This window comes from Pseudomonas sp. W2Aug9, from assembly GCF_023127755.1.
Lineage (GTDB): Bacteria > Pseudomonadota > Gammaproteobacteria > Pseudomonadales > Pseudomonadaceae > Aquipseudomonas > Aquipseudomonas synxantha_A.
The window spans coordinates 129,032-186,702 of the sequence record NZ_SPKL01000020.1; the positions used below are offsets into that span (position 1 = coordinate 129,032).

General features: G+C 61.2%; 43 protein-coding genes, 1 pseudogene and 1 riboswitch (2 of these 45 running past the window's edge). Of the genes and pseudogenes, 13 read left to right on the plus strand and 31 right to left on the minus strand.

Features of this window, described 5'->3' with window-relative positions; all coding sequences use genetic code 11:
• Positions 1-1,342 carry the 3' portion of a HAMP domain-containing protein gene (locus tag E3O56_RS14290; RefSeq protein ID WP_032878227.1) on the plus strand. Its footprint begins 194 nt before the window's first position, so the window shows 1,342 of its 1,536 coding nt (coding positions 195-1,536); its start codon lies beyond the left edge, outside the window; it ends in the stop codon at positions 1,340-1,342.
• A 116-nt stretch (positions 1,343-1,458) separates the two neighbouring features.
• Here E3O56_RS14290 and E3O56_RS14295 read toward each other — a convergent pair whose 3' ends face one another.
• The 8 genes from E3O56_RS14295 to E3O56_RS14330 form a co-directional block, all read right to left on the minus strand.
• The gene (locus E3O56_RS14295) at positions 1,459-2,172 is read right to left on the minus strand and encodes an ABC-type transport auxiliary lipoprotein family protein (protein ID WP_005784196.1); all 714 of its coding nucleotides are present in this window, start codon (positions 2,170-2,172) and stop codon (positions 1,459-1,461) included.
• 173 nt (positions 2,173-2,345) lie between these two features.
• Positions 2,346-4,610 carry a DNA topoisomerase IV subunit A gene (parC, locus tag E3O56_RS14300; RefSeq protein WP_032878231.1) on the minus strand — a complete coding sequence of 755 codons (2,265 nt, stop codon included), beginning with the start codon at positions 4,608-4,610 and terminating at the stop codon, positions 2,346-2,348.
• Positions 4,611-4,683: 73 nt separating this feature from the next.
• Complete coding sequence (locus tag E3O56_RS14305; protein ID WP_248128447.1) at positions 4,684-5,679, minus strand: esterase-like activity of phytase family protein; 996 nt, start codon at positions 5,677-5,679, stop codon at positions 4,684-4,686.
• Positions 5,679-7,583 carry a DNA topoisomerase IV subunit B gene (gene parE, locus E3O56_RS14310; RefSeq protein ID WP_005784190.1) on the minus strand — a complete coding sequence of 635 codons (1,905 nt, stop codon included), beginning with the start codon at positions 7,581-7,583 and terminating at the stop codon, positions 5,679-5,681. Before parE ends, E3O56_RS14305 begins: the two co-directional genes overlap by 1 nt.
• Positions 7,584-7,629: 46 nt before the next feature.
• The gene (locus tag E3O56_RS14315; RefSeq protein WP_078820136.1) at positions 7,630-8,238 is read right to left on the minus strand and encodes a YqiA/YcfP family alpha/beta fold hydrolase; all 609 of its coding nucleotides are present in this window, start codon (positions 8,236-8,238) and stop codon (positions 7,630-7,632) included.
• A gap of 141 nt (positions 8,239-8,379) precedes the next feature.
• A complete protein-coding gene (cpdA, locus tag E3O56_RS14320) occupies positions 8,380-9,192 on the minus strand; it encodes a 3',5'-cyclic-AMP phosphodiesterase (RefSeq protein WP_078820182.1) in 813 nt (270 codons plus the stop codon).
• Between the two features lie 95 nt (positions 9,193-9,287).
• Complete coding sequence (locus tag E3O56_RS14325) at positions 9,288-9,737, minus strand: DUF1249 domain-containing protein (RefSeq protein WP_003209507.1); 450 nt, start codon at positions 9,735-9,737, stop codon at positions 9,288-9,290.
• Positions 9,728-10,345, minus strand: a complete 618-nt coding sequence (locus E3O56_RS14330; protein WP_248128448.1) for an NUDIX domain-containing protein — start codon at positions 10,343-10,345, stop codon at positions 9,728-9,730. The genes E3O56_RS14325 and E3O56_RS14330 overlap by 10 nt, the downstream gene beginning before the upstream one ends.
• A 205-nt stretch (positions 10,346-10,550) precedes the next feature.
• Here E3O56_RS14330 and E3O56_RS14335 point away from each other — a divergent pair, with 205 nt between their 5' ends.
• Entirely contained in the window at positions 10,551-11,297 is a 747-nt protein-coding gene (locus E3O56_RS14335) for an RsiV family protein (RefSeq protein WP_248128449.1), read from the plus strand.
• Here the strand turns inward: E3O56_RS14335 and E3O56_RS14340 are convergent.
• Both E3O56_RS14340 and thiC read right to left on the minus strand, forming a co-directional pair.
• Positions 11,266-11,607, minus strand: a pseudogene (locus E3O56_RS14340) (putative hydroxymethylpyrimidine transporter CytX); the annotation flags it as partial. The gene E3O56_RS14335 and the pseudogene E3O56_RS14340 sit on opposite strands and share 32 nt — an antisense overlap.
• Positions 11,608-11,833: 226 nt before the next feature.
• Positions 11,834-13,738, minus strand: coding sequence for a phosphomethylpyrimidine synthase ThiC (gene thiC / locus E3O56_RS14345; RefSeq protein ID WP_032878242.1), 1,905 nt, complete (start codon positions 13,736-13,738; stop codon positions 11,834-11,836).
• 149 nt (positions 13,739-13,887) lie between these two features.
• Positions 13,888-13,993, minus strand: a riboswitch (TPP riboswitch).
• Between the two features lie 196 nt (positions 13,994-14,189).
• On the opposite strand from thiC, the gene E3O56_RS14350 reads away from it, so the two are divergent.
• A complete protein-coding gene (locus tag E3O56_RS14350) occupies positions 14,190-15,629 on the plus strand; it encodes a TolC family outer membrane protein (RefSeq protein WP_005784173.1) in 1,440 nt (479 codons plus the stop codon).
• Between the two features lie 123 nt (positions 15,630-15,752).
• On the opposite strand, the gene waaA is transcribed toward E3O56_RS14350, so the two are convergent.
• Together waaA and E3O56_RS14360 are read right to left on the minus strand one after the other, a co-directional pair.
• Complete coding sequence (gene waaA / locus E3O56_RS14355; RefSeq protein ID WP_248128450.1) at positions 15,753-17,030, minus strand: lipid IV(A) 3-deoxy-D-manno-octulosonic acid transferase; 1,278 nt, start codon at positions 17,028-17,030, stop codon at positions 15,753-15,755.
• 23 nt (positions 17,031-17,053) lie between these two features.
• Positions 17,054-17,944, minus strand: a complete 891-nt coding sequence (locus tag E3O56_RS14360) for a LysR family transcriptional regulator (RefSeq protein WP_032878246.1) — start codon at positions 17,942-17,944, stop codon at positions 17,054-17,056.
• A 103-nt stretch (positions 17,945-18,047) separates the two neighbouring features.
• Between E3O56_RS14360 and E3O56_RS14365 the strand changes: the two genes are divergently transcribed.
• Genes E3O56_RS14365 through E3O56_RS14380 form a run of 4 tightly spaced genes read left to right on the plus strand, consistent with a single transcriptional unit; the run spans position 18,048 to position 21,424 of the window.
• Positions 18,048-18,383 (plus strand): multidrug efflux SMR transporter, encoded by a 336-nt coding sequence (locus tag E3O56_RS14365; RefSeq protein ID WP_005784167.1) that lies wholly within the window; start codon positions 18,048-18,050, stop codon positions 18,381-18,383.
• 55 nt (positions 18,384-18,438) lie between these two features.
• Positions 18,439-19,614: an FAD-dependent oxidoreductase gene (locus E3O56_RS14370; protein WP_223017951.1), complete on the plus strand. Its 1,176-nt coding sequence runs from the start codon at positions 18,439-18,441 to the stop codon at positions 19,612-19,614.
• Positions 19,611-20,423 (plus strand): aldo/keto reductase, encoded by an 813-nt coding sequence (locus E3O56_RS14375; RefSeq protein ID WP_248128451.1) that lies wholly within the window; start codon positions 19,611-19,613, stop codon positions 20,421-20,423. The genes E3O56_RS14370 and E3O56_RS14375 overlap by 4 nt, the downstream gene beginning before the upstream one ends.
• Positions 20,424-20,464: 41 nt before the next feature.
• Entirely contained in the window at positions 20,465-21,424 is a 960-nt protein-coding gene (locus E3O56_RS14380; protein ID WP_032878252.1) for a hypothetical protein, read from the plus strand.
• Positions 21,425-21,451: 27 nt separating this feature from the next.
• Here the strand turns inward: E3O56_RS14380 and hldE are convergent, their stop codons facing one another.
• Both hldE and msbA read right to left on the minus strand, forming a co-directional pair.
• The gene (hldE, locus tag E3O56_RS14385; protein ID WP_032878253.1) at positions 21,452-22,876 is read right to left on the minus strand and encodes a bifunctional D-glycero-beta-D-manno-heptose-7-phosphate kinase/D-glycero-beta-D-manno-heptose 1-phosphate adenylyltransferase HldE; all 1,425 of its coding nucleotides are present in this window, start codon (positions 22,874-22,876) and stop codon (positions 21,452-21,454) included.
• 192 nt (positions 22,877-23,068) lie between these two features.
• On the minus strand, positions 23,069-24,874 hold the full coding sequence (gene msbA / locus E3O56_RS14390) for a lipid A export permease/ATP-binding protein MsbA (protein ID WP_248128452.1): 1,806 nt from the start codon (positions 24,872-24,874) through the stop codon (positions 23,069-23,071).
• A gap of 157 nt (positions 24,875-25,031) precedes the next feature.
• Here msbA and E3O56_RS14395 point away from each other — a divergent pair, with 157 nt between their 5' ends.
• Positions 25,032-26,873 carry a bifunctional O-antigen ligase/aminoglycoside phosphotransferase family protein gene (locus E3O56_RS14395; RefSeq protein WP_148852940.1) on the plus strand — a complete coding sequence of 614 codons (1,842 nt, stop codon included), beginning with the start codon at positions 25,032-25,034 and terminating at the stop codon, positions 26,871-26,873.
• 19 nt (positions 26,874-26,892) lie between these two features.
• On the opposite strand, the gene E3O56_RS14400 is transcribed toward E3O56_RS14395, so the two are convergent.
• The 6 genes from E3O56_RS14400 to E3O56_RS14425 form a co-directional block, all read right to left on the minus strand.
• Positions 26,893-27,774, minus strand: a complete 882-nt coding sequence (locus E3O56_RS14400; protein WP_032878256.1) for a glycosyltransferase — start codon at positions 27,772-27,774, stop codon at positions 26,893-26,895.
• Positions 27,771-28,919 (minus strand): glycosyltransferase family 4 protein, encoded by a 1,149-nt coding sequence (locus E3O56_RS14405; RefSeq protein WP_248128453.1) that lies wholly within the window; start codon positions 28,917-28,919, stop codon positions 27,771-27,773. Before E3O56_RS14405 ends, E3O56_RS14400 begins: the two co-directional genes overlap by 4 nt.
• An 85-nt stretch (positions 28,920-29,004) precedes the next feature.
• Positions 29,005-30,411: a PIG-L family deacetylase gene (locus E3O56_RS14410; RefSeq protein WP_032878258.1), complete on the minus strand. Its 1,407-nt coding sequence runs from the start codon at positions 30,409-30,411 to the stop codon at positions 29,005-29,007.
• Positions 30,408-31,304, minus strand: coding sequence for a GNAT family N-acetyltransferase (locus E3O56_RS14415; RefSeq protein WP_216090648.1), 897 nt, complete (start codon positions 31,302-31,304; stop codon positions 30,408-30,410). Before E3O56_RS14415 ends, E3O56_RS14410 begins: the two co-directional genes overlap by 4 nt.
• A complete protein-coding gene (locus E3O56_RS14420; protein ID WP_003187998.1) occupies positions 31,305-33,062 on the minus strand; it encodes a carbamoyltransferase in 1,758 nt (585 codons plus the stop codon). It abuts the gene before it with no gap.
• A gap of 119 nt (positions 33,063-33,181) precedes the next feature.
• On the minus strand, positions 33,182-33,517 hold the full coding sequence (locus E3O56_RS14425; RefSeq protein ID WP_032878260.1) for a YceK/YidQ family lipoprotein: 336 nt from the start codon (positions 33,515-33,517) through the stop codon (positions 33,182-33,184).
• A 205-nt stretch (positions 33,518-33,722) separates the two neighbouring features.
• On the opposite strand from E3O56_RS14425, the gene E3O56_RS14430 reads away from it, so the two are divergent.
• Entirely contained in the window at positions 33,723-35,801 is a 2,079-nt protein-coding gene (locus E3O56_RS14430; RefSeq protein ID WP_148852946.1) for a TonB-dependent receptor, read from the plus strand.
• Between the two features lie 48 nt (positions 35,802-35,849).
• Here E3O56_RS14430 and E3O56_RS14435 read toward each other — a convergent pair whose 3' ends face one another.
• The 8 genes from E3O56_RS14435 to glnE all read right to left on the minus strand — a co-directional run bounded on the left by E3O56_RS14435 (position 35,850) and on the right by glnE (position 45,964).
• On the minus strand, positions 35,850-37,295 hold the full coding sequence (locus tag E3O56_RS14435) for a lipopolysaccharide kinase InaA family protein (protein WP_103733917.1): 1,446 nt from the start codon (positions 37,293-37,295) through the stop codon (positions 35,850-35,852).
• Positions 37,295-38,047, minus strand: a complete 753-nt coding sequence (locus tag E3O56_RS14440) for a lipopolysaccharide kinase InaA family protein (RefSeq protein ID WP_032878263.1) — start codon at positions 38,045-38,047, stop codon at positions 37,295-37,297. The genes E3O56_RS14435 and E3O56_RS14440 overlap by 1 nt, the downstream gene beginning before the upstream one ends.
• A complete protein-coding gene (locus tag E3O56_RS14445; RefSeq protein ID WP_005784139.1) occupies positions 38,044-38,778 on the minus strand; it encodes a lipopolysaccharide kinase InaA family protein in 735 nt (244 codons plus the stop codon). Before E3O56_RS14445 ends, E3O56_RS14440 begins: the two co-directional genes overlap by 4 nt.
• A complete protein-coding gene (gene rfaP / locus E3O56_RS14450; RefSeq protein WP_032878264.1) occupies positions 38,778-39,584 on the minus strand; it encodes a lipopolysaccharide core heptose(I) kinase RfaP in 807 nt (268 codons plus the stop codon). Before rfaP ends, E3O56_RS14445 begins: the two co-directional genes overlap by 1 nt.
• Entirely contained in the window at positions 39,581-40,705 is a 1,125-nt protein-coding gene (locus tag E3O56_RS14455; protein ID WP_005784135.1) for a glycosyltransferase family 4 protein, read from the minus strand. The genes rfaP and E3O56_RS14455 overlap by 4 nt, the downstream gene beginning before the upstream one ends.
• Positions 40,705-41,766 (minus strand): lipopolysaccharide heptosyltransferase I, encoded by a 1,062-nt coding sequence (gene waaC, locus E3O56_RS14460; protein WP_005784134.1) that lies wholly within the window; start codon positions 41,764-41,766, stop codon positions 40,705-40,707. Before waaC ends, E3O56_RS14455 begins: the two co-directional genes overlap by 1 nt.
• A gap of 1 nt (position 41,767) precedes the next feature.
• A complete protein-coding gene (gene waaF, locus E3O56_RS14465; RefSeq protein ID WP_103733918.1) occupies positions 41,768-42,802 on the minus strand; it encodes a lipopolysaccharide heptosyltransferase II in 1,035 nt (344 codons plus the stop codon).
• A 222-nt stretch (positions 42,803-43,024) separates the two neighbouring features.
• Positions 43,025-45,964 carry a bifunctional [glutamate--ammonia ligase]-adenylyl-L-tyrosine phosphorylase/[glutamate--ammonia-ligase] adenylyltransferase gene (glnE, locus tag E3O56_RS14470; RefSeq protein WP_078820123.1) on the minus strand — a complete coding sequence of 980 codons (2,940 nt, stop codon included), beginning with the start codon at positions 45,962-45,964 and terminating at the stop codon, positions 43,025-43,027.
• Between the two features lie 383 nt (positions 45,965-46,347).
• Here glnE and aceE point away from each other — a divergent pair, with 383 nt between their 5' ends.
• The 4 genes from aceE (at position 46,348) to msrA (ending at position 54,362) form a co-directional block, all read left to right on the plus strand.
• Positions 46,348-48,993, plus strand: coding sequence for a pyruvate dehydrogenase (acetyl-transferring), homodimeric type (gene aceE, locus E3O56_RS14475; protein ID WP_003187985.1), 2,646 nt, complete (start codon positions 46,348-46,350; stop codon positions 48,991-48,993).
• A gap of 11 nt (positions 48,994-49,004) precedes the next feature.
• A complete protein-coding gene (gene aceF / locus E3O56_RS14480; RefSeq protein WP_248128454.1) occupies positions 49,005-50,645 on the plus strand; it encodes a dihydrolipoyllysine-residue acetyltransferase in 1,641 nt (546 codons plus the stop codon).
• 303 nt (positions 50,646-50,948) lie between these two features.
• The gene (locus tag E3O56_RS14485; protein ID WP_032878268.1) at positions 50,949-53,642 is read left to right on the plus strand and encodes a GGDEF and EAL domain-containing protein; all 2,694 of its coding nucleotides are present in this window, start codon (positions 50,949-50,951) and stop codon (positions 53,640-53,642) included.
• Positions 53,643-53,714: 72 nt separating this feature from the next.
• Positions 53,715-54,362: a peptide-methionine (S)-S-oxide reductase MsrA gene (gene msrA, locus E3O56_RS14490; protein ID WP_248128455.1), complete on the plus strand. Its 648-nt coding sequence runs from the start codon at positions 53,715-53,717 to the stop codon at positions 54,360-54,362.
• A 136-nt stretch (positions 54,363-54,498) separates the two neighbouring features.
• Here the strand turns inward: msrA and rlmJ are convergent, their stop codons facing one another.
• The 3 genes from rlmJ to tssI all read right to left on the minus strand — a co-directional run.
• Complete coding sequence (rlmJ, locus tag E3O56_RS14495) at positions 54,499-55,335, minus strand: 23S rRNA (adenine(2030)-N(6))-methyltransferase RlmJ (protein WP_005784124.1); 837 nt, start codon at positions 55,333-55,335, stop codon at positions 54,499-54,501.
• A 97-nt stretch (positions 55,336-55,432) separates the two neighbouring features.
• The gene (locus E3O56_RS14500; protein ID WP_248128456.1) at positions 55,433-56,158 is read right to left on the minus strand and encodes a DUF4123 domain-containing protein; all 726 of its coding nucleotides are present in this window, start codon (positions 56,156-56,158) and stop codon (positions 55,433-55,435) included.
• Positions 56,158-57,671, minus strand: partial view of a type VI secretion system tip protein TssI/VgrG gene (gene tssI, locus E3O56_RS14505; protein WP_248089361.1) — the 3' portion only. 508 nt of this gene lie beyond the right edge of the window; only the last 1,514 of its 2,022 coding nucleotides appear in the window; its start codon lies off the right edge, out of view; its stop codon occupies positions 56,158-56,160. The genes E3O56_RS14500 and tssI overlap by 1 nt, the downstream gene beginning before the upstream one ends.

Consider the following 57,671-nt stretch of genomic DNA (forward strand, 5'->3'; position numbering starts at 1 on the left):
GGGTGCGAGCCTGACGACCCAGACGGCCACCTCGGCGACTGAGTTGCTGGTGTCCAACGACATCCTCAGCCTCAACGTGCTGCTCAACAACCTGACCAAGAACCCGCTGGTAGCTCACGCCGCCATTTATAGCGTGGACAACCGGATCATGGCCGAAGCCGGGCAGCGCCCGAAGAACGGCTTGCTGGGTGAAGCCGAGGGCCTCTACCAGAGCAATATCACCTTTCAGGATGTGAAAGCCGGCCAACTGCGTATCAGCCTCGACATGCAGCAGTTCCAGCAGCCGATGACCATCAGCCTGCAAAGCATGGGTATCTTGAGCGCGATCCTGCTGGCCCTGGCCCTGGCCTTGAGCCTGCGCCTGGGGAGGCATATCTCCACACCGCTGATGCAACTGCGTATCTGGCTGCGGGATATCGACGAACACACCCCGGCCACTGATCGCCAGGATGAAATCGGCGACCTCGCGCGCCAGCTCCATACCAGCTTCGCTCCGGAGCCGAAAGCGCCTGAAGTCGAACCGGAACCCGAATACGACGATACCGACGACTACAGCGATGAGCCTGAGTTTGAAGTACGCGACCTGCGCGACCCGGGCTTTGACGAAAGCGCTCCGGTGGCCGGCCTCAAGCCTGCACCGCGCCATGTGGTCAAGGCCGAGGAAGACGAACTCGACGAGGAAGACCCCTTCGCCGACCTGCGCGATACCTCGGCCGTGGCCCCGGCCGCTGCGACAAAACCCGTTGCGGTGGTCAGAAATACCGAGCCGCAGCACAGTGCAGTACTCGCCGTGCAACTGGGCTCCCAGGAGCAGCTGCGCCGCCTGCCTCGTGCCCGGCTGACCGAACTGCTCGAACGCTACCGTGATTGTCTCGACCAGGCCGCCTCGCTGTACCAGAGCGAGCTGCACACGCTGAACGATGGCAGCACCCTGATGCTGTTCCACAGCGAAGACAGCGGCGAAGACTACCTGACCAATGCAATTTGCTGCGGCGAATTGCTGCGCGCGCTGGGCCATGCCCTGCAGATCGAAGTGGCCGACAGCGGCATTACCCTGCAATTGCAGCTTGGCTTGACCGTGGGTGATGACCTGTTCGGCATGAGCCAGATCGACCTGCTGCTCACCGAAATCGCCCAGGATGCCCTGGCCCTGTCCCAACACAGCCGCAACCTGCTGCTGGTGGAACGCAAGATCAGTGAAGACACGCTGATCCGCCAACGCGCACGTATCCGTCCGATTGCCAGCCCTGAAGGGGCCAGTTGCGTAGAGCGGCTGATGGAACCGTACCCCTCGATGCTCGAACGCCAGCTGGCGCGGATGCATGAGACCCGCAAGCCCTGAAATACCTACTGTGGAGTGATTCCCGCTCCCACAGTTGATCCTCAACATGACTCAAATCCTGCGCAAACAAAAAGGCCCGCTTATTCAGCGGGCCTTTTGTTTGGCTGCGATTCAGATCAGAACCTGAACACTTCCAGATCGGTACGAATCGGCGTAGCCATCGGCATCTTCGGCTTTTCCGGGGCTGCCGGTTTGGCTTGGGCTGGGGCCTGTTTACGCGGCTGCACCTCGGCAATCGGCGGCTGGTTCGCCAATGGCTTGAGCGCCACCGACAACTGCTGCGCCAAGTGCTGCAACAGCACACCCTGGGCCTGGACCTGAGAAGCGGTGGTGCCGGTATGTTCTTCCTGCAGGTGCACGATGCGGTTATCCCGTACTTGTCCGCGACGGTCGATCAGGCGCCACTGTGCATCCAGAATCGCCGGTTGCGATTTGCCGGAGTCGAGCCGCGTAATCGTCAGCAGCACCTGCACATCCGGAGTGAATCCCGATGGCCCTGGTGCCAGGACCACACGCTGGCTATCCAACTGCCCTGCAACCTGACGCAACATCAGTTGATTGATATCGGACGACAAGCTGCCCGCCCAACGACCATCAGTGGAACCTTGAAGGCTGCCGTCGTTCTGACGTTGCAGCAGGGTTTCGCGTTGCAGGTAATCGGCAACGACTACCGGACCGAGCAATACCGCCATGCCAGCCGTTTGGGCTGGCTGAGCCGGGCTACCGCTGTCCAGCTGGTACAGCGACACCGGTTGGTGCGTGCTGCAACCCGCCAGCCCCAAAAGGCCAGCGAGCATCAAAAATAGAGGAAGGCGTGGAGCAGTCATCATCCCATCCAAGTGGCTGCCACAAGGCGAACCACAATGTAATACTAAAAATAACCTGAACACGCTCGGCCACGCCGGCGCTGGAAAGGCCATATCATCCGTGAATATGCGCCATGACTCCAGCGCGAAAGCATCGATCTACAGGTTAAATCGTAGATCGAGTGCTCTAGTACGCCTTAAACCGGCGTTTCTACCAACAAGGCATCCACTCGCTGGAAACCTCTAGGCAGTTTGTTACCGCGTCGACCACGCTCGCCCTTGTAGTGTTCAAGGTCGTCTGGGCGCAATGACAACGTGCGCTTGCCGGCCTGGAGCACCAGGGTAGAGCCTTCCGGGACCACGGCGATGTCTGTTACGTACTCTTCGCGACTGGCCACCCGGTCACCGGGGATCCCGATAATCTTGTTGCCCTTGCCTTTGCCCAACTGCGGCAGATCGCTGATCTTGAACACCAGCAAACGCCCTTCGGTGGTCACCGAAGCCAACCAGTTGCTTTCACGATCATCCACCGGCCTTGGCAGGATCACCTTGGCGTTGTTCGGCAGGCTCAACAGCGCCTTGCCCGCCTTGTTCTTGGCTTGCAGGTCTTCACCCTTGACCACGAAACCGTAACCAGCGTCAGAGGCGATGACGTACAGCGAATCATCGTCCGGCAGCAGCACGCACTCGAAATTCGCCCCCGGTGGCGGCGTGAGGCGTCCGGTCAACGGCTCGCCCTGCCCCCGTGCGGACGGCAGGGTGTGGGCCGGCACCGAATAACTCCGCCCGGTCGAGTCGATAAACACCGCGAACTGATTGGAGCGCCCGGCGGCGGCGGTCTTGAAGCCATCACCGGCTTTGTACGAAAGGCCGGTGGCGTCAATATCATGCCCTTTGGCGGAACGAACCCAACCCTTTTCCGACAAAACGACGGTAATTTTCTCGTTAGGCAACAACTCAGTTTCTGTCAGAGCCTTGGCTTCAGCACGCTCGACGATCGGCGAACGACGGTCGTCGCCATAGGTTTCGGCGTCTTTGATCAGCTCACTGCGTACCAGCTTCTTGAGCTTGGCTTCGCTGCCCAGCAGCGCTTGCAGCTTGGCTTGTTCCTTGAGCAACGCGTCTTGCTCGTCACGCAGCTTCATTTCTTCCAGGCGTGCCAATTGGCGCAAGCGCGTATCGAGGATGTAGTCAGCCTGGATTTCGCTCAGCTCGAAACGCGCAATCAACTCGGCTTTCGGGTGCTCGGCGGTGCGGATGATATGGATCACTTCATCCAGGTTGAGGTAGGCAATCAGCAAGCCGTCCAACAGATGCAGGCGGCGCTCGACCTTGTCGAGGCGAAACTGCAGGCGGCGGCGCACGGTCTGTACGCGAAATTCCAGCCACTCCACCAGCAGGTTGCGCAGGTTCTTCAACTGCGGCTTGCCATCCAGGCCGATGATGTTGACGTTGACCCGGTAGCTGGACTCCAGGTCGGTGCTGGCGAACAGATGCTGCATCAGCACTTCATGATCGACCCGGCTGTTGGTCGGGATGATCACGATACGGCACGGGTTCTCGTGGTCGGACTCATCACGCAGGTCGGCAACCTGGGGCAGTTTCGACGGCTTGGCCTGCATCAACGCGGCAATCTGCTCCAGCACCTTGGCACCGGACACCTGGTGCGGCAGCGCGGTGACAATAATGTCGCCATCTTCGATATGGTACACGGCGCGCATACGCACCGAGCCCTTGCCGGTTTCGTACATCTTCAGCAGGTCGGCGCGCGGCGTGATGATTTCCGCTTCGGTCGGGTAATCCGGGCCCTGGATATGTTCACACAACTGCTCGACCGTGGCCTTGGGCTCGTCCAGCAGGCGCACGCAGGCAGTGGCAACTTCGCGCAGGTTATGCGGCGGCACATCAGTGGCCATACCAACGGCGATACCGGTGGTGCCATTGAGCAGGATATTCGGCAAACGTGCTGGCAATACCAGGGGTTCGTCGAGGGTGCCGTCAAAGTTCGGCCCCCAGTTCGCCGTGCCCTGGCCCAGCTCGCTGAGCAGCACTTCGGAATAACGCGACAGCCGCGCTTCGGTGTAACGCATGGCGGCGAAGGACTTGGGATCATCCGGCGCACCCCAGTTGCCCTGCCCGTCCACCAGCGTATAGCGATAGCTGAATGGCTGGGCCATCAGCACCATGGCTTCATAACACGCCGAATCGCCGTGGGGGTGGAACTTGCCGAGTACGTCACCGACGGTACGCGCCGACTTCTTGTGCTTGGAATCAGCGTCCAGGCCCAGCTCACTCATGGCGTAGATGATGCGCCGTTGCACGGGCTTAAGGCCGTCGCCGATATGCGGCAGGGCACGGTCCATGATCACGTACATGGAGTAGTTGAGGTAGGCATTTTCGGTGAAGTCAGCCAGCGACCGGCGCTCTACGCCATCTAAGCTGTCTGCGAGGATGTCACTCATGCGGGCCTCATCATTGTTGGGTAACGCGCAGCGGAACTGCCGCTGCGCCGGGTCAATTGAAAAAACGGCTGGCTCATGGCTGGGCGCTCCAGCCACCGGCAGGGGCGGCGAAACGATAGACCACGGGGCGTTTTTCACCATCGGCGCGGGGGCCGAAATTGTTGTCTATACCGATCCATGCACCGTCGGCGTCCAACAGCAGGGCTTCGGCCAGGCCGTAAGGCTGTGGATAACGCCGCTGCGGCGTCAGGGTCTCTTCAGCAAACGACCAACACAGCTCAACCTTGGCCGTGACTGTGTCGCGTCGGCAAATCTGGAACGCATTGCGCTCCAGGGTAAACAGCTTGCCATTGAACAGCGCCAGGTCGGCAAAGTCATTGGACACTGCCTTGGCGTTGGTAAACTGCGCCGGTTGCACTTCCTGCCCGGCCTCGCTCAACAACACGCACCGGCCATCGCAATCCCATACGCTCTGCCCGCGCTTGATCGAGATCAGGCCGCGACGCTCACGCTCGGCGGCCAGCCAGATCTGGTTGCCTTCGGGGTTCACCGCCAGGCCCTCGAACAAGGCATTGAAGTGCAGCAACATGCCACTGGCCCGCGCCTCACGCACCATGCCCGGGGCGATTTTCAACCACTCGGGCGCGCCCGTCGCAGGTACCTGCAGCACTGCAGCATGGGCTTCGCTGACAATGTAGCGGTTACCTGCGGCATCACAGCTGATGCCCTCGAAATCCAGGTCACCACCGCGAATGAACGACGCGGCCTTGGTGCGTGAACGCAGCCCCCAGGGCAAACCCGACTCGGGCACGGGCGGCACGTCAATCTTCAGAGCTTCGGCGTTCCAGGTCGGTGCACGGGTATCCAGGCGGTAGATCTGATCATCATCGCGGTCGGAAACCGTCCACAGTTCTGCGCCACACAACGCCAGGCCCGACAGGTTACCGCCGCGCATGCCGTCCACCGGGTGCTCGGATACCAGCTGCAGCTCTGCCACGCCGGCGGCAAACACGTGGGGAGTTGCCAGTGCGCTCAACATCAGCATCGCCAGGGCGAAGCCTGTGCGCATCAGCCCAGAACCTCGGCCAGGTTGCCCTTGGATTCCAGCCAGGCTTTGCGATCCGGCGCACGCTTCTTCGCCAGCAGCATGTCCATCATTTCCGAGGTGCCGGCGAAATCTTCCAGGGTCAGTTGCACCAGGCGCCGGGTATTGGGGTCCATGGTGGTTTCGCGCAACTGCGGCGGGTTCATTTCACCCAGGCCCTTGAATCGCGTGACCTGTGGCTTGCCGCGTTTTTTCTCGGCCACCAGCCGATCAAGGATGCCATCGCGCTCGGCTTCGTCCAGGGCGTAGAAAATCTCCTTGCCCAAATCGATGCGGTACAGCGGCGGCATGGCGACGTAGACGTGACCGGCATCCACCAATGGGCGGAAATGCTGCACGAACAAGGCGCACAACAACGTAGCAATGTGCAGGCCGTCGGAGTCGGCGTCGGCGAGGATGCAGATCTTGCCGTAGCGCAGCTGGCTCATGTCCGCCGCGCCAGGGTCGACACCGATAGCGACAGCGATATTGTGCACTTCCTGGCTGGCGAGCACTTCGCTGCCGTCGACTTCCCAGGTGTTGAGGATCTTGCCGCGCAACGGCAGGATCGCCTGGAACTCTTTGTCCCGCGCTTGTTTGGCGGAACCGCCGGCAGAGTCACCTTCCACCAGGAACAGCTCGGAACGCATCGGGTCCTGCCCGGCGCAGTCGGCCAGTTTGCCGGGCAATGCCGGGCCCTGGGTGATGCGCTTGCGCTCGACTTTCTTGCTGGCCTTCAGGCGACGACCGGCGTTGTTGATCGCCAGCTCCGCCAGGGCCAGGCCCAGTTCCGGGTGCTCGTTGAGCCACAGGCTGAAGGCATCCTTGACCACACCGGAGACAAATGCCGCCGCCTCACGGGACGACAGGCGCTCTTTGGTCTGGCCGGAGAATTGCGGCTCCTGCATCTTCATCGACAGCACGAACGCGATGCGCTCCCACACGTCTTCCGGCGCCAGCTTCACGCCGCGCGGCAACAGGCTGCGGTATTCGCAGAATTCGCGCATGGCATCCAGCAAGCCTTGGCGCAAACCATTGACGTGGGTGCCGCCCTGGGCGGTGGGGATCAGGTTGACGTAGCTTTCCTGTACGCTGTCGCCACCTTCGGGCAACCACAGCAGGGCCCAGTCGACGGCTTCCTTATTACCCGCCAGGCTGCCGCAGAACGGCTCGTTGGGCAGGCGTTCGAAGTCGCTGACGGAGTCTTCCAGGTAGGAGCGCAGGCCATCTTCGTAATGCCATTCGACCTTCTCGCCGGTGCCTTTGTCTTCAAAGCTGACCAGCAGGCCGGGGCACAATACGGCCTTGGCCTTGAGCACATGCTTGAGGCGGCTGATGGAGAATTTCGGCGAATCGAAGTATTTGGGGTCCGGGGCGAAGTACACGCTGGTGCCGGTGTTGCGCTTGCCAACGGTGCCAACCACTTCCAGGTCGGTGGCTTTATAGCCATCGGCGAAGGTCATCTGGTACTCGTTACCGTCGCGCTTGACCTTGACCCGCACTTGCGTCGACAGGGCGTTGACCACCGAAATACCCACGCCGTGCAAACCACCGGAGAACTGGTAGTTCTTGTTGGAGAACTTGCCGCCGGCGTGCAGTTTGGTGAGGATCAGCTCGACGCCCGACACGCCCTCTTCCGGGTGAATGTCCACCGGCATGCCGCGACCATCGTCGGACACTTCAAGGGAGTGATCGGCATGGAGGATGACTTGTACCGACTTCGCGTGCCCGGCCAAGGCTTCGTCGACGCTGTTGTCGATGACTTCCTGGGCAAGGTGGTTCGGCCGGCTGGTGTCGGTGTACATGCCGGGGCGTTTGCGCACCGGGTCGAGGCCCGAGAGGACTTCGATGGCGTCGGCGTTATAAGAGCTAGCGCTGGGAGTGGCCATGGGGTCTCGTCGTGAGTCGTTCGATTAAAAAGTGACCTGCGATTTTTTACAGTGACGAAAAATCGAAGGATTGATACTGATCTGCGCCAATGCCGGCAAAACTCAACAAGGCCGGCAGTTGCTCGGCGAACCCTTGGTAACCATGATCGCCACCGGCCTGGATGCGCAAGGCACAGGCTCGGTAATACGCTTGGGCGAGGCGATAATCCAGGGTTTCGTCCCCGGTCTGCAACCACACCTGATACCGCCCTGCATCCTGCGGCGCCGGTACTTCCAGCTCGGCCAGCGCTGCGACGTGATCATGGGTCAACTCCCAGGTCTCATCGGTGTAGAGGTTCTTCTGGGTGCCCAGGTAACCGTCGAACATCCGATGGGGGCTGACCGCCGGGTTGACCAGCAGCGCCTTCAGGCCATGGCGTTCGGCAAGATGGGTTGCATAGTAGCCGCCGAGTGAGCTGCCGACCAGCAGCGGCCGCCCCAGTTGGTCAATGGCCTGCTCCAATTGCAGAATCGCCTGACGCGGGTGGTGATGCAGGGCCGGCACACGCAAACGGTCGGACAGGCCAAGCTTGCCCATTACGGTGATCAACTGGCTGGCCTTGTTGGAGGCTGGCGCACTGTTGAAGCCGTGGATATACAGGATCGAAGCGGACATGCCGGGCTCTCCGTGCTTGGGCCAAAGAGGCGCAGTTTACAGGGATCGGAGTGAGGTGTGAGCACCCGATCTTCCAGACACCGCAGAACCCATGTGGGAGGGGGCTTGCTCCCTCCCACATTTGATCAGTGTTTGCAGGTCTTAATAGCCGTTGCTGCCGTAGTCGACGGTAAACGCGAAGTCCCGAAGCCGCTCTACCCCCGTCTCCAACCGCCCGTCGGCATACAGGCGCAGCCAGCGATACCCCGGCGCTTGCTCGCTGACCTGGAAATCCTCGCTGCCCGGCTCGAACTGGATGCAGGTAGACGGTGAGGCCAGCAACCGCACGCCGTTGCGCTCGCGGTCGATTTCCTGATGCACATGCCCCCAGAGCAGCGCCTTGACCTGCGGGAAGCGGTCAAGCACGGCAAACAGCGCCTCGGGATTGCGCAGGCCGATCGGCTCCATCCACGCACAGCCGATGGACACTGGATGATGGTGCAAGCACACAAGATGATGGCGGCTGGGCGCCTCGCTCAGGGCCTGGGCAAGCAATTGCAGTTGCGAATCCTGCAGGTAACCGGGCACCGAACCCGGTACCGCGGAGTCCAGCAGGGTTATGCGCCAGTTGCCCACGTCCACCACGGGCTCGAGCAAGTCGCTTTGCACAGCGGCCTCGGCCATGACCTGCGGCTCGTCATGATTACCCGGGATCCAGCGCGCCGGCGCACCGATGGGCGCGGTCATGTTCCGAAATAGCTGGTACGACGCCAGTGTGCCGTCCTGGGACAAGTCGCCCGTCGCCAGCACCAGGTCAATACGCGGCTGTTGCTCGTGCACCAAGTCGATCACGCTTTGCAAGCTTGCACGGGTGTTCATGCCCAGCAGCGTACCGCCCGCTTCGGCAAACAGATGGCTGTCGGACAATTGCACCAACAACGCAGCATCAGGGTTCATGGTGGGTACGCGAGGCAAGGCGCTCTCCCTGGCAATCACAGGCATGGATAATTTGACGATTATGCTAGGGCAGGACTCAAAGAGGAAACCTGAGAAACAGGCTCAATTCACATCTAGCGCACCACTTCGAACTCATGGCCCAGGGCCAGGCAGTGGCTCAGCCATTCACCGAGGAACACATTGAGCTGTGCTTTCTCATCGGGTTGGTGCATGAACACATTCGGGTAAGGATAGATGCTGCGAAAGCGTCGCGCATGTTCGGCACTGATCACTTCGGCCATACGTGCGTCGTGGTACACCTGCACTTCAAGTTGCGGCACCGGCAGCCAGGGCAGGCTGTGTTCCTGGCGTACGCGCAGGGTGGTGGTGTACGGGCAATTGACGATGACTTCCAGGGTCAGCACACCAAGCATCTGGTCGCCATGGGTCACGGCGATACGCCGCGCCTCGGGAGTGTGGCGCATGTCGGGAAGCAGGCGCATCAGCCGCGCATAATTGGCCTCGCAGGCGGCTTGCAGCCCGATCAGGTCAACTCGATAACGTTCCCGTGCCTTTACTGCCATAGCCCCCTCACTTCCGCGCGGTTAAGCGCAAGCCATTGCAGGGCGATGATGCTGGCTGCATTGGAAATTTTGCCGTCGCGCACCGCTTGCAGGGCGTCTTCGAATGCCCAGACGGTGACGCGGATATCTTCTGCCTCTTCTTCCAATCCATGGATGCCACCAGCACCCGTGCCGTCGCAACGGCCCAGGTACAGGTGGACAAATTCGGTACTGCCGCCGGGCGACGGGAAGTACTTGGTGATCGGCCACAGCGCGGAGAACGTCAACCCAGCTTCCTCCTCGGCCTCGCGGTGTGCAACCTCCTCCGGTTGCTCATCCTTGTCAATCAGGCCGGCGACCATCTCTACCAACCACGGGTTGCCGGCGCGGCCCATGGCGCCCACGCGGAACTGTTCGATCAGCACCACCTCGTCACGTTGCGGGTCGTAGGGCAGCACGCACACAGCGTCATGGCGAACGAAGACTTCGCGGCTGATCACGCGGCTCATGCCACCGTCGAATTTCTCGTGGCGCAGTTGCACGTGATCGAGCTTGTAGAAGCCCTGGTAGCTATTGTCGCGCTGAACGATCTCGATCTTGTTCGGCGTGGACTTCGCGGTGCCCGTCATGTGTTTCCTCTCTTTGACAAGGAGTGTGCTTGTGCAATTGGCGCCATCCTAACGCGCCGTTGCCCGTTGATGCAGCCCCTTTCCGGTTGCCGGGACCGGCGGCGGACGTCAAACTCTCCCCCATCAGTCTAGTGGCGAACTGACTGCCTTGTTGGCAGTCCAAGCGCTACTCTTTTCGCTTTCCATCGATTTACGAAGGACACACATGTCGCTTTTCAAAATCGCCTCCATGGCCTGTATTGCCTTGACCCTGGGTGCTTGCCAGAGCCTGTTCCAACCCGGCCAGCTCAAGCCGCTGGACGTCACGACCGACAAGTCGGAACAGATCAAGCCTGGCTGTGATAGCCCGGACTGCCCACTGGTGAACATCGATACCGTGCACTTCCCCGCCGACCCGCAACTCGACAGCCTGGTGGAACAGCGCCTGCTGCAGATGACCCGCACTACGCCTGGCGCCAGTGTGCCTGCCACGCTCAATGCCTATCGAGACAAGTTCCTGCGCGAATCCGCGGACCGCCACAGCATGTATCTGCAAGCCAAGGTACGCGAGCAACATGACGCACTGGTGATCGTTGAAGTGTCCAGCTACCTCGACACCGGCGTCGCTCATGGTGAGCCGGGCCGTGGTTTCATCAACTATTCACGCCTGCTGCACAAGGAGTTGAGCCTGGCCGACATGTTGCTGCCGGGCCAGGAGCAGGCATTCTGGAACACCGCGAAAGTTGCGCATAACAGTTGGTTGATCAACACCAAGATGGACCGCGATCCGGAGTTCCTGAAGAACTGGCCATTCCAGAAAACCCCGAACGTGGCCTTGACCAGTGGTGGCGTAGTACTCAAGTACAACGTTGCGACCATCGCCCCTTACGCACAGGGGCTGATCGAAATTACCATCCCCTATACGCGCCTCACGGGTGTGATCAAGCCTGAACTGATGCCTTCACGCCACTAACCCGGCCCAGAATCAACTGCAACAGCCCTGCCAGCAGCAATGCCGGCAGGGTCGCACCGACCACGCCGAACAGCGGCGCAAACACTGAGCCGATCAGCAGCAGGAAGTTCTGGTATTGCGCCAAGGGTGCAAAACAGGCAATCAAGGTACAGACCAGGCCAATGGCCAACGCCAGGTGCTCGACTTTCATACGCAACAGCATCCCACTGGACACCGCCGCCGAGTGAATATCGGCAAAGGCGTTTTCCGACTCATCGAGCAGAATCAACAGCAGCGGAATGCCGAGCCCGGCGCCCGCCAGTGCCAGCAGCCAAATCCCCCATTTGCGCAGGATTTGCCGTACAAACGTCAGCGGGCCACTGACCGCCCAAGGGTGTGATCTCTAAGGGGCACTTGTTGTTTGGGAGATCGCTATCGCGGGCAAGCCCGCTCCCACAGGGGACCGGCTGTGGACACAAAAATTGTCTACAACTCGATCAACTGTGGGAGCCGGGCTTGCCCGCGATGACGGCCGTGCAGGCACCGCCGACTCGGGATCAGACCTTCTTGTAGAGCTGACTGCCTTCGCGCTTGAACCGCTCCGCCTGCTCGGCCAACCCCTTGGCCACGTCCACATCCACCGCTTCAATACGCTGGTTGGCCGCATACTCACGCACTTCGTGAGTCACCTTCATCGAACAGAATTTCGGCCCGCACATGGAGCAGAAATGCGCCACCTTGGCCGACTCCTTCGGCAGCGTTTCGTCGTGAAACGCCCGTGCGGTGTCTGGGTCCAGGCCGAGATTGAACTGGTCTTCCCAACGGAATTCGAAGCGTGCCTTGCTCAAGGCGTTATCGCGAATCTGCGCACCCGGATGGCCCTTGGCAAGGTCTGCGGCGTGTGCGGCGATCTTGTAGGTGATGATCCCGGTCTTCACATCATCCTTGTTCGGCAAACCCAGGTGTTCCTTGGGCGTGACGTAGCAGAGCATGGCGCATCCGAACCAGCCGATCATCGCCGCGCCGATACCTGAAGTGATGTGATCGTAGCCCGGCGCGATGTCGGTGGTCAGCGGGCCGAGGGTGTAGAACGGCGCCTCGTCGCAGCACTCCAGTTGCTTGTCCATGTTCTCCTTGATCAACTGCATCGGCACATGGCCGGGGCCTTCGATCATGGTCTGCACGTCGTGCTTCCAGGCGATCTTGGTCAACTCGCCCAGGGTTTCCAGCTCGCCGAATTGCGCAGCGTCGTTGGCATCGGCCACCGAACCCGGGCGCAGGCCGTCCCCCAGGGAGAAGCTGACGTCATAGGCCTTCATGATTTCGCAGATTTCTTCGAAATGCGTGTAGGCGAAGTTTTCCTTGTGGTGGGCCAGGCACCACTTGGCCATGATCGCGCCGCCACGGCTGACAATGCCGGTCACGCGGTTGGCAGTCAGCGGTACGTAACGCAGCAACACGCCGGCGTGGATGGTGAAATAGTCCACACCCTGCTCGGCTTGCTCGATCAGGGTGTCGCGGAACAACTCCCAGGTCAGGTCCTCGGCCACGCCGTCGACTTTTTCCAGGGCCTGGTAGATCGGCACGGTGCCAATTGGTACGGGCGAGTTACGGATGATCCATTCGCGGGTTTCGTGAATATGTTTGCCGGTGGACAAGTCCATGATGTTGTCCGAACCCCAGCGGATCCCCCAGGTCATTTTCGCCACTTCTTCTTCAATGGACGAACCCAAGGCGCTGTTGCCGATATTGCCGTTGATCTTCACCAGGAAGTTACGGCCGATGATCATCGGTTCCAGCTCGGTGTGGTTGATGTTGGCCGGGATAATTGCGCGGCCGCGGGCGATTTCTTCGCGCACGAATTCAGGCGTGATGATTTTCGGAATGCTGGCACCAAAGCTGTGCCCGGCATGTTGTTGCTTGAGCAGGCCGGCTGCACGGGCTTCTTCGAGCTTCATGTTTTCGCGGATGGCCACGTATTCCATCTCGGGCGTAATGATGCCTTTTCGTGCGTAGTGCATCTGGCTGACGTTGGCACCGGCCTTCGCCCGACGCGGGTTTTGCAGGTGGGCAAAGCGCAGGTAGGCCAGGTCCGGGTTATCCAGGCGTTCCTGGCCGTATTTGGAACTCAGGCAGGACAACCGCTCGGTATCGCCACGCTCTTCGATCCACGGCGAGCGCACATCAGCCAGGCCTTTGCGCACATCGATGATGACGTTGGGGTCGGTATAGGGGCCGGAGGTGTCGTAAACCACCACAGGGGCGTTGATTTCGCCGCCAAACTCGGTGGGGGTCACATCCAGGCTGATTTCCCGCATCGGTACGCGGATGTCGGGGCGCGAGCCCTGCACGTAGATTTTCTGCGAGCGGGTAAACGGCTGCACGGAGCCGGAGTCGACCTTGGCCGATTCACTCAGGTGCACAGTATTTTTTGGTTTTGTACTTTTTATCTCAGTGCTCATCACGGGCTCTCCAACTGATCCAGGCGGTGGATTTTTGTCGGAGCGAACCTGTGACGGATGGACGCACTGAAATCAGTGCTGTGCTTGGCGCACGAGGGCTGTTCGATTGTCGAACAACATCCCGGACGAAGCACAAGAGGACTCGCCGGGTGACGAGAAATCTTGTTCCCTACGCAGGCGCTAACCTGATCAGGTTCAACGGGATCCGGTATTTACCGATCTCAGCCTTCCAACAAGGCACCCCGACAAGAACGCGGCCAGTCTAGACCATGGCGTGGGCAAATTGCCAATAGCGGTGCATTCAGCGTGATGAATGGCGTGATCGTGGGATTGTTGTGCGCAGGTCCGGCAACTACACTCGGGCACTGCTTCAAGGCTTGACGCCAGGAATGGCCAGCCTTAGCCTTGAGCGCTAAATTATTGCCGTAATATTTAAATTAGGGATCGCCTCATGCTGCGCAAACTTTCACTGGCTCTTGCCGTGTCTTGTGCGACCAACGGACTGGTCTGGGCAGCTGAAGCGCCCTTGTCCACCAACACCGATCTGGTCAGCGTTTATCAGGAAGCGGCGAGCAACAACGCCGACCTGGCCGCTGCCCGCGCTCAATATGGCGCGCAAAAAGAGGTGGTGCCCCAGGCGCGCGCAGGCTTGCTGCCGAACCTGTCGGCCGGCGCCGACAGTAACAATGTGCGCACCCAGATCGACCAGCCCGCCGCCACGGCCAACCGTGACGCCCACTCCTGGCGCGCTACCCTGAGCCAGCCGCTGTTCCGCGCCGATCGCTGGTTCCAGTTGCAAGCTGCCGAAGCCGTCAACGAGCAAGCCTCGCTGCAACTGTCGGCCAGTGAGCAGAACCTGATTTTGCAAAGTGCCGAGAGCTACTTCGCCGTGCTCCGTGCCCAGGACAACCTGGCGTCGACCAAGGCCGAAGAAAATGCCTTCAAGCGTCAGCTCGACCAGTCCAATGAGCGCTTCGATGTGGGCCTGTCGGACAAGACCGACGTGCTGCAATCCCAGGCCAGCTACGACACCGCCCGGGCCAACCGCATCGTGGCCCAGCGCCAGGTAGACGACGCTTTCGAAGCGCTGATTACCCTGACCAACCGCCAATACAACTCGATCCAGGGCATCGTCCATACGCTGCCGGTGCTGCCGCCGGCGCCGAACGACGCCAAGGCCTGGGTCGAAACCGCCGGGCGTCAGAACCTCAATCTGCTGGCCAGCAATTACGCCGTGACCGCCGCCGAAGAAACCCTCAGGCAGCGCAAGGCCGGCCACTTGCCGACACTCGATGCGGTCGCGCAATACGAAAAAGGCGACAACGACGCCCTGGGGTTCAGCAACCCGAATCAGTTGCCTATCCCGTACGGTGGCGATGTGTCGCAACGCACCATCGGCCTGCGTTTGAACATCCCGATCTACAGCGGCGGCCTCACCAGTTCGCAAGTGCGCGAATCCTATTCACGCCTCGACCAGTCCGAGCAACAGCGCGAGGGCCTGCGCCGCCAGGTGGTGGAAAACACCCGCAACCTGCACCGTGCAGTGAACACCGACGTGGAGCAGGTGCAGGCACGCCGCCAGTCGATCATTTCCAACCAGAGCGCGGTAGAAGCCACGGAAATCGGTTATCAGGTGGGCACGCGCAACATCGTCGATGTGCTGGACTCACAGCGCCAGTTGTATGCGTCAGTGCGTAACTACAACAACAGCCGCTACGACTACATCCTCGACAACCTGCGCTTGAAACAGGCCGCGGGCACCCTGAACCCAGGGGACCTGCAAGACCTGGCGCGCTACCTCAAGGCCGACTACAACCCGGACAAGGACTTCCTGCCGCCGGACCTGGCCAAGGCCGCTGCCGAACAGCTCAAAGCCCGCCCGGGATATTAAATACACCGCCAAACCAATGTGGGAGGGGGCTTGCTCCCGATAGCGCTGTGTCAGTCGCCCAATAGGTTGGCTGACCCACTGCCATCGGGAGCAAGCCCCCTCCCACATTTGATGGGCGCTGGGTCAGTGAGCGATCAATCTTTCCAAACCGTCCAAAAGGCGTTTTAACGCACCCTGGTTGGCCTGCATCACTTTCAACCCCGCCTGCGCCATCCTGCGCGCATCCTGCGGCAGTTCGAACAATTGGCGCACCGCTTCGGCCAAACCGTCTGCATCATCCACCTCTCGCAACGCCCCGGCGTCGCGCATCATCGTGCTGATTTCGAGGAAGTTGAACAGGTGCGGCCCCATGATCACAGGCTTACCCAAAGCCGCCGGCTCCAGCGGGTTGTGCCCGCCGGTCGGCACTAGGCTGCCGCCCACAAAGGCACTGTCGGCCAGGGCGTAGAGAAACAGCAGCTCACCCATGGTATCGCCGAGCAGCACCGAGGTTTGCTCGGTGACCGGCTCACCGCTGGAGCGACGCACCGTGGCAAACCCTTGTTGCACACTCAGCTCGAACATCGGGCCGAAGCGCTCCTGGTGGCGCGGCACCAGAATCAGCAACGCGTTGGGATAGCTCGCCAGCAATTGGCGATGGGCAGCCAACACCACTTCGTCTTCACCTTCATGGGTACTGGCGGCGATCCACACTGGCCGGTCGCTGGCGCCCCACTGTTCACGCAGGTCAGCGGCGCGGACCGTCAATTGGGGGTCGATGGTCAGGTCGAATTTGATCGAGCCAGTCACCTCCACCGTTTCAGGCCGTGCGCCCAGACTGCGAAAGCGCTCCGCCTCGGTTTGCGTCTGCACGGCGAACAGGCTCATTTGCGCCAGCATCGGCGCCGTCAGCTTGGCGAACCGGGCGTAGCCCTTGGCCGAACGCGCCGACAACCGTGCATTGGCCAGCGCGACCGGGATACCGCGTTGAGCGCAGGCATGGATATGGTTGGGCCATAGCTCGGTTTCCATGATCACCGCCAGCTTGGGCTGCACACGGTCGAGAAAACGCTTGGCGGCGCAAGGCAAGTCGTAGGGCAAGTAGCAATGCTGGATGCGCGGCTCATTGGCGAACAACGCCTGGATACGCTCGGAACCGGTAGGCGTCATGCAGGTGACAGTGATCGGCAGTTGCGGATACCGCGCCAGCAAAGCGCGAATCATCGGCGCGGCGGCAATGCTTTCGCCCACCGAAACGGCGTGCACCCAGATGCCGCCGGGGCGCATCACCGGCAAGCCATAGGAAAACCGTTCGCCCACACGCTTGGCATAGGCCGGTGCCTTGCGCGCGCGCAGCCATAAACGTAAGGCCACCAACGGCAGCGCCAGGTAAAACAGACAGCTGTAGAGAGTTCTATTCATGGCGGCGGAGTTTATCGGCTTTTTCAGTCGATCGCCTGCAAGCACTCGGCAAATCGTTTGGCCAGGAAGCGAGCGGCGGGCCCCAGATGCTCATCGCGCCTCCATACCAGTTCCACGACCAGCGCCGGCGGTGTCCATTCGCTGGCTAACTCGACCATCTGTTGTTGGTAGGTCGGGTATTGCACGATGTGCCGAGGCAGCCAGGCCCAGCCCAGGCCGCTCATCAGCCATTCGGCCAATACGTAGAAGCTGTCGGCGCGCCACACCAGAGGGCTGGCCGCTTCGCTGCCGGGATAGACGCTGGTCTGGGTCGACATCAGCAACTGCCGATGCTGGGCCAAATGCTGGCAAGTCACGTAAGTTTCCTTGGCCAGCGCATGATTCACCCCGCATACCGTGACCATTTCCACACTGCCCACTACCCGCCGCTCAAGGGCCTCCGGGATTTGGTCGTGATAGAACAACAACCCAAGGTCCGCCTGGCGCTCCACCAGCTTGCGCGCCACATCGCCCTGGGCGGCGCTGGACAGCTGCACTTCCAGGAGCGGGTATTGCACCGCCAGCGCCTCCAGGCTGTCGAGCACCGGCTGAAACAACATCGCCTCATCCTGGGCCAGCCGCAGGCAGGCTTCCTCGCCGCGGGTGAGGGACAGCGCCCGGCCGTTAAGCCGCTCGCATTGGCGCAGCACTTCACGTGCTTCTTCCAGCAACACGCTGCCGGCTTCGGTCAGGCGTGGCTGGCGGCCGCTACTACGCTCGAACAGGCTGACGCCCAGGTCCGCCTCCAGCAGGGCGATGCCATTGCTGACCGCCGATTGCGCCTTGCGTTGCCCGCGCGCTACGGCAGAGAACGAACGCTGCTCGGCAACGCTGACAAACAGGCGCATCTGTTCCAGATCCCACTGCACGCTCATGGCTGAACCTATCTTTAATTCGGATAGGTAATGACTTTACCGCATCTGTTGAACCTCTAGAATGCCGACCTTATCAAACCAGCTTCACCTTGAGGATTGCCCCATGAACGCCGCCTACTGCTACCTGGCCATTGCCATTTGCTCGGAAGTGATCGCCACCGTCTCCATGAAAGCGGTCAAAGGCTTGAGCACACCGATCCCGCTGCTGCTGATGATCGCGGGTTATGGCGTAGCGTTCTGGATGCTCACCCTGGTGGTGCGCACCGTGCCCGTGGGCGTGGCTTACGCGGTCTGGGCAGGGCTGGGGATTGTGATGGTCAGTGTCGCGGCGCTGTTCATCTACGGGCAGAAGCTGGATGTGCCGGCGATGCTGGGCATGGGCCTGATCGTGCTGGGCGTGGTGGTGATTCAGCTGTTCTCGAAAACCGCCGGGCACTGACCGTCACTCAACAGCCTGTATACTGCGCCTCTTGTCTTGAACACTGAGGTCGCCGATGCCATCCGTTATTTCCACCGACGTTCTGATTGTCGGCGCCGGGGTTGCCGGGCTCTGGCTCAATGCGCGCCTGCGCCGCCAGGGGTTTTCCACGGTACTGGTAGAAAGCGCCAGCCTGGGCGGCGGGCAAAGCGTGAAGTCCCAGGGGATCATTCACGGCGGTGCGAAATACGCCCTGCATGGCGCCCTCACCGGCGCCTCCGAAGCCATTGCCGACATGCCGCGGCGCTGGCGTGAAGCCCTTGCGGGTGACGGTGAGCTGGATCTGTCTGGTGTGCGCGTGTTGTCCCAAGCGCATTATTTGTGGTCCCCGGGCACCCTCGCCGGCAACCTCACCAGCTTTTTTGCCAGCAAGGCCGTGCGCGGCCGCGTTGATCAGGTCAAGGGCGAAGAGCTGCCTGCTGCCCTGCAAGACCGCCGCTTCAAGGGCAAGGTCTATCGTCTGGCGGAGTTGGTGGTGGACGTACCGAGCCTGATCGAACGCCTGGCGCAACTGGCGGGTGACGGCTTGCTCGCAGGCCAGCAAATCGAGCCGTTGCTGGACGGTAATACGCTGGTGGGCTTGAAGGTCGATGGCCGCGAGATCCGTGCCCAGCGCATCGTGCTGAGCGCCGGCGCCGGCACCGCTGACCTGCTCGCGGCCCTGGGCCTGAGCCAGCCGGCCATGCAAAAACGCCCGTTGCATATGATCATCGCCAAAGGCCCGAGCCTGAAGCCGCTGTATGCCCATTGCCTGGGCGGCGGTACCAAGCCACGCATCACCGTAACCACCCACCCGGCCGCCGATGGCAACTGGGTGTGGTACCTGGGCGGGGATATCGCCGAGGCCGATGGCGTGGCGCGTACGCCTGACGAACAAATTGCCACCGCCCAGAAAGAGCTGGCGCACCTGCTGCCCTGGATCGACATGAGCCAGACCCGGTGGGCGACCCTGCGGGTGGAGCGCGCCGAGCCGCTGCAATCGGGGCTGAGCCGGCCCGACAACGCCTTTCTGGCCGAAGACGGCCGCCTGCTGGTCGGTTGGCCGACCAAACTGGCCCTGGCACCGGACTTCGCCGACCGCGTCCTCCACGCTCTGGAGCGAGACGGCATTCGCCCCGGCGCCAGCACCCCACTGCCCGAACTGCCAAAACCGGCTATCGGCCAACCCGCCTGGGAGCAACTGTTGCCATGAGCCTGCCAACCCTGCACGACCTGCATCGCCCGTTGGGCAGCACCGGCCTGCTGGTGTCGCCATTGGGACTGGGCACCGTCAAGCTGGGCCGCGACCAGGGGGTCAAATACCCCAGCGGCTTTCAGATTCCCGGCGACGACGAGGCGCGAATGCTGCTGCGCCAGGCTCGCGAGCTGGGCATCAACCTGATCGACACCGCCCCCGCCTACGGCATGAGTGAGGAACGCCTGGGCCCGTTGCTGCGTGGCCAGCGCAACGAGTGGGTGATTGTCAGCAAGGTCGGCGAAGAGTTTGCCGATGGCGTGTCCCGTCACGACTTCAGCGCGGTCCATACGCGAATGTCGATCGAACGCAGCCTGAAACGCCTTGAAACGGATTTTATCGATTTGGTGCTGGTGCACTCCGACGGTAACGACTTGCACATCCTCAACGACTGCGAGGTTTACCAGACCCTGGCCCAACTGAAGAAGGACGGCAAGATCGGCGGTTTCGGCTTCTCCGGCAAAACCGTCGAAGGCGGCATAAAGGCCCTGGAACAGGGCGATTGCGCGATGGTCACCTACAACCTCAATGAACAGGCCGAGAAAGCCGTGATCGATTACGCGACCACCCATGGCAAGGGCATCCTGGTAAAAAAAGCCCTGGCCAGCGGTCACGTGTGCCTGGAGCCGGGAATGGATCCAATCCATGCCAGTTTCCAGCTGTTGTTTGCGCAAACGGGCGTCGCCAGTGCTATTGTCGGGACCATTAATCCGCTGCACCTGGCCCATAACGTGGCAACCGCTGCCCGAGTCATCCGTCAACTCTGATGCCGCCCACGCGGCCGACCCCGTCGCACAAAGGAGCCGACATGCCGCGTACGCTCATAAGAAAGAACCCCAGTAACTTCAAGACACTGCCGCTGCACGTAGAGGCCACCCCCGAAGGCCTGAGCTACCAGAGCGTCGGCATGCCGCTCAACTTTGCCCAGACCCTGCAACGGCGCAAGCCGGTGGAGGTGCCGGATGCCGAACGCTTCGCCCTGGAACTGGCGAACCTCGGCGTCTCGGTGCGCCTGACACTGCACTGGCAAAACAAGGATTACTGGGTGCTGGTGCGCCAGCGTCGTCAGGACCGCGGCGATGTGGTGCTCAAGCTGATCTCCGGCTACGTACCGGCCCATGAACTGAACCTGCCGCTGCACACCGCGATCCAGGAAATTGCCGAAGAGTGCCTGCTGGAGACGCCTGAAGGCTGGCTTGGCGGGCGCTTCAATGACACCTGGCTACCGGCGCCCTACTCCGCCGCCCTGCATTACCGCGAAGCCCTACCGTTTCGCCTGAGCCCCCTGTCCGGCGCCGCACGCCCGGTACGCTGCGCCACCACGCAACTGATCGAGCGCCCACGGGCCTATGTGCACCTGCCGACGGCATCGCTGCAATTGATTTATGACCTGCGCCTGGAAGTGCCAAAGGAAGCCAAGTCCCTCAGTTTGTTCCATGTGGATGAACGCCTGGAAGGTGACCAACTGGTGGCGCGCCTGGATCGTCAGCGTCCGGATCTGTACCTGATGCCATTGAAAGACGGCGAGCCGTTGGCCGAACTGTATACCGTCAAGAAAGATCAGCTGTACCCGGCCAGCACACGCGGTTTGTACCTGGCGGAAAGCTTTGCCCAGCAAGAGGGCTGGCTGGTGCGCGATGAGCGGATTCGCTGGAAGGATTGGCTGCGCCAGCAAGGCCTGGCAGAGCCGGAAAAGGACTCGAAACTCAAGCGCCTGACCGGCAAGGCGCGGCAGATGCTGCGCAAGATCGTGCCGAAGAAAAGCTAGGGGCGAGCAGGCTCGCCCCACGGGGTATCACTCGTTGTTGCGGATCTTCTCGACAATCGCGGTGGTGGAGCTGTTTTCAACCAACCCCAGCACTTTGACCGTGCCACCGTAGGCACTGACGATGTCCGCACCGACCACCTGGTCGACGGTGTAGTCACCGCCCTTGACCAGCACGTCCGGCTTGACCTGGGCCAGCAGGTTTTCCGGGGTGCCCTCGGAGAAGCTGATCACCCAGTCCACCGCACCCAGACCCGCCAATACCGCCATGCGCCGATCGACACTGTTGATCGGACGGCCAGGGCCCTTCAAGCGGCTGACCGAAGCATCATCGTTGACCGCGACGATCAAGCGATCGCCTTGGGCACTCGCCTGCTCCAGGTAGGTCACATGCCCGGCGTGCAGGATGTCAAAGCAACCGTTGGTGAACACAATGCTTTCGTTATGGGCACGTGCATCGTCAATCGCCAGCAGCAACTGCTCCAGGCCCAGCACGCCGCGCTCCGAGCCTTCGGAGCGCTGAATCGCACGGCGCAACTCCGGTGCGCTGATGGCCGCGGTACCCAGCTTGCCCACCACAATGCCCGCCGCCAGGTTGGCCAGGGCCACGGCGTGGGGCAGTTCCTCACCGGCCGCGATAGACGCCGCCAGGGTGGAAATCACGGTGTCACCGGCACCGGTAACGTCGAACACTTCACGGGCCCGCGCCGGCAGGTGCATGGCCGGATGGTCAGGTCGCAGCAGGGTCATACCGTGCTCGCCACGGGTCACCAGCAAGGCGCCCAGATCAAGCTCGGCCATCAGCGCCGCGCCCTTGCTCACCAGTTCGTGCTCATCGGCACAACCGCCGACGATGGTTTCGAACTCACTGAGGTTAGGCGTGAGCAGGCTGGCGCCTCGATACACCGAGAAATCCTTGCCCTTGGGATCGGCGAGTACCGGAATGTTGCGAGCCTTGGCGGCCTGGATCAGCACCTGGTGATTCTGCAAGGCGCCTTTGCCGTAGTCGGACAATACCAGCACCTTGATACCTTCGAGCAGCGCCTCGACCTGGTCGCCGAGGGCCAGGGCGTCGGTGGCGAAGGGCTCTTCAAAATCGATACGCAGCAATTGCTGGTGACGGCTCATGACCCGCAGCTTGACGATCGTCGGCTGATGGGCGATGCGCTGGAACAGTGCACGCACGCCGGCCCCCTGCAGGCTGTTGGCCAGGCTTTCGGCAGCTTCGTCGTCGCCGGTCACACCCACCAGGGAAGCCGGGGCACCGAGGGCGGCAATATTGAGAGCGACGTTGGCAGCGCCACCCGGGCGGTCTTCGATTTGCTCGACCTTGACGACCGGTACCGGAGCCTCAGGGGAAATCCGTGAGGTACCACCATGCCAGTAACGGTCGAGCATGACATCGCCGACCACCAAGACAGCGGCTTGATTGAATCGCGGCATGGACAACTTCATGGAGCAACCCACATACAAAATGAACAGGGGCGCGATATTAGCACAGGGTTTGCGGTCGCTTGCGCGCACTGCAGGCCAAATGTGGAAGGGGGCTTGCGCCCGATGGCGGTGTATCAGCTTGCACAAATGCCGGCTGATCCACCGCTATCGGAGGCAAGCCCCCTCCCACATTAGCTCTGTGTCGCTGTTGGATCAGGTGATGTCAGCCGACACCGGCGCATCCAGCCCCATGGCATGCAGGCGAGCGTAATAGCCGTTCTGCGCCAGCAACTCGCCGTGGGTGCCGCGCTCGACAATCCGCCCGTCATCCATCACCAGAATCAGGTCGGCTTTCTCGATAGTCGACAATCGGTGCGCGATCACCAAGGTCGTACGGCCTTGCATGACTTTGTCCAGTGCCGCCTGGATATGCCGCTCGGACTCGGTATCAAGGGCCGAAGTGGCCTCGTCGAGAATCAGCAGCGGCGCGTTCTTGAGCAAGGCGCGCGCAATCGCCAGGCGCTGACGCTGGCCGCCGGACAACAGCACGCCGTTCTCACCGACCTGGGTATCGAAGCCTTTGGGCAACTGGTCGATGAAGTCCTTGGCATTGGCATCCGCCGCCGCCGCTTCAACGTCGGCACGAGGTGCGCCGGCCAGGTCGCCGTAGGCGATGTTGTTGGTTACGGTGTCGCTGAACAGGGTCACGTGCTGGGTGACCTGAGCAATATGCTTGCGCAGGTTGAGCAGCTTGTAGTCTTCGATCTCTACGCCATCGAGCAGGATCTCACCGCTTTCATGGTGGTAGAAACGCGGGATCAGGCTGGCCAGGGTAGACTTGCCGCTGCCTGAACGGCCCACCAGAGCGATCATCTGCCCAGGCTCGGCGGTGAAGCTGATGTCCTTGAGCACATGGCGTTCGGTGCCTGGGTAGGTGAAGTTCAGATTGCGCACTTCCAGACGGCCATTGACCTTATCGCGCTCGATGGTGCCGTGGTCGACCTCAACGTCTTCGTCCAACTGTTCAAAGATGCTCTCGGCGCCCGCAACACCTTTCTGGATGGTCGAACTGACCTCCGAGAGTTGACGGATCGGCTTGGGCAACAAGCCAGCCAGGGTGATGTAGGCCACCATGTCACCCGCCGAGGCATCGCCACGCAGATACAGGACCAGGAACATCAGCACGGCCATGGCGGAGTAGATCACCAACTGCAGCGCCGGGGTGTAGATCGCCCCGGTGCGAGTCATGCGCAGTTGCTTGTTGGTGTTGCTCTGGCTGGCCTTGAAAAAGCGCTTCTCTTCGTAGACTTCGCCACCAAAGCTGCGCACTACGCGGTAGCCCTGGATGGTTTCCGAGGCCACGTGGGTCACGTCGCCCATGGCCACCTGGATCTTCTTGCTCTGCTTGCGGAATTTCTTGCTGGCGGTGCTGACCATTACCGCAATCAACGGCAGGATCGCGATCATGACCAGCGTCAGGCGCCAGTTCATGTACAGCAGGGAGGCGAACAGGAAGATCACCGTCATGCCTTCGCGAATTACCACCTTGATGGCATCGGTTGCCGCACCCGTGACCATGGTCACGTTGAAGGTGATGCGGGAAATCAGGTGCCCGGAGTTGTGGTTATCGAAGTAACGGTTGGGCAGCGTCAACAAGTTGTTGAACAACTGCACCCGCAGGTCATGGACCAGCCCCAGGGAGACCTTGGCCAACAGATAGTTGCCCAGGAACGAACCCAGGCCCTGCCAGGCCGCGATCAGGATGATCAGCAGCGGCACCGCCTGCAGCAGTTGCAGATCGCGCAGGAAGGGTACGGTGGGGAACAACACGGCTTCCGGATTGGAAAGGCCGTCTACAAAGTACTTGAGGATGTAACCCAGCATCGGTTGGGTCGACGCGAAAATCAGAAATCCAAGGATACTCAACGCGAACAAGCCCATGTAGGGCTTAACGTAACTGAGCAGGCGGAAGTATATTTTCAAGCTCGAAGGGCTTGCGCTCGGACTGGAGTCGGTCATATCACGCGGCGTTTTGAAAAAGGAGGCTGACTTTAGCACAGCTTCTCTGTTGTACTTGCACCCGGTATACCCGCGGCCCGGTTGGATCCGACCGGCGACATTACTTAGCCACTAGCTTAAGATGGTCGGCTTTCTCTTTCTGGAATGGCTTTACTGTATGCACTCCAAGCGCCTTATTTATGGCTCAAATCGCGTTTTCGACTTCCTGGTCCTATGGATTTTGCCTGTTGGCTTGTTGCTGCTCCTGAGTGCGCTGTTCTTTGTCGGCAATCGCAATGTGCTGCACAGAATCGTCTATATCCTGTTCAGCGTACCGACCTTGTTCCTGTTGTGCATGCGCCCCCGGGAACTCAAGGACCTGTTACGAGAACCTCTGGTCATCGCGTTTGTAGCATTCTCCGCCTGGGCCCTGACCAGCCTGCTCTGGAGTCCCGAACCCAGCTCCGATACCGACCTGTTCAAGCGGCCGTTGAACACCTTCATGCTGTTTGGTGGCTGCGGGCTGTTGCTGCATTACCGCAATGAACTGTTCAAGCCGATGTTCTTCAGCGCCGCTGTCATTGCGCTGGTAGTCAGCCTGGGCAACCTGGTGGCGTTCGCCAAGGGTTATTCGCCCGGTATGCGCATGATCGGCGGCCTTGGCGCGCTTGATAACCCGCTGCTGAGTTCGCACCTTTTTGGTTTTTTCACCGTGTACTGGCTGTACGTCTGCATGACCACCCAGCGCATGAAGGTGTTGTGGTTCAGCGTACCGGCCCTGGCGATCATGACCGCCGCGGTTTTAGCAACCGGTTCACGCACTGCATTAGTAGCGTTGACGTTGGCCGTCCTATGGTTGAGCTTTGTCAGCCGTAACCGCCGCGCAGCGATGCTTTTCGCCGGCTTGGTCCTGGGTGCAGCCGGACTCTTGTTGTTTTTCCCCGAAATGATCACTGGACGCGGCAGCTCGTTCCGCCTCGAACTGTGGACCATGACATTGCAGCTCATCGCCGAACACCCCTGGATTGGGCATAGCTACGATTCCGAGCTATACCTGACCGTGTCCGATGGCTACCAACTGCGCGAACCCCACAGCTTTGCCCTCGGCGTGCTTTATTACGTCGGCATCATCGGCTTTATCCCTTGGGCCTTCATGCTCGGTTGGGCTCTATACAAAGGCCTGAAGGAACGCGCCCAGCCGTTGTTCATCCTGGCTTCGTCACTGCTGGCTTACGGCATCGGCGCGGGCCTGACCGAAGGCGGCGGCATATTGTCGCGCCCCAAAGAACACTGGTTCCTGCTGTGGATTCCGTTGGCAATTATCACAGGTCTGAGCCTCGCCCAGCGCCACCGCAGCCTGCTGCGCATGCCGGTACAGAACATCAAGGCCCCGGCTTTCGAGCAGCTGTGCAGCAACGCCCATGTCATTGAAGCCGATGGCTTGGGGCCAAAAGTCCTGCGCCTGGCAGACGGCAGCTTCCTCAAGCTGTTCCGCCCACGCCGCTGGTACACTTCCGGCAGCTTCAACCCTTATTCCGAGCGCTTTGCCAGCAACAGCGAGCAACTGCGTACCCTGGGCATTCCAACGCCACAGATCCTCGGACTCTATCGCCTGAGCGATGCCAGCAGCGCGGTTGCCTACACCCCCCTGCCCGGCCTGACTTTGCGCCAGGCGTTGCAAAGCCTGGACAGCAGCCTGCGCGAATCACTGGTGGAGCGTTTTGGCCGGTTCATGGCGCAGTTGCACGAGCGAGGGGTGTACTTTCGCTCGTTGCACCTGGGCAATGTGTTGTTGATGGACGATGGCGAGTTCGGCCTGATCGACATCGCTGACCTGCGCATCTACCCCTCTTCACTGCGTTATGCGCTGCGCCAACGTAACCTGCGTCACATGCAGCGCTACCCACAAGACCGCAACTGGCTGTTCGAAACGCATTTCGAACAACTGGTCAAAGGGTATGCCTCGGTGGCAAGCCCGGCCGCCACTGCGAAAATCCGCGAGCAGGTACAGGGCCTGTAGCAGGAGGGATGGCGCCGTTTCAGTTCCTGAGCGGCGCCAGATACAACCTCACCAACCCACGCAAGGTCTTGCGCCCCCAGAACTTCAACGGGATCTGCTTGAGAATCTCGCGCGCCAACGGGCGGTCGCGGTCGGCGGTCTTGAGGAACATTGAGTTCAGGAAGTTGTAGCGCACCTGATCATAGGCCGGGTGATCGCTGAACAATGCGTAAGTCTTGAGAATGTTCTGGATCATGTAACGGTGGTTCTTGTACGTGTTGGTAGCGTGCTGGCGATATTTGGCCATCACCACACCCAAAGCGTCGATGGTATAGCCCGCCGCCGTGATCTTCAGCTGGATCAACAAGTCCTCCAGGGGAATCTGCGGGTCGAACCCGCCGACCTCCTCCAGTACGTCGCGACGAATCAGCATGGTCGGCGCCGGCGGAAAGGGCTTGCGGTCCAGGAATATGTCGTCGAAGTCGAGGCTGCGAAACGGCACGTCGCGACGTTGCTTCTTCTCCGGGTGCAGGTTGCCGTCACCGTCGATCAGCTCGATATTGCCGGCGCACATGCCCACCTTCGGCTTGCCCTCCATGTACGCAACCTGAGTCGCGAGACGGTCTGGCAACATGATGTCATCCGAACCGAACGGCGCGATCAGGCTACCCTTGGCACGAGCGATCGCACCGTTCAAGGTGGCGCTGAGGCCTTGGTTCTGCTGCACCTGGAAATCAAATCCGTGCTCGGCCTGCAAGCGCTGGATGCGTTCGACGCTGTCATCCTTGGAACCGTCATCCACCACCAACAGTTCGATATTGGGGTAGGTCTGCCCCAGCACGCTGAGGATGCTCTGTTCGATGTACTGGCCATGGTTATAGGAGGCGATGATCACCGAGACCAGGGGCTGTTGCTGATTCATGCTCTACCTACTTCACGCAAACCGATTTCAATCAGGGTCAGGTACTTGTGCTTGAACTCGTCAAGGGTGTGGTTGGCCTCCAGATAGCGGAACACCTCTTCACCCTTTTCGCGCAGCTGTTCATCGCTCAGTGCCAGATAAGTATCCAGAGCTGCAGCCAACTGCTCGACGTTGCCCGGGTCATGGGACAGCCCACCCGCACCCTGCACCAGGGGCAGCATTGCCGGACCGTTGGAGGCAATCACCGGCAGATGGCCGCTCATGCCTTCCAGCAGCGCCAGGCCCAAGCCCTCGAACAGTGACGGCATGGTCCAGATGTCGAAGCCGCGCACGTACTTCATGCCGTCTTCGCGAAAGCCCAGCAAGTGCGCACGACCGTTCAGGCCCAGGCGTTCGATATCGGCACGCAAATCGGCTTCGGCGCGCCCGGAACCGATGATGCCCACCTGCGCCTCAGGGTATTTATCCTTGAGCGTGGCGAAGGCCTGCAGCAGATGAGTATGGCCCTTGATCGGCACCAGGCGGCCCAGAGCGCCGATCATCCGTGCTTCCATTGGCAGGCCCAGGGCCTTGCGTGCGTCCTCACGGGACAGTTGCAAGGCTTCTGCCTGGGGAATGTCGATGGCGTTGGTGACGTAGCTGGTGTTTTCACGGGTGAACCCACAGTTGAGGTCCACCAGGTAGTCCTTCACCGCTTCCGACACGCCGACAAAACGCCAGGCCGGGCTGACCCAGCGCTGGGTCTGACGCCGACGGTAACCACGGGCATATTCGCCAAAACCGTGGGAGATACCGATGCACAGAGGGATTTTCAACCAGCGATTGAGCGACAGCATCATGTTCACCGATTTGAAGCGGTTACAGATGACCACATCGAACTTCTGCTCGCGGCAATACTTGTAGATCTGCCACATGGCGCCAAAACGAATGCCCTTGAGAGACTTCTCCGGCAACTCGAAATAGTGGGAGTGCTCAGCCACGCTCAGGGGCTGGCCGGGCAGCGGACGACCGCTTAGAAATCCGGAGGTCACCTCGAAACGTTCAGGCGGCAGGGATTTGACGATTTGCTCACCCAGGTCGGCGAAGTCATGGGTCTTGACGTTGTAGTCCGGCTGTAACTGCAAAACCTTGAAACGCGGCTTCATAACTCTCCATGCAGCGATCTGGCTACGGGCGCACGGCCCGGTAAAATGGGCGGCAGACCCACGCTGGCCTGCCTTCGAGAGGGTTTCAGTCCTGCTTAAGGACCCACAACAGCTCGTGACGACGCACGGCCTTGCGAAAGAATTCGTTCTCGCCGTAAGGCGATGGACTACGTCCGGCAAGCACTTGCTGCAACCACTTGCGCACCCGGCGCTTGAGCGGCGCGCGCGGCTGCAAGTCGTGCATCATGCCCAGGGCCATGGCCTTGTCCTGCTGCTGGCTCAAGGTGAGTGCAAAGCTGCACGGCACCATCTCGGGCGATGAATCGAAACGTGGCGGCAGCGCCATCCCAGCACCGGAGTCACCCATGGGCCAGCGGTCATTATCATGCAGGTGGTTGGCATAACCGAGCAACGTGTCGGGCTGCCACTCCAGGCCCTGCAGAGCTTCAAGCACCGCCGCATGGGCGCAGATGTGGTCAGCGTGGGGGTCCAGCAATGGCGTGGGCAACACGATCACCTGAGGGCGCGCCTTGAGCAGCAGTGCGCGCAGGTCGGCGATCAGGTTGTGCCAGGTCGGTGCGCCATCTGCATCTCCCGGCAGGGCAAAGCCGTTGAACTGGCGAAATAGCCGCGTGTCGGCCAAATCCGCTTCGCGCGACGCCTGAGGCTGGTCCGGCGCAGCCTGCATGGCCTGCAATTGCATGCAGAAGTAACCCAACTGCACGCATTGTGCTTCGGGCACCCCGGCCCAACGCGGCACCGCGACGCTGTCCCAGGCACGCAAGCGGCCCTTGAGGCGTGATGCTTGGGCCTTGGGCAAACCCATCTGCTGATAGTGCTCGGCTTCGATCTCCCCGGCGGTCAGGGTCACGATCCAGCTTTCAGCCGCTTGACTGTAAAGGCTGAACGCGGCCAGCTCGGCATCGTCGGCGTGAGGAGCGATCACCATCACACGTTGCTGGCGATAGTCCGGTTGGTGGAAATGCCACAGAATCGGCTGCCCCTTGATCCGGCAAAAGCGCCCGCGCAAGCTGATGTTGCCCGCCGCCAGTGCTTGTGCAGCGCCGGTCAGGTTGAGATAGCGGCGCCCGTTGACGCCACGTTCAAAGGTTTGGCGGTCCGCTGAGTCAAGGCCCAACAGGTCCACCGCCGGGTCTAGGAAGCGCCCCAGCCACGAACTTTTCAACTCAACGCCAATAATCAGGGTTTCATCGTTCGCCAGCGGCGCATCCAGCAACAGCCGCCCCGACTCCAGGCGCAAACCGGGCTGCTCGCTGCCGGCTGGGAATGCGTACTCATAGTGGTCGCTGGGCGAGTAGAACAGGTGATCGGCAAACCACGCTTCATGGGCCGCCCATAGCAACACCGCCAACATCGGCGGCAACCACCAGGCCACCATTACACCGGTGGCAACCAGCACCGCCAAGCCGATCAACAGCGCGATGCGCTTGTTGCGCCGATGGCGCTTGAGCAGTTGCTGTTTGCGACTCATACGCTGAACACCGGCACCGGGTTGCACCAGCGCTCCTTATACTCACGGTCGGAACGACCGAAGGAAAAGCGCAGCGACTTGTTCGCCGCCCGCGCCTGCTCCCAGGCGCTTTGGGTATTGAGGAAACTCAACACGCTGCCAGGGCTGAACGCACGGGTTTGCGGGTCGACGCCGCCGTTGACGTACTCGGCGCTGAACCATTCATTGGACTGCACCTGATACACCAATTGCACCGCAATCGCGGCGTCATTGAGAAACAGCACCGAGCCGAACACAAATTCCTTGAGCAGCTCCAGCACCTCGGCCAAACGCGCCGCACCAGCCGCCGGGAACCCCCAGCGACGCTGGAACAGATCGCAATAAATCGCCGCCAGCTCCACGCTGGAGAACTCACTGACCGCCCGCACCACGCCGCCCGCTTCTTCCAGCAAACGCAATTCACGTCGTTGGTTGTAGCGAAACTTCTTCGACAGCTCTTCGGGAGTGCGCGCCATGGCCAATTGCTCGGCCTGGGGCTTGAGGGTACTGACGCGCCCTTCGTTAAGGGCCGACAGGTAGCGCGCCCGGTGGCGCAGCGGCAACTGCGCATCGACGGCAATGGGCAGGATGACCTCGGCATTGCCCAGGTCAAACAGGCCTTTCTTGCCGGTGCGCTTGAGCACGTCCTTGGAGAGAGCCAGATCGCGCCCCCAGGTGGCTATCGCCCCCTTGAGTTCACCACCTTGTTCCCAGCCTAGGTAGCGTACCGGAATCTGCGCCAGGCCAGCCAACCGCTCGATAACCTGCGGGTGGGTCGCCACGCTGCCGCCGTAACGCTGCCAGGCCTGGGCGTAAACCTCGGCCTCGACAGGCGCCCAGCCACGTTCACGCCAGCCCTGGAAGCGGTTCAGCATTTAAACCACGGCGTCATAAGGGTCCACGCCGTCTTTCACGACCAGGATGTCTTCCATGATCAGGTACTGCAGGTCCGAGCCGAAGAACATGTTCAGCGCGTCGGTCGGCGAGCAGATCATCGCTTCGCCACGACGGTTGAGCGAGGTGTTCAGGGACACGCCGTTGCCGGTCAGCACTTCCAGTTCTTTCATCATGTCGTAGTAGCGCGGGTTGTATTCGCGCTTGAGCACCTGGGCGCGGGATGTGCCATCTTCATGCACCACTTCCGGCACGCGAGTCTTCCACTCTTCCGACACCTCGAAAGTGAAGGTCATGAACGGCGCCGGGTGATCGACCTTGATCATCTGCGGGGCCACGGTGTCGAGCATCGACGGGCAGAAAGGCCTCCAGCGCTCGCGGAACTTGATCTGGTGGTTGATGCGGTCAGCCACGCCGGTGGCGCTTGGGCAGCCGATAATCGAACGCCCACCCAAGGCACGCGGGCCAAACTCCATGCGGCCCTGAAACCAGGCCACCGGGTTACCGTCGACCATGATCTTGGCGATGCGCTTGGGCATGTTTTCGATCTTGCGCCAGTTCGGCTTGCTCTCGTGCTTGGCGCAAGCGGCGATCACGTCTTCGTTGCTATAGGACGGGCCGAGGTACACGTGCTCCATCTTCTCCACCGGTACACCACGAGCGTGGGATACATAGGCGGCCGCGCCGACAGCCGTGCCGGCATCACCGGACGCCGGCTGCACGAACAACTCTTTCACGTCGTCGCGGGCAATGATCTTCTGGTTCAGCTTGACGTTCAGCGCACAGCCGCCGGCGAAGGCCAGCTTGCCGGTGTCCTTGAGGATGTCACCCAGGTAATGGTCGATCATCTGCAAGGCCAGCTTCTCGAACAGCGCCTGCATACTGGCGGCGTAGTGGATGTACGGCTCGTCGGCAATGTCGCCTTCGCGCTTGGGGCCCAGCCACTCAATCAGTTTTGGCGAGAAGTAGAAACCCTTGCCCTTCTCTTTGTAGCGACGCAGGCCGATGACGTTGGCGTAGTCGGTGTTGATCACCAGCTCGCCGTTTTCAAAGGACGCCAAACGAGAGAAATCGTACTTGCTGGCATCACCGTACGGCGCCATGCCCATGACCTTGAACTCACCGTCGAGCATCTCGAAACCGAGGAACTCGGTGATCGCACCGTACAGGCCGCCGAGAGAATCCGGGTCGTAGAATTCCTTGATCTTGTGGATCTTGCCGTTTTCGCCATAGCCGAAGAACGTGGTGGCGTACTCACCTTTGCCGTCGATGCCCAGGATCGCGGTTTTTTCCTGGAAACCCGAGCAGTGGTAGGCGCTGGAAGCGTGGGCCAGGTGGTGTTCAACCGGTTCGATCTTGATTTTCTTCGGATCGAAGCCCAGTTGTTCCAGGCACCAGACAATCTTGTTGCGATAGCGCTTGTAGCGACGGTTACCCATCAGGATCGCGTCGAGGGCGCGGTCCGGGGCGTACCAGTAGCGCTTGGCGTAGTGCCAGCGTGCCTCGCCGAACAGGCTGATCGGGGCGAATGGGATCGCCACCACGTCAACGTCCGAAGGCTTGATGCCAGCCTGTTCCAGGCAGAACTTCGCCGACTCGTAGGGCATGCGGTTCTTTGCATGTTTGTCGCGTACGAAGCGCTCTTCTTCGGCGGCCGCAATCAGCTTGCCGTCGATATACAGGGCTGCGGAAGGATCATGGCTAAGGGCGCCGGACAGGCCAAGAATCGTCAATGCCACTGGGGTCTAGCCTCTTTTAGTCTGCATGCAGGCGCATCGCGCCTGAAAAAAGTGTGCTTCCCGCCCGGGCGGGAAACAGCTAAAGGGCGGGATTATAGCTTAAAAGCAGTAGGAAGCTGTTAGCGCAGCTCGATGCTACCGTCGGCGCTTTGGCGGTAGATGGTGTAGGGCAAGACGAGCGTGTCCAGCACCGCGGAAACCGGCGCATCCAGAATGACCCATGGAATCCCGTTCAACGAGAGCCCACCCGCAGAGTTGGGAGGCCCATGCAAGACGCAGAGGTCATAAGCTACGCCACTGTAGATTCGCGAAACGGACTGACAGTAGGTTTTCTTGCCCTTGAGGTCACGAACAGTAACGTCATCGCCACGCAGCACGGTGGTCGCCGTGCCGCAGCCTGCAACGATCAACGACATTCCCAGCAACATCAGCAAGCGCAGGATAGGAGTCCACATAGTTGATTCTTCTTTTCGTTTGATAAAGATCGAAAACCTAGCACCACAAAACCAAGACTTCAGGCTTGCGCAGTCGACGCTAAGCGTAGGAAGCGTCCCAATGCGCCAGGCGGTAAGGAGTTCGGCAAATCAGAGGACGAGTCGTTAAACTTGTCACATTTGCACTTACACCCTTACTTGCGTGCGCTACCCACTCGGCCTTTTCATGACTCCTTCTGCTCCAACCTGCCTTGCCTTACTGCTGGGCCTGTGCAACACCGCCCAAGCCGACAATGCGCCCCTGATCCTGGATCCCAGCGTGGTCACCGGCTCGCGCAGCGCCAGCCCGACGTTCGACCTGCCGTATTCGGTAGACGGCATTAATCGTGAACAAATCAGCAACGGCCAACTGGGCATCAACGCCTCCGAAGCCCTGTCCCGCGTGCCCGGCCTGGTGGTGCAGAACCGCCAGAACTATGCACAGGACTTGCAGATCTCGTCCCGCGGCTTCGGCGCCCGTTCGGCGTTTGGCGTACGAGGCATCAAGCTGATCGCCGATGGCATCCCCGCCAGCACCCCCGACGGCCAGGGCCAGGCCGCAACGTTCAACCTCGACACTGCCGAGCGCATCGAAGTGCTGCGCGGCCCGGCGGCGACTCTGTATGGCAGTAACGCCGGCGGTGTGATCCAAATGTTCTCCCGCGACGGCGAAGGCCCACCGCGCATCGGCGCAGAAACGCTGGTGGGCAGCGACGGGCTGAACAAGAACCACCTTAGCGCGGAAGGCGCGGCGAATGGTGCCGGGTTCGTGCTCGATGCCTCACGCATGGACACCAACGGCTACCGCGACCACAGCAGCGCCCGGCGCGACCAGACCTTCGCCAAGCTCAACTTCCAGCCGGATGACGACAGCAAGCTGGCATTGATCTACAGCAGCCTGGAGCAGAACGGTACGCAGGATCCGCTGGGGCAGACCTGGACAGCGTACAAGGCCGATCCGCGTTCGGTAAGCGCCAACGCGCTGACCTATAACACGCGTAAAAGCATCGATCACCAGCAATTGGGAATGAACTACGAGCGCTACATCGGCAATGCGACGTTGCAGGTCAATGCGTATACCGGGCGCCGCAGTGTGATTCAGTACCTGTCGATCCCAAAAGGCACACCCGCCAACGAACGTGGCGGCGGCGTGGTGCAATTCGACCGCAAGTTCTACGGTGGCAGCGTGCGCTGGATGCAGCCCATCGACAGTGCGCCCGGCGACTTGATGATCATCACTGGCCTGGACTTCGACCAAAGCGAAGACAGCCGCCACGGTTATCAGAACTACAGCGGCAACACCCTCGGCGTGAAAGGCCAACTACGCCGCGACGAAATCGACACGGCTCGTAGCCTCGATCCGTATATCCAGGCCAACTGGGCCCTCGACCGCTGGACCCTGCAAGCCGGTGTCCGGCACAGCACCATGCAGATGGACGTCGATGATCAATTCCTGAGCAATGGCGATGCCAGTGGTAACAAGACCTACCAGAAAAACACGCCTTCGATGAGCGTGATGTATGCATTCACGCCCGACCTGCACGGCTATATCAGTGCAGGCAAGGGCTTTGAAACCCCGACCCAGGCCGAGCTGGCCTATGCCCCGGGCAACGTCGAGGGCTTCAACTTCGGCTTGAAGCCGCCTGAAAGCACTCAGTATGAAATAGGTGTGAAGGCGCAACTGAACAACACGCGGATCAACGCCGCCGTTTTTCAAATCACTACCGAGGACGAACTGGTGGTGCAGCAATCCATCGGTGGCCGTACCAGCTACCAGAACGCCGGTCGCACACTACGTCGCGGCTTCGAACTGGGTGTTGAAAGCCAACTGAACGAGCACTGGAGCACCAGCCTCGCCTATACCCGCCTCCAAGCCACCTACGACAGCGATTTCGCCAGCGGCGCCAACACCATCGACAAGGGCAACTACCTCCCCGGCGTCCCCCAGACCACCCTGTTCGCCGAACTGAACTGGAAGCCACGGGACTGGGTCAGCACGGCCATCGAAGGTATGTACCGCAGCAAAGTCTATGTCGAAGACACCAATAGCCAACACGCTGCACCGGGCTACAGCGTCTTCAACTGGCGGGCACGGTTTGAGCAGAAGGTGGAGCACTGGACCTTTCACCAGACCTTGCGCCTGGATAACCTGCTGGATCGTCAATATGTTGGGTCGGTGATTGTGGGTGACGGCAACGGGCGCTACTACGAAGCAGCACCGGGGCGCTCGTGGTATGCAGGCGCTGGGGCTGAATATCAATTCTGATGTGGGAGGGGGCTTGCCCCCTTCCACATTTGGGTATCAGGCGCCCGCTTAAACCACGATGGTTTTAGGCAACCGCTGATCGATCAACTGATACAACGCACTGCCCTGCGGCCAATTGCGCATAAACCGCGCCCGGTCTTTAGCGTATGCCGGCGCAAAACTGGCAACAGAGCCGTGCTGACACATGGCATCCAGATCAATCATCGCCCAACGCCCGTCATTCCAGAACAGGTTATGGCCTTTGAAATCGCCATGACTGATGCGCTCGCCAATCAACTGGGTAAACAACTGTTCCAGTGCGAGCAGCTCGCTCTCAGGCGCATCGCCGTTTTCAACATACGGCGCAAAGCGCTCGATGATGTCCGGCCCCGGCAGAAACTCGGTGACCAGATACGCACGGCTGCGCAGCCATAAAAAGCGCTTCTCCAGCACCGCCAGTGGCTTGGGCGTAGCAAAGCCGAGAAACGCCAGGCGGTTACCCTCGCGCCAGGAATGCCAGGCTCGGCTCGGGCGCCAGAAGCGCTTGAGCCAGTGGGCAAAGCCTTTGATGTTGTAGCGCTTGATCACCAACGGCCGACCAGCCACTTCGACCTTGGCCACACTGGCCGCGCCGCCAGTCTTGTACAGGTGGCCCTGGTCGAGCAAGGCGTCTGCCTGTTCCAGCACCGGTAACATGGCCGTTTCTTCTTCGCGACGAATCGCACGCAAGCCAAAGGCGCCACGCACCACGCTGAACAGCGTGCATTCGCGGCCAGTCTTGTCCAGAAAGTCCTTCAAGCGCCAGGCGCTGACTTTGCGCACCTGCTTTTCCAGGGCTTGCAGCGGCAAGGCGTGCTCACCATTACCCAGCAGGTAGTACACCAATAATTCTTCGGTAAACGGCTCAAGGTTTTTCGGCAGCTGGGCGAAAAACACGCCGAGGTTTTCCAGCACGCGATTGCGCGACAACGGCTTACCCGCCTCCTCGACACAAATGCCTGCGCCATCGATCAAGTACAGCTTGCCGTCCTGGCGCAGCAGGTTGTCCAGGTGCAGGTCTTCCTGCCACAGGCCTTTGGCATGCATTTGCGCAATCGCGCCCAATGCTTCGGCGAGCACGGCGGTTTGTTCGTCCGCCAACGGCGGCAGATGTTCGACGGCGTGCCACGCATCGGCCAGGCTTTGGGCGCCCTCGATAAACTCAAACAGCAGCCAGCCGCCCTCGCCGTCCTGCAAGCCATCGGCCAACAACAACGGTGTGGTCAGGCCTTGCTCAGCCAACAAACGCACACCCTTGAGTTCACGCTGAAAATGCCGCGCCGCCTTGCTGCCAACCAACAATTTGGCCAATACCGGGCGACCACGCCACACTGCCGCGCCCACGTAGCGCTGCCCGGGCAACACCCGCAGCAGGCTCAGCAGTTGCAACTGCCCCGGGCCTGCCGCATCCGCCAGATCGATGGTCAACGGCAGGCTGGGGCTACGGCCGGCATTTTTCAGCTCGGATAAACGCATCAGCGGTTCTCCTTGTGGCTGCGGCGTGCGGTCAGGCGCTGGTGCCAAGTGGAGACCAGGTCGCTGTCCTCGGGCTGCTCAAGATACGCCGCCAGCAGTTGGCGCACCTGCGCGTCCGACCATTGGGGCGCGCGACGCAGCAGCGGTTCCAGGTCCTTGACCCGGTCACGCCAGCCAAACAGCAACGGACGGGTTTTTTCCAGGTCGATCAGCTGCGCGGCATAACCCTCAGCGGTGGCCTGCAGGAAAATATGCTTGGGGTAAAAACAGCCATGCACCTGCCCGACGCTGTGCAGATGACGCGCCAGCTTGCCGCACGCCGACAGGATCGCACTGTGCTGGGCGACGCTCAATTGCTGCCACTGCTCCAGCAACGAATCCAGGTCGTTCCAACCATCCAGAGCACGGGTAAGCAGCATTGCCCGGCGCTCGCCCTTAACCTTGCGCTCACCGAAGAACGCCGCCTGCAGAGCAGGGATTCCGAGCTTTCGATACAGGCTGATATTACGGAACTCGCGCGCAAAACTCGGCTCGCCAAACGGCCGGTGCAAGGTGCGCGTCAGGTAGTTGCTCTGGCGCTTGAGGTAATAGCCCTGCCCTTCAAGCTCCAGGCGATACACACTGCTCCAGCCGCCGTGACTGGTATTGGGCTCGTCCACTGCGTCCAGTTGCTTGGCCCACAGGGCGTCAAACGTCGCCAGACCGTTGCGCTCAAGCAAGGCGCGGTCTTCGGCCGCCAGGAAGTCACTCATTCGCGTCCCTCAAAAAACTTCACCACGTGACGAATTCGCCGTTTGTCCGACGCCGACAAGTGCGTGCGCTGGCGGTATTGCAGGTAGAAACGCAGGCGCTGGGTGGCCGACAGGTGATATTTGGCGACCTTGTCCAGGCAAGCCAAGTCCTTGGTGATGCGGTACTTGAGCCAGAAACCACGCCAGAAATCACCGTTGGGGCAATCGATCAGGTACAGGGTTCGTTGGTCGTCCACCAGCAGGTTGCGCCACTTCAAGTCGTTATGAGTGAAGCGGTGCTCATGCATGGTGCGCGTGTATTCGGCGAGCTGGCGGCTGATGCCATCGACCCACCGGGGGTCTTTCAGGCGTTCGTCATTGCGCTCGGCCAGCACTGACAAGTCTTCCGTCTTGGGCAGCTCGCGGGTAATCATCGCGCCCCGGTTATAAGCCAGGCCCTTGCGGTCCAGGCCCCAGGCGACGACATCAGCCGTCGGGATGCCCCACTTGGCGAAACGCTTGAGGTTCTGCCATTCGGATTTCACCCGCGGCCTGCCCAGGTAACGGCGCAAGCCTTTGCCGGCGCCCACGTAGCGCTTGACGTAATAATTGACCCCGCCGCGCTCGACCCGGATGACTTCCGACAGCGGGTCGCGGGTCAATCGCTCGCCTTGCAAGGCAAATACCGCCTCCAGGCTTCCAAAGTCATCCGCCAGGGCGGCATAGGCAGGTTCCAGGTTCCAACCCGCCATCAGAGCGCATCCCCGTATCGTTGCTTGCGCGCGTAAAGCTTGGCGGCCATGCGCTCAAGCTCAGACAGCAGCGCAGCTTGCTCCGCCAGGATCTGGCGCAACGGCTGCTGGAAGTACGTCTTGAGAAAGCGCAGCTTGTCGCGCTGGGTCAGGCCGATCTCCAATGCGGAGTAATACAGGCCGGCCAGGTCCTTGTTACGCCAGCGCAGTGGAATCGTCGGACGCACCTGCGCACGGTGCAGGTCGATCACCGACAATTTCAGATTGTCGACGGTAATGGGCTGGTCCGTGTGCAACAGGAAATGGCAGAGGTAGCAGTCGCGATGGTTCACGCCACCGCGGTGCATCGCGCCGACGGTGCGCGCCAGCTCACGGGTCAAGGCGTGTTTGATGGCCGGCACGGGCGGTTGCTTGACCCAATCGAGGGTCAAGTCTTCCAGGCTGATAATCGGCGTCAGTTCCTGGGTAATGATGAACGAATGCTGGTCGGCCGGGTTGCTGCCTTTTTCGCCAAAGGCCACGGCGGTCATGGTCGGCACGCCCAGCGCTTGCAGGCGCTGGATCGCCAGCCACTCCAGGCCTGCGCCCAGTACCGGCAACTTGGCCGTGACCAGGTTCTTGAGGATTTCGCCCCAGCCAATGCCACGGTGAATCTTCACAAAGTAAGGCTGGCCTTCGACCACCGTACGCAACGTACGGCGAGCGGCCAGCTCGCGGAACACCTGGCCTTGCAGCTTCTCGACCTCGGCGAACGCATCGCGTCCGGCCCAGAGGGTCTTGAAGGGTTCGGCTAGAATCAACTTCATCGGTTTGGCTCCGCCAGAATCAGGTCCGCAGCGTACTGCGGCATGCTATAGAGGTCGGCCGTCTCGGCGAAGGCCAGACCATTGCGACTCCAGGTCGCACGCGCGTGTGGATCGTCGAGCATATCCACCAGGTACTGGTTGAGCTGGGCTTGCTCGAACGGCTCGTCCAACACTCGGCCGCTCTGGGCCTTGTCGATGTAGAACGCGTAGCCACACACCCGGCTCACCAGTACCGGGAGGCCGGCGACCACCGCTTCGACCAGCACCATACCGGCCGCCTCGTTGTACGCAGGGTGAATCAGCAGGTCGGCGCCCAGCAGGAAACGCGGGATATCACTGCGGCCCTTGAAGAACTGCACCTGATCGCCCAGGCCCAATGCCGCACTCTGCAATTGGAATACCTTGGGGTCGTCCTGGCCGATTACAAACAGTCGGGTGCGCTTCTTCAGCTTGGAAGGCAAGGCGGCCACGGCCTTGAGGCTGCGGTCGACGCCCTTGGTCTTGAAGCCCGAACCGATCTGCACCAGCAACAGGTCGTCCTCGGCCAGGCCGAACTCACGACGAAACTCAGCGCGGATTTCGGCCGCGTCAGGCGGAGCGCGCCGGTCGCGGGCAATGCCCGGCGGCAGCAAGTGGAAACGCTCGGCCTGGGTGCCGTAATACTGGGTGAACAACTTCTGCTGATGTTCGGACAGCACCATGATTTGGGTCTTGGCGTCCTTATCGAACACCGCGCGCTCGTATTCGGCGAAGTGCCGGTAGCGCCCGAACCAGCGGTACATGGGATTGCGCAGGTTTTGAGCCTTGTCTTCGAACACCCCGTCGGCGGCAAAATACACATCCAGCCCCGGCATCTTGTTGAAGCCCACCACGCGATCCACCGGCCGCTTGGCCAGGTCGGCCTGGATCCAGGCATACAGCTTTTCATTGCGACGGTGATTGACCAGCGCCTTGACCGGCGCCACCAGTACTTCGAAGCCGGGTGGGATGTCGCCTTCCCAGATCAGCGTATAGACACGAATCTTGTGGCCGCGCTGCTGGCACTCCAGGGCGATGCGCATGAAGTCGCGCTGCAAGCCACCGAAGGGAAAGTACTTGTACAGAACAAAAGCCAGTTGCATCAGTGCTGCTCCTCAGCCAGTAACAACGTGCTCAGCCGGCTTGCTACACGCTCAGGATTCAAGCGCGTGAAGCACAGGGGCGACTCACGCTTGATGTCGAACCGCCGCAGGTCGTCGGCGGTAGGTTGATAGGTACACTGCTTTTGCAGGCACGGCGCACACGGCCAGTCGCTGGCCAAATGGATCTGGCCCTTGCCGTAAGCGCCAGTAAGGCCCGGATTGGTGGGGCCGAACAGGGAAATGGTCGGCACATCCAGCGCTGCCGCCAGGTGACCGAGGCCGGTGTCCACCGCCACACAGGCGCGGGCGCCCGCCAACACGCCGGCCACGCCCGCCAGGTTGAGTTTGGGCAGCACTTCGGCGTTGGGCAGGCCTTGGGCCAGGCGCTCGGCCCGAGCCTTTTCGGCGGCGTTACCCCACGGCAATTTCACGTCCACGCCCAGGCGCCCCATGCGTTCGGCCAGCTCACGCCAATAGGCTTCGGGCCAGTGCTTGGTGTCCCAGGTAGTGCCGTGCAGCAGCAACACAAAGGGTTTTTTCGGCGGCAGGCCCAGCAGCTTTTCAACGCTCAGGCCATAGTCGCCCAAGCCTTTGGGCAGGTCGTAGCCCAGGGCCACGGCGAACAGTTGGCGCAAGCGCTCTACCGCGTGTTGCCCGCGGGCCACGGCCAGGCGTCGTGAATAAAAACGCGCAGCGATCGGCTCACGGGCCGAGTTTTTATCAAAGCCGGCCACTGGAGCACGCACATAGCGGGTCAGCCAGGCGCTTTTCAGCAGGCCCTGGGCGTCGATCACCAAGTCATACTTGGTCGACTGCACGGCCTGCTTGAAACGGCGCCACTCGCCGCTCTTGATGGTTTGCCAAAGGTTTTTGCGCCAGCGGCGAATCGCCACCGGGATCACCTTGTCCACCGCCGGGTGCCAGGTCGGGATTTCGGCAAAGCCTTCTTCCACCACCCAATCAAAGCGAATGCCGGGAATCGCCCGTGCTGCATCGGTCAACGCCGGCAAGGCATGGATCACATCGCCCAGGGATGAGGTCTTGACTACCAGTACCCGCAACTCAGTGAACCTCGACCACATCGCCCTGCAACCGCTGCAAGGCATCGGTTATCGGCTGCGGCAGCAATTGGCGCAGGCAGTTGTAGTGGCCGAAGCGGCAGGTGCGATCAAAACACGGGCTGCAATCCAGGCCCAGGCGCACCACTTCGACCTTGTCGGCCAAGGGCGGGGTGAAGCCTGGGGACGTGGAGCCGTACACCGCTACCAGCGGGCGGTTCAGCGCCGCCGCCACATGCATCAGGCCGGAGTCGTTGGACACCACCGAGTCGGCGCAGGACAACAAGTCGATAGCCTCGGCCAGGGACGTGTCGCCACTGAGGTTCACCGCCTCTTCGCGCAGGCCGGGAATCAGGCGCTGACGAATATCTTCACCTACCGAATGATCGTTCTTCGAACCGAACAGCCACACCTGCCAGCCTTCGCGGATCTTGGTCTCGGCGACCTTGGCGTAATGCTCCGACGGCCAGCGCTTGGACTCGCCAAACTCGGCGCCAGGGCACAAGGCCAGAACCGGCCGATCAAGGGTGAGGCCGAACTTGGCCAGCGCCGCATCGCGGGTCACCGGGTCGATCTGCAAGCTGGGGCGCGGGTACGGCGTGGGCAATTGCGCGCCGGGCTCGTAGGCCAGGGCCATGAAGCGCTCGATCATCAGCGGGTAGCGGGCTTTATCCAGGGTGCGTACGTCATTGAGCAGCACATAGCGAAACTCACCGCGCCAACCGGTGCGCTTGGGGATACCGGCAAAAAAAGGCACCAGCGCCGACTTGAGCGAGTTGGGCAACAGGATCGCCTGGTCGTACTGGCCGGCCATGGATTTGCCGATGCGTCGGCGGGTCGCCAGTTCCAGGGCACCGTGGCCGAGCGGAAAGCTCAAGGCCTTGCGCACCTCGGGCATGCGCTCCAGGATCGGCCGGCTCCACTCAGGGGCGAGCACGTCGATCTGGCAGTCTGGATAGCGCTGGCGCAGGCACTGGAAAAGTGTCTGTGCCATCACCATGTCACCGACCCAACTGGGCCCAACGATCAGAATATTCATGTAGTTTCCACAAACGATGCGGGGAGGCTTATGCCTCCCCGCCTCGATAATGACTGTAGATCGCGGCGCGCCAGGGAGCATCTTTATGTGGGAGCTGGCTTGCCTGCGATTGCATCACCTCGGTATCACTGATAAACCGAGGCGCCTGCATCGCGGGCAAGCCCGGCTCCCACATTAATCCGCATCCCATATAAAAATTGGCGTCGCCCAATCAGTCGAGTTTCAATTTAAGCCCAGCGCTTGCCAGATTCGCATCACCTGTCGCCGTTCGTCGGCAAACTGGTCCCCGGCGACCGTGCCGGCCTCGTTCTGCAAGGCCTGGCGGTGGGCGGCGGAGCGGTAGGCCTTATATACCTCACGCAGCAAATGGGCATCGGCGGCGGGCATCAGCCCGACCTGCTCAAGGCCCTCCAGAATGCGAATATTGTCGGTGTAGCGCAGCAACGATGGATGTTGCGCAGACCACGCCAAAGCCGCGTATTGCACCATAAATTCAATATCGACGATACCTCCGGCGTCCTGCTTGAGGTCGAACACCGCCGTGGCCTCGAAGGCATTGGCGCCCCTGCCGGCCGCCGTGGCCTTGGTACCCAGGTTATCGCGCATCTTGGTGCGCATCTCGCTGACCTCCTGGCGCAGCTTCGCCAAGTCCCGTTCACGCCCCAATACGTTGGCACGTACCTGCTCGAATGCATGGCCCACATCCTGGCTGCCCACCAGCACCCGTGCGCGGATGAGCGCCTGATGTTCCCAGGTCCAGGCTTCATTTTGTTGATAGCGATCGAAGGCGCCCAGGGAACTCACCAGCAAGCCGGAGGCGCCGGAAGGTCGCAGGCGCATGTCCACTTCATACAGTTGGCCGGAGTTGGTCTGGGTGGTCAGCAGGTGAATGATGCGCTGGCCCAGACGCGTGAAGAACTGCGCGCCGTCAATCGGCTTGGCGCCATCGGTCTCGGCCTGGGGGTCGCCATCGTGGATAAACACCAGATCCAGATCCGAACCATGCCCCAGTTCGATGCCGCCGACTTTCCCATAACCGACAATGATGAACCCAGGATCGCACAGGGTACCGTCCAGGCGCTGCGGCGCGCCGTGGCGGGCGACAGTCTGGCGCCAGGCCAGGGCCAGCACTTGCTCAAGAATGGCTTCGGCCAGCCAGGTGAGGTAGTCGCTGACTTTCATCAGCGGCAGGCTGCCAGCGATTTCCGAGGCCGCGACTCGCAGGCGGTGCGCCAATTTAAAGTGACGCAGGGCCTCCATTTGCTGTTCAAGGTCGTCCTCGGGAATGCGGGTGAGGCGCTCGCGCAGCTCGGCAGCCAGCTCCGGCGCCAGCGGCGGCTTGAACAGGCGGCCCTCGTTGAGCAGCTCATCGAGCAACAACGGGAAACGGGTGATCTGTTCGGCGATCCACGGGCTGGCGGCGCACAGGGTCAGCAGGCGACGCAGCGCATCCGGGTTCTCGGTGAGCAACACCAGATAGGCCGAACGCCGGGCGACGGCCTCCACCAACGGCAACACGCGCTCCAGCACCAGGTCCGGGTTGGCGTGCTCGACCGCCTGGGCCAGCAGGCGCGGAATGAATGCATCCAGGCGCTCGCGCCCCAGCCGCTGCATGGCACGCAACTGCGGGCTGCCACGCAGGCCGGCCAAGGCCTTGAGGGCTTTGGGTGCATCGGTGAAACCGCCCTCGGCCAATTGACGGCACGCGGCGTCGTCATCCTGGGATTCCTCCCACAGCGGCAACCACTCACCACCGACGACCAATTCACTTTCTTCGCCTTCTTCTTCATCAGGGTCGGCAATCACTTGACGAAAGTGCCAGTCCACGCGGCCACGCCAGTACATCAGGCGTTCGTGGAACGCAGCCCAGTCGCTGAAGCCCAGCATGAAGGCGATACGCGCCTGATCTTCGGGATTGTGCGGCAGCATTTGGGTCTGGCGGTCGGCAATCGCCTGGATGGCGTGCTCGGTGTAGCGCAGGAATTCGTAGCCATTGCGCAGTTCGGTGATCACCGCAGCCGGCAGGTAACCCTGCCCCTCAAGCGTACCCAGCACGTTCAGCAGTGGGCGTTGTTGCAGGCTGAGGTCGCGGCCGCCATGAATCAGCTGGAACGCCTGGGCAATAAACTCCACCTCCCGAATGCCGCCTGAGCCCAGCTTGATGTTCTCGGCCATACCCTTGCGCCGTACTTCCTGCTGGATCAACTGCTTCATGGTGCGCAGCGCTTCGATGGCGGAAAAGTCCAGGTAGCGGCGGTAGACGAACGGGCGCAGCATATCGAGCAACTGCGCGCCGGCCACTTGATCACCGGCCACTACGCGCGCCTTGATCATGGCGTAGCGTTCCCAATCCCGGCCCTGATCCTGGTAGTACTGCTCCAACGCGTTGAAGCTGAGCACCAGCGCACCGGCCGAGCCGTAGGGACGCAGGCGCATATCCACACGGAAGACAAAACCGTCGACCGTCATAGGATCCAGGGCCTTGATCAATTTTTGACCAAGACGAATAAAGAATTCCTGATTGTCCAGGGAGCGCTTTACCCCCACCGTCTCGCCGCCTTCGGGGTAGGCAAAAATCAGGTCGATATCCGACGAGAGATTCAGCTCCACCGCACCGAGCTTGCCCATGCCGAGGATGACCATATGCTGCGCCTCACCGCTGCGCCGCCCGGTCGGCGTGCCGAACTGCGCGCAGTGGCGCTGGTACAGCCATTGGTAGGCCTGGTCGATGCTGGCGTCGGCCATGTCGGAAAGGTCGCGACAGGTTTGCACCAGGTCCGCCTGGCGCGTCAGGTCGCGCCAGATGATGCGCACCTGCTGGCGCGTGCGCTGGCGGCGCAGCACGCGGCCCAACTCATCTTCTGTTTCGGCCTGTTGCACGGCGCCGGCAATCTGGCTGCACAGCTCACCGGGCGCAAAGCTGCGGTCCAGCTCACCCCAGGCCACCAGTTCGAGCAACATCAAAGGGTCACGAACACTCTGTTCAATGACAAAATCACTGGCAGCGCACACGCGGGCGAAGTCGGCCCACCGTTGCGGCGTCCACGCAGAAAGGCCATGATCGTCGTCCAGCGCGGCCACCGCGTCACGAAATGACTGCTCGGCCCGCTGGGCATAAGGCAAGAGAATGGCCGGCAGTTCGGCCAGCGTTGGAAGGCTCATGGTCTATCCTTGATCGGCGTGTAATTGGCGTGTAGTTGTGAACGCAAGAGCCATGCTCGATGAAGGACTGTCGAACAAAAGTTAGAAATAGCTGAAATTAAATTAATCTTGGCAGACAACATCAAACTTTCACCTTTTCTTGTTCGCAATAGACCAACAATAACGATTATGCTCACCAGCAAGACCGAGCCATACGCTCAGTCTTGTGTAGTTTTACTACTCGTATATACATTCGAAAGGCTGAAATGGCCGACGATTTGTAGTAAAACTACAGGACGCCGAAGCAACCTTCGGCCATCCAAGAATTTATGTCGTCTGCCCACAAGGCCAGTCGCAAACTTCAGGCAACCGATTCTGGTAGCCTTTCCGCCCTGGAGCAAGCCATGCAAGACCTCGATCCCGTCGAAACCCAGGAATGGCTGGACGCCCTGGAATCGGTTCTCGACAAAGAAGGCGAAGACCGTGCTCACTACCTGATGACCCGTATGGGCGAACTCGCGACCCGCAGCGGCTCGCAACTGCCTTACGCCATCACTACGCCATACCGCAACACCATCCCCGTTACCCACGAAGCACGCATGCCTGGCGACCTGTTCATGGAACGCCGCATTCGCTCGCTGGTACGTTGGAACGCCATGGCGATGGTAATGCGCACGAACTTGAAAGATTCGGACCTGGGCGGTCACATTTCCAGCTTCGCTTCCAGCGCCACCCTGTATGACATCGGCTTCAACTACTTCTTCCAGGCCCCGACCGACGAACACGGCGGCGACCTGATCTACTTCCAGGGCCACACCTCGCCAGGCGTCTACGCCCGTGCGTTCATGGAAGGTCGCATCAGCGAAGAACAAATGAACAACTTCCGCCAGGAAGTCGACGGTCAGGGCCTGTCGTCCTACCCGCACCCTTGGCTGATGCCTGATTTCTGGCAGTTCCCGACCGTTTCCATGGGTCTGGGCCCGATCCAGGCGATCTACCAGGCACGCTTCATGAAGTACCTGGAAGCCCGTGGCTTCATCCCGGAAGGCAAGCAGAAAGTCTGGTGCTTCCTGGGCGACGGCGAGTGCGACGAGCCGGAATCCCTGGGGGCCATTTCCCTGGCCGGCCGCGAGAAGCTCGACAACCTGATCTTCGTCATCAACTGCAACCTGCAGCGCCTCGACGGCCCGGTTCGCGGCAACGGCAAGATCATCCAGGAACTCGAAGGCGTGTTCCGTGGTGCTCAGTGGAACGTGACCAAGGTCATCTGGGGCCGTTTCTGGGACCCACTGCTGGCCAAGGACGTCGACGGCATCCTTCAACGTCGCATGGACGAAGTCATCGACGGCGAGTACCAGAACTACAAGGCCAAAGACGGCGCGTTCGTTCGCGAACACTTCTTCAACACGCCTGAACTCAAGGCGATGGTTGCCGACCTGTCCGACGACGAAATCTGGAAGCTCAACCGTGGCGGCCACGACCCGTACAAGGTCTACGCGGCGTACCACGAAGCGGTCAACCACAAAGAACAACCGACCGTCATCCTGGCCAAGACCATCAAGGGTTATGGCACCGGTGCCGGCGAAGCGAAGAACACCGCGCACAACACCAAGAAAGTCGATGTCGACAGCCTGAAGTTGTTCCGCGACCGCTTCGACATCCCGGTCAAGGACGAAGAGCTGGAGAACCTGCCGTTCTTCAAGCCAGAGCCAAACAGCGCCGAGGCCCGCTACCTGAGCGAGCGCCGCAGCGCACTGGGTGGCTTCGTGCCACAGCGCCGCGCCAACAGCTTCAGCGTACCGACGCCGGACCTGAGCACCCTCAAGGCCATCCTTGACGGCTCGGGCGACCGTGAAATCTCCACCACCATGGCCTTCGTGCGCATCCTCGCGCAATTGGTCAAGGACAAGGACATCGGCCCGCGCATCGTCCCGATCATCCCGGACGAAGCCCGTACCTTTGGTATGGAAGGCATGTTCCGCCAGTTGGGCATCTACTCCTCCGTCGGCCAGCTCTACGAGCCAGTCGATAAAGACCAGGTGATGTTCTACAAGGAAGACAAGAAGGGCCAGATCCTCGAAGAAGGCATCAACGAAGCGGGCGCCATGAGCTCCTTCATCGCTGCCGGTACTTCGTACTCCAGCCACAACCAGCCGATGCTGCCGTTCTACATCTTCTATTCGATGTTCGGCTTCCAGCGTATTGGCGACCTGGCTTGGGCAGCAGGCGACAGCCGTACCCGTGGCTTCCTGATCGGCGGTACCGCCGGGCGCACCACGCTGAACGGCGAAGGCCTGCAACACGAAGACGGTCACAGCCACATCCTGGCTGCCACCATCCCGAACTGCCGCACCTTTGATCCAACCTACGGCTATGAGCTGGCGGTGATCATCCAGGACGGCATGAAGAAGATGACCGAAGAGCAGCAGGACGTTTTCTACTACATCACCGTGATGAACGAGTCCTACCAGCAGCCAGCCATGCCGGCCGGTGTGGAAGAAGGCATCATCAAGGGCATGTACCTGCTCGAAGAAGACACCAAGGAAGCGGCGCACCACGTACAGCTGATGGGCTCCGGCACCATCCTGCGCGAAGTGCGTGAAGCGGCGAAGATCCTGCGTGACGAATTCAACGTCGGCGCCGACGTGTGGAGCGTGACCAGCTTCAACGAACTGCGTCGCGACGGCCTGGCCGTAGAGCGCAGCAACCGTCTGCACCCTGGCCAGAAGCCAGCCAAGAGCTACGTCGAAGAGTGCCTGGCCGGCCGTAAAGGTCCAGTCATTGCCTCTACCGACTACATGAAACTGTTTGCTGAACAAATTCGCCAGTGGGTCCCGTCCAAGGAATTCAAAGTCCTGGGCACCGATGGTTTCGGCCGCAGTGACAGCCGCAAGAAGCTGCGTCACTTCTTCGAAGTCGACCGTCACTTCGTGGTGTTGGCAGCCCTGGAAGCCTTGGCTGACCGTGGTGAGATCGAACCCAAGGTGGTGGCTGACGCCATCGTCAAGTTCGGGATCAACCCGGAAAAACGCAACCCACTGGACTGCTGAGGAGATTTTTTGTGAGCGAACTCATTCGCGTACCTGACATCGGCAGCGGTGAAGGTGAAGTAATCGAGCTGTTTGTGAAGGTCGGCGACACCGTCGAAGCCGACCAGAGCATCCTGACCCTGGAGTCGGACAAGGCGAGCATGGAAATCCCTGCTCCCAAGGCCGGCGTGGTCAAGAGCCTGAAGGTCAAGCTGGGCGACCGCCTGAAAGAAGGCGACGAACTGCTGGAGCTGGAAATCGAAGGCGCCGCTGATGCAGCCCCTGCGGCGGCTCCGGCTGCCGCTGCTGAACCTGCGCCTGCCGCTGAAAAACCTGCTGCCGAGGCCCCAGCGGCCCCGGCTGCTGCACCTGCCGCCGCCACCGTCCAGGACATTCACGTCCCGGACATCGGCTCGTCGGGCAAGGCTAAGATCATCGAGCTGCTGGTCAAGGTCGGCGACACCGTCGAAGCCGATCAGTCGCTGATCACCCTGGAGTCCGACAAGGCCTCCATGGAAATCCCTTCGCCGGCTGCCGGCGTAGTGGAAAGCATCGCGGTCAAGCTGGAAGACGAAGTCGGCACCGGTGACTTCATCCTCAAGCTGAAAGTACAAGGCGCTGCCCCGGCCGCCGCTCCAGCACCGGCGGCTGCTCCGACTGCCAAGGCTGAAGCCGCTCCGGCCGCTGCTGCCCCGGCACCTGCTGCAAAAGCCGAGGCCACACCGGCCCCTGCTGCTGCCGCACCTGCGCCAAGCGGTGCCAAGGTGCACGCCGGCCCTGCCGTGCGTCAGTTGGCCCGCGAGTTCGGCGTCGAGCTGAGCGCCGTCTCGGCCAGCGGCCCGCACGGTCGTGTGCTGAAGGAAGACGTGCAGGCTTACGTCAAAGCCATGATGCAAAAGGCCAAGGAAGCACCGGCTGCCGGCGCGACGGGCGGCTCGGGCATTCCGCCGATCCGTACCGTGGATTTCAGCCGCTTCGGCGAAACCGAAGAAGTGCCGATGACCCGCCTGATGCAAATCGGCGCGGCCGGCCTGCATGCCAGCTGGCTGAACATCCCGCATGTGACTCAGTTCGACCAGGCCGACATCACCGACCTGGAAGCTTTCCGCGTTGCGCAGAAAGCCGTGGCCGAGAAGGCCGGCGTGAAGCTGACCGTGCTGCCACTGCTGCTCAAGGCCTGCGCGCACCTGCTCAAGGAACTGCCGGACTTCAACAGCTCGCTGGCGCCAAGCGGCAAGGCGATCATTCGCAAGAAGTACGTCAACATCGGCTTTGCCGTCGACACTCCGGATGGCCTGCTGGTACCGGTCATCAAGAACGTCGACCAGAAGAGCCTGCTGCAACTCGCTGGCGAAGCGGCTGCGCTGGCTGCCAAGGCCCGCGACAAGAAGCTCACCCCGGATGACATGCAGGGCGCCTGCTTCACTATCTCCAGCCTCGGGCACATTGGCGGCACTGGCTTCACGCCAATCGTCAACGCGCCGGAAGTGGCGATCCTGGGTGTTTCCAAGGCCACCATCCAGCCTGTGTGGGACGGTAAAGCGTTCCAGCCCAAGCTGATGCTGCCACTGTCGCTGTCCTACGATCACCGCGTGATCAACGGCGCCGCCGCTGCACGCTTCACCCAGCGCCTGAGCCAGTTGCTGAACGACATCCGCACCATCCTGCTGTAAGCCGCAGAGCCTTCCCTTTACGGGGAAGGCCCTTGCCGCACCGATTTCCGAGCGCCACGCTCGTACCTCAACCCCGCCACTTGGCGGGGCTTTTTTTGTGCGCTCGGTGTACGCACAGAACAGGTTTGTACACCTTCTGTCACTTCGATTGCAGAAATCCCCCGCACGGCCGATAACTGCCTTATAGCACTTAGCCTTCATCCTCTCTTGTCAGTGCGTGCCGCATGATGCAACCTTGCCGCAGGCGACAGTAAAGAGGGCGTGAGCCGGGCGCCACGCGCATTTTCCCAAGCGAGTTTCCCCATGAAAAGCCAACCCGATGTCGCCCGTATGGCGGCCGAGGTAGTGACGCAATTACCGGTGCCTTCGCGCCTCGGTATGCTGCGTTTCGAGCGGCTTAATGAGGCAAGCTGGGCCCTGCTGTACCTCGATCCCAATTGCGAGCGCCAGTTCGGCCTGCCAGCTGTGGAACTCTGCGCGCTGATCGGCACGCCCTACGCCAGCCTGATGGAGCCCCAGGCCCGCTATCAGCTGCACGACGCAATCCAGCAGCAACTGACCCACAGCCCCCATTACCTGGTGCGCTATACCCTGCACACCCATGACGGCCCGATGAGCCTGCTGGAAATGGGCGAGGCCTACAAACAACACAACCGCCATCTGCTGCGCGGCTACCTGATGGTGGTCGACGGGCTGTTCAGCGATACCACCGCGCCCGCCCCGACCGCTGACCTGGAAAACCAGAACAGCCGCCTGCAGATCGCCCTGGAGCTCAACCAGCGTGCGCAGCAGGAACAGTTGCAACACCTGGAACGGGTGCGCGCCCAGCAGGAGCTGATCCTGCTGCTGGCCCGACAGCGCTACACCACGCCCAATTCGCTGCAAGAAGCCGCTGAGCTGATCACCCGTAGCGCGTGCGACATTTACCAGATCGACTGCGCCAGCATCTGGCACCTCGAAGGCCAACATCTGGTGCCTATCTCGGCGTACCACCGCGCCGACCAACAGCACCGCCTGCCCCAAGCCATCGACGCCAGCGGTTTCCCGGATTATCTGGAAGCCCTGCACTCCAGCCGCGCCATCGACGCCACCCATGCCCAACGTGACCCGCGCACCCGGGAAATGGCCGAAAGCCTGCGCGCCAACGATATCCACGCGATGCTCGACGCCAGTATTCGTGTCGACGGCCAGGTCGTCGGCGTGCTGTGCCTGGAACAAAGCGGCAGTTCACGTGCCTGGCAGTCCGATGAAATCGCGTTTGCCGGCGAGCTGGCAGACCAGTTCGCGCAAGTCATCAACAACCACAACCGCCGTACCGCCACCAGCGCCCTGCACCTGTTCCAGCGTGCTGTGGAACAAAGCGCCAATGCCTTTCTGCTGGTCAATTGCGACGGCGTGGTGGAGTACGTCAACCCCAGCTTCACCGCAATTACCCAATACAGCGCGGAAGAAGTCCACGGCCATCGCCTGGCGCAACTGCCGGCCCTGGAAAATCTCAGTGAGTTGCTGTTCGACGCGCCGTCGGCCCTGGCCAAAAGCAACAGCTGGCAAGGCGAGTTCAAAAGCCGGCGCAAGAACCTGGAGCCCTACTGGGGCCAGTTGTCGATTTCCAAGGTGTATGGCGATAACCGCGAGCTGACCCACTACATCGGCATCTACGAAGACATCACCCAGACCAAGCTGGCGCAACAGCGCATCGAGCGCCTGGCCTACACCGACAACCTGACCAACCTGGGCAACCGACCGGCGTTCATCCGTAACCTCGACGAACGCTTTGCCCGCGACAGCGACAGCCCGATCAGCCTGCTGCTGGTGGACATCGACAACTTCAAGCGCATCAACGACAGCCTCGGCCACCAGACCGGCGACAAGTTGCTGATCAGCCTGGCCCGCCGTTTGCGCAATAGCTTGAGCAGCGGTGGCAGCCTGGCACGCTTTGCCAGTAACGAGTTCGCAGTGCTGTTGGATGATTCCGACCTGGAGACCGGCCAGCAGGTCGCCAGCCAGTTGCTGGCCACGCTCGACAAGCCGATGTTCGTCGACAACCAGTTGATCAGCGTCACCGGCTCCGTGGGCCTGGCCTGCGCGCCGCTGCATGGCCGCGACCCGCAGACCCTGATGCGTAACGCAGGGCTGGCGCTGCACAAGGCCAAGGCCAACGGCAAACACCAGGTGCAAGTGTTTACCGAAGCGTTGAATGCCGAAGCCAGCTACAAGCTGTTCGTGGAAAACAACCTGCGTCGCGCCCTGACCCAGAACGAGCTGGACGTGTTCTACCAGCCCAAACTGTGCCTGCGCAGCGGCCGTCTGCTGGGCATGGAAGCCCTGTTGCGCTGGAACCACCCGGAAAAGGGCATGATCCGCCCCGACCAGTTCATCAGCGTGGCCGAAGAGACCGGGTTGATCATTCCGATCGGCAAATGGATCGCCCGCCAGGCGTGCCGCATGAGCAGGCAGTTGAGCGCCGCCGGCATGGGCAATTTGCAGGTGGCGATCAACCTGTCGCCCAAGCAATTTTCCGATCCGGACCTGGTGACCTCGATTGCCACCATCCTCAAGGAAGAACAGCTACCGGCCAACCTGCTGGAGCTGGAGCTGACCGAGGGTTTGCTGCTGGAAGCCACCGAAGACACGCGCCTGCAACTGGACCAGTTGAAAAGCTTTGGCCTGACCCTGGCCATGGACGATTTCGGCACCGGTTACTCGTCGCTGAGCTACTTGAAAAAATTCCCCATCGACATCATTAAGATTGATCGCAGCTTTATCCACGAGATCCCGGATAACCAGGACGACATGGAAATAACCTCGGCAGTGATCGCCATGGCTCACAACCTCAAGCTCAAGGTGGTGGCCGAAGGCATCGAGACAGCCGAACAGTTGGCGTTCCTGCGCAGACACCGCTGCGATGTCGGCCAGGGCTACCTGTTCGACCGACCGATCCCCGGTGCAGAGCTGCTGACGATGCTTAAACGCTACCCGCGCGGGCCAATCGCCTGACAGCGCTGTAACACTCGGGCACACTGACTGTCTGACAATTTACTGTTACTCAACCTGACGAGAGGACTGATCATGGTCTTGCGCTCGGAAATTCTGGTGAACAAAAACGTGCTGCCTACTCAAGAACAAGCTTTGCCTGGCCGTGAAACCCCGATGAAGCTGCCGGAAACGCACTTCGTCAACGGCAACCCGCTGCTGGGTCCGTTTATTGATGACGTCGGTTTTGCGATCTTCGGCCTGGGTTGTTTCTGGGGCGCTGAACGTAAATTCTGGGAACGCGACGGCGTGGTCAGCACGGTGGTCGGCTACGCCGGCGGCTACACGCCGAACCCGACCTACGAAGAAGTCTGCTCAGGCCTGACCGGCCATAGCGAAGTGGTACTGGTGGTGTATGACCAGGCCAAGCTCAAGTACGAAGACTTGCTGAAGATGTTCTGGGAATTGCACAACCCGACCCAGGGCATGCGCCAGGGCAACGATATTGGCAGCCAGTACCGCTCGGTGATTTATGCCACCACGCCTGAACAATTGGCGGCGGCCAAAGCCAGTGCCGAGGCTTATCAGCAAGAGCTGACCAAGGCCGGTGTAGGTGAGATCACCACGGAAATCGAAGAAGCCCCGACGGTTTACTTCGCCGAGGCGTATCACCAGCAGTACCTGGCGAAGAATCCGCAGGGGTATTGCGGGATCGGCGGCACAGGCGTGACCTGCCCGATCTAAGGTCAACATAGAACCAAATGTGGGAGGGGGCTTGCTCCCGATTGCGGTGTGTCAGTTACAGAAGTACTGACTGACACTCAGCAATCGGGAGCAAGCCCCCTCCCACATTTAGTTTTGTGTGTGGCCTGAGCGCTGACTATTCAGCGATAAGCCAATCCATCTGCCACCCACCCTGGGTCTGCCCAAGTTTCTTGGACAGCCACGGCAGCAACTCACGCAACTCCTCTTCCAGACCCCACGGCGGGTTGGCAATCGCCAGGCCCGAGCCGGTCAGGGTGTTGGGCGTGTCCAGTGGATGCACCAGCAGTTCCACCCGCAGCAACTTCGGCGCACCGGTACCGGCCAGGTCCTGGTAGAAGCGGCGCAACATGCGCTGGTCCTTCACCGGGTACCAGATCGCCGCGACCGTCTGGCGCATGCGGCTGACGGCTTCCTTGAGGGACGCCGCACAACGCTGCATTTCGTCGAGCTTCTCGAACGGCGGGTCGATCAGCATCAACGCGCGTTTTTCCGGCACCGGCAACAGGGCACGCGGCACATGCCAGCCTTCGCCCAGGTGCACTTTGACCCGGCGATCACCCTTCATATTGTCCTTGAGCAGCACGCCATCTTCCGGATGCTTCTCGTTGAGCAGCACACGGTCCTGGGGACGCGTGAGGCGTCGCGCCAGCTCCGGCGAGCCTGGGTAGTAGCGCAACTGGCCGTCCGGGTTCATCTCGTGCAGCACGCGCATGTAGTCCGCGGTGAGCGGCGGCAGGTCACTTGCGCCCCACAGGCGAGCGATGCCTTCCAGGTATTCACCGGTGCGGTTGGCCTGGTCGCCCTGCAAGTCGTACAGGCCAATGCCGGCATGGGTGTCGAGGTAGGCGAACGGCTGCTCCTTGCGCGACATCAGGGCGATGAGGCGGGTCAAGGTCAGGTGTTTGAAGACATCGGCATGGTTGCCGGCGTGAAAGGCGTGACGATAATTCATGGTTGCTCCTGCGCAGGGGGCGAAGTTTACCTTCTACCGGTGCAAAGGTGCAGGGCCGCATGGCGGGCGGTACGGATATCACGCGAGCCTCATGGGTTTAACTCAGTTGTACGCCAAGGTAGTCCGCCACCTCGGCATGGCTGATATCCGGCCTGCGTGCGAAGTAGGCGACCTTGTGCTGCAGGATCGTGGGTGTAAACGCAGTGTATAAGTCGGGACGCTGCTCCTGGAGCCATTGCAACAGGTTGTCGATCAGCACCTGGGGCGAGTGTTGCGCCAGGCTTGCCAACAATGGCGCCGGCACTCGCCACCAAGGGCTGGGTTTGGCCGCAGCCACCTGGCGGGGCGAGACTGCCAACGACTGTCCATTGATTAAGTAACGCTGGAATACGGGCAGCACAGTGGCGGCATCGTCACCCAACTGCTGCAACATCGGCAAAAACTGCGCGCCATCCCAGAAGCGCAAAAATACCGGCTGATCTTCAGGCAGGTACACCTGGGTCAAACCCTTCAAGTGATCGATCACAACCTCCAACGGGCACGAAGACACCGCCAGCCAGCCCCAGTCCAAGGCCTGGGTGGTGGCTACCCAGTCGAGAAAAGCACTGCCAGGCTCGACAACGCCAACATAAGGCATCACCTCATTCCAATCGGCATAGGGCGTGCCCGCCCACACCGGTTGCGGCGGTGGTGCGACCGCTATGGTTTGCCAGGCTGCAAACGGCTTGGCCTCGCTGGTGTTGCCCATGACGACGTATAGCTGCTCATCAGGCTGCAACGGTTTTTGGGCCAGCCAGGCGCGGGGCGTCAAGGGTGAGGCCATCAGGGGAAACTCCGTGCGTGGGCGCTGATATCGCACTGCCCGTTTTTGCAGCGCTCACACTCTTCGCAAAACGGCGCACTGCGCTTGAGGCTGGCCACTTGCGCAGGGCTTAGCGGCGCGGGAATAACGGCCAACAATGTTTCCTTCACCCCCGGCATTAACGGCGGCGCCGCCGGAACAGGCGCGCCGCCTGGCTGGATTGGCACACTGCTGAATATCCCGCCCGCCGACAGCGTGATCGACTGCCCGCCCGCTTGAATCGTCACGCTGGCCCCCGCATCAATGACGATGCTTTGCCCAGCGCCCAATTGAATGGTCTGCCCGGCACGCATGTACTGCGAACCGCCGACCGCCAGATGATCATCCTGCTTGAGTTCAGTGAGGCGGTTGCCATGGGTGATGCGCCGCTCTTCACCTTGCAACTCATGGTGCGACTCGCCGCCCACCCGCACACGACGCTGGTTATCGACCTGCACCTGTTGGTCATTGAGCACATGCTGGGTCCAGTCCCGCTGGGCGCGCAGGTAGATTTCCTCGGCCCCCTTACGGTCTTCGATGCGCAGTTCGTTGTAGCCTCCACCGCCCGGGCTGCTCTGGCTACGCAGGATACTGCGGGTCTTGTCCGCCGGCAGGTCGAGGGGCATTGGCCTGGCGGCATTGGGCAGGCAGCCCACCACCAGCGGCATGTCCAAATCACCATTGACGAAGCCCACCAACACCTCCATGCCGACCCTGGGGATCAGCACCACACCATAGCGGTCATGGGCCCAGCCGCTGGCCACCCGCAGCCAGCAACTGGAATGATCGTTGTGCTCGCCGATGCGATCCCACGCCATCTGCACCTTTACCCGTCCGTATTCGTCGCAATGGATCTCACTGCCAACCGGGCCAGTGACCACTGCGCTTTGGTAACCCGATATCGTCGGGCGCGGCTGCTCAGGCAAGGGCGGGCGAAAGATTGCATCCCACGGCGTGGCAACAAAGGTGTTGCCATACCCCTGACGAAACGCCCCGCCAACCACCTCGGTGACCGCTTCCTCCAGCACCTGGGGCTGTTTGCCTTCGTGGGTGACTTGGGTGACCAACCATAAGTCATTCCACTCCTCGCGCGGGTGCTCCCTCAATTGCAGGAACCTGCCGCCGGCCAAGGCCGGCTCGTCGCTTTGCCCCTGGGCGATGCGGTAGTCGCTGCGGTGCCGCTCCAGGCTACGCTGGGCGAGGTATTTGCCATGGGCCCGGTCGGAAAAATAGCCGGGGAACTGCTGCGCCTCAAGCTTGGGCAACTGCGCGTCGGCCGCCGTGCTTTGCAGCTCGAGGTGCGGTTTGCAAAAATCGTAATCGCGCAGATTGACCGCCGTGGTGCGGGCTGCCAATTGCAGTGTGAAACGCTTGATCGCCGGCGCCTGGGCAACCATGCCCGACCCAGGCCGGTACGGCGTGGGCTGATCGACCTGGGCAAATACCGTCTGGTCATCGCCAAACACCAGCAAATGAGCATCGGGGCAATGCTGAA

Bases quoted from the DNA above. Each gene is read 5' to 3' on its own strand.
- E3O56_RS14295 (WP_005784196.1), bottom strand. From the start codon at position 2,172: ATGATGACTGCTCCACGCCTTCCTCTATTTTTGATGCTCGCTGGCCTT.
- parC (WP_032878231.1), bottom strand. From the start codon at position 4,610: ATGAGTGACATCCTCGCAGACAGCTTAGATGGCGTAGAGCGCCGGTCG.
- E3O56_RS14305 (WP_248128447.1), bottom strand. From the start codon at position 5,679: ATGCGCACAGGCTTCGCCCTGGCGATGCTGATGTTGAGCGCACTGGCA.
- parE (WP_005784190.1), bottom strand. From the start codon at position 7,583: ATGGCCACTCCCAGCGCTAGCTCTTATAACGCCGACGCCATCGAAGTC.
- E3O56_RS14315 (WP_078820136.1), bottom strand. From the start codon at position 8,238: ATGTCCGCTTCGATCCTGTATATCCACGGCTTCAACAGTGCGCCAGCC.
- E3O56_RS14325 (WP_003209507.1), bottom strand. From the start codon at position 9,737: ATGGCAGTAAAGGCACGGGAACGTTATCGAGTTGACCTGATCGGGCTG.
- E3O56_RS14330 (WP_248128448.1), bottom strand. From the start codon at position 10,345: ATGACGGGCACCGCGAAGTCCACGCCGAACAAGATCGAGATCGTTCAG.
- E3O56_RS14335 (WP_248128449.1), top strand. From the start codon at position 10,551: ATGTCGCTTTTCAAAATCGCCTCCATGGCCTGTATTGCCTTGACCCTG.
- thiC (WP_032878242.1), bottom strand. From the start codon at position 13,738: ATGAGCACTGAGATAAAAAGTACAAAACCAAAAAATACTGTGCACCTG.
- E3O56_RS14350 (WP_005784173.1), top strand. From the start codon at position 14,190: ATGCTGCGCAAACTTTCACTGGCTCTTGCCGTGTCTTGTGCGACCAAC.
- waaA (WP_248128450.1), bottom strand. From the start codon at position 17,030: ATGAATAGAACTCTCTACAGCTGTCTGTTTTACCTGGCGCTGCCGTTG.
- E3O56_RS14360 (WP_032878246.1), bottom strand. From the start codon at position 17,944: ATGAGCGTGCAGTGGGATCTGGAACAGATGCGCCTGTTTGTCAGCGTT.
- E3O56_RS14365 (WP_005784167.1), top strand. From the start codon at position 18,048: ATGAACGCCGCCTACTGCTACCTGGCCATTGCCATTTGCTCGGAAGTG.
- E3O56_RS14370 (WP_223017951.1), top strand. From the start codon at position 18,439: ATGCCATCCGTTATTTCCACCGACGTTCTGATTGTCGGCGCCGGGGTT.
- E3O56_RS14375 (WP_248128451.1), top strand. From the start codon at position 19,611: ATGAGCCTGCCAACCCTGCACGACCTGCATCGCCCGTTGGGCAGCACC.
- E3O56_RS14380 (WP_032878252.1), top strand. From the start codon at position 20,465: ATGCCGCGTACGCTCATAAGAAAGAACCCCAGTAACTTCAAGACACTG.
- hldE (WP_032878253.1), bottom strand. From the start codon at position 22,876: ATGAAGTTGTCCATGCCGCGATTCAATCAAGCCGCTGTCTTGGTGGTC.
- msbA (WP_248128452.1), bottom strand. From the start codon at position 24,874: ATGACCGACTCCAGTCCGAGCGCAAGCCCTTCGAGCTTGAAAATATAC.
- E3O56_RS14395 (WP_148852940.1), top strand. From the start codon at position 25,032: ATGCACTCCAAGCGCCTTATTTATGGCTCAAATCGCGTTTTCGACTTC.
- E3O56_RS14400 (WP_032878256.1), bottom strand. From the start codon at position 27,774: ATGAATCAGCAACAGCCCCTGGTCTCGGTGATCATCGCCTCCTATAAC.
- E3O56_RS14405 (WP_248128453.1), bottom strand. From the start codon at position 28,919: ATGAAGCCGCGTTTCAAGGTTTTGCAGTTACAGCCGGACTACAACGTC.
- E3O56_RS14410 (WP_032878258.1), bottom strand. From the start codon at position 30,411: ATGAGTCGCAAACAGCAACTGCTCAAGCGCCATCGGCGCAACAAGCGC.
- E3O56_RS14415 (WP_216090648.1), bottom strand. From the start codon at position 31,304: ATGCTGAACCGCTTCCAGGGCTGGCGTGAACGTGGCTGGGCGCCTGTC.
- E3O56_RS14425 (WP_032878260.1), bottom strand. From the start codon at position 33,517: ATGTGGACTCCTATCCTGCGCTTGCTGATGTTGCTGGGAATGTCGTTG.
- E3O56_RS14430 (WP_148852946.1), top strand. From the start codon at position 33,723: ATGACTCCTTCTGCTCCAACCTGCCTTGCCTTACTGCTGGGCCTGTGC.
- E3O56_RS14435 (WP_103733917.1), bottom strand. From the start codon at position 37,295: ATGCGTTTATCCGAGCTGAAAAATGCCGGCCGTAGCCCCAGCCTGCCG.
- E3O56_RS14440 (WP_032878263.1), bottom strand. From the start codon at position 38,047: ATGAGTGACTTCCTGGCGGCCGAAGACCGCGCCTTGCTTGAGCGCAAC.
- E3O56_RS14445 (WP_005784139.1), bottom strand. From the start codon at position 38,778: ATGGCGGGTTGGAACCTGGAACCTGCCTATGCCGCCCTGGCGGATGAC.
- rfaP (WP_032878264.1), bottom strand. From the start codon at position 39,584: ATGAAGTTGATTCTAGCCGAACCCTTCAAGACCCTCTGGGCCGGACGC.
- E3O56_RS14455 (WP_005784135.1), bottom strand. From the start codon at position 40,705: ATGCAACTGGCTTTTGTTCTGTACAAGTACTTTCCCTTCGGTGGCTTG.
- waaF (WP_103733918.1), bottom strand. From the start codon at position 42,802: ATGAATATTCTGATCGTTGGGCCCAGTTGGGTCGGTGACATGGTGATG.
- glnE (WP_078820123.1), bottom strand. From the start codon at position 45,964: ATGAGCCTTCCAACGCTGGCCGAACTGCCGGCCATTCTCTTGCCTTAT.
- aceE (WP_003187985.1), top strand. From the start codon at position 46,348: ATGCAAGACCTCGATCCCGTCGAAACCCAGGAATGGCTGGACGCCCTG.
- E3O56_RS14485 (WP_032878268.1), top strand. From the start codon at position 50,949: ATGAAAAGCCAACCCGATGTCGCCCGTATGGCGGCCGAGGTAGTGACG.
- msrA (WP_248128455.1), top strand. From the start codon at position 53,715: ATGGTCTTGCGCTCGGAAATTCTGGTGAACAAAAACGTGCTGCCTACT.
- rlmJ (WP_005784124.1), bottom strand. From the start codon at position 55,335: ATGAATTATCGTCACGCCTTTCACGCCGGCAACCATGCCGATGTCTTC.
- E3O56_RS14500 (WP_248128456.1), bottom strand. From the start codon at position 56,158: ATGGCCTCACCCTTGACGCCCCGCGCCTGGCTGGCCCAAAAACCGTTG.